The sequence below is a fragment of the Helicobacter pylori genome (assembly GCF_017594925.1).
Lineage (GTDB): Bacteria > Campylobacterota > Campylobacteria > Campylobacterales > Helicobacteraceae > Helicobacter > Helicobacter pylori_DP.
In genome coordinates this window covers 57,672-115,342 of record NZ_JAALNT010000004.1, presented here as the reverse complement: position 1 = coordinate 115,342, position 57,671 = coordinate 57,672, and the positions used below count along the sequence as shown (strand labels likewise).

47 protein-coding genes, 1 other RNA gene and 7 pseudogenes (2 of these 55 cut by a window edge) are annotated in these 57,671 nt (G+C 39.8%); 20 read left to right on the top strand and 35 right to left on the bottom strand.

The features are described from left to right. The 10 genes and pseudogenes from G6069_RS02925 to G6069_RS02875 form a co-directional block, all read right to left on the bottom strand. Positions 1-850: the 5' end (the start) of an FtsK/SpoIIIE domain-containing protein gene (locus G6069_RS02925; protein ID WP_197293334.1), read on the bottom strand. The gene continues 1,580 nt to the left of window position 1, outside the view; 850 of the gene's 2,430 nt are visible here — the first part of the coding sequence; the start codon lies at positions 848-850; its stop codon lies beyond the left edge, outside the window. Continuing rightward, positions 843-1,190: a hypothetical protein gene (locus G6069_RS02920; protein ID WP_197293318.1), complete on the bottom strand. Its 348-nt coding sequence runs from the start codon at positions 1,188-1,190 to the stop codon at positions 843-845. The genes G6069_RS02925 and G6069_RS02920 overlap by 8 nt, the downstream gene beginning before the upstream one ends. Position 1,191: 1 nt before the next feature. Next, the gene (locus tag G6069_RS02915; protein ID WP_197293317.1) at positions 1,192-1,611 is read right to left on the bottom strand and encodes an SMI1/KNR4 family protein; all 420 of its coding nucleotides are present in this window, start codon (positions 1,609-1,611) and stop codon (positions 1,192-1,194) included. After that, positions 1,581-3,061, bottom strand: a pseudogene (locus G6069_RS02910) (HNH endonuclease). Before G6069_RS02910 ends, G6069_RS02915 begins: the two are co-directional and overlap by 31 nt. A 10-nt stretch (positions 3,062-3,071) precedes the next feature. Next, entirely contained in the window at positions 3,072-3,332 is a 261-nt protein-coding gene (locus tag G6069_RS02905) for a type VII secretion protein (RefSeq protein ID WP_078257279.1), read from the bottom strand. 15 nt (positions 3,333-3,347) lie between these two features. Then, positions 3,348-3,917, bottom strand: a complete 570-nt coding sequence (locus tag G6069_RS02900; RefSeq protein ID WP_197293316.1) for a hypothetical protein — start codon at positions 3,915-3,917, stop codon at positions 3,348-3,350. Next, a pseudogene (locus G6069_RS02895) lies at positions 3,914-6,332 on the bottom strand (hypothetical protein). Before G6069_RS02895 ends, G6069_RS02900 begins: the two are co-directional and overlap by 4 nt. 10 nt (positions 6,333-6,342) lie before the next feature. Continuing rightward, positions 6,343-6,969 (bottom strand): coiled-coil domain-containing protein, encoded by a 627-nt coding sequence (locus tag G6069_RS02890; protein ID WP_197293315.1) that lies wholly within the window; start codon positions 6,967-6,969, stop codon positions 6,343-6,345. 1 nt (position 6,970) lies between these two features. Next, a pseudogene (locus tag G6069_RS07950) lies at positions 6,971-7,728 on the bottom strand (M protein). A gap of 335 nt (positions 7,729-8,063) precedes the next feature. After that, the gene (locus G6069_RS02875) at positions 8,064-8,273 is read right to left on the bottom strand and encodes a hypothetical protein (RefSeq protein ID WP_000849028.1); all 210 of its coding nucleotides are present in this window, start codon (positions 8,271-8,273) and stop codon (positions 8,064-8,066) included. Positions 8,274-8,601: 328 nt separating this feature from the next. Between G6069_RS02875 and G6069_RS02870 the strand changes: the two genes are divergently transcribed. The 10 genes and pseudogenes from G6069_RS02870 to G6069_RS08180 all read left to right on the top strand — a co-directional run bounded on the left by G6069_RS02870 (position 8,602) and on the right by G6069_RS08180 (position 20,244). Further along, positions 8,602-12,159 (top strand): bifunctional proline dehydrogenase/L-glutamate gamma-semialdehyde dehydrogenase, encoded by a 3,558-nt coding sequence (locus tag G6069_RS02870; RefSeq protein WP_197293314.1) that lies wholly within the window; start codon positions 8,602-8,604, stop codon positions 12,157-12,159. A gap of 26 nt (positions 12,160-12,185) precedes the next feature. Then, positions 12,186-13,676 carry a sodium/proline symporter PutP gene (gene putP / locus G6069_RS02865; protein WP_150248240.1) on the top strand — a complete coding sequence of 497 codons (1,491 nt, stop codon included), beginning with the start codon at positions 12,186-12,188 and terminating at the stop codon, positions 13,674-13,676. A 35-nt stretch (positions 13,677-13,711) separates the two neighbouring features. Next, positions 13,712-13,834, top strand: a pseudogene (locus G6069_RS02860) (DNA cytosine methyltransferase); the annotation flags it as partial. 64 nt (positions 13,835-13,898) lie between these two features. Next, a pseudogene (locus tag G6069_RS02855) lies at positions 13,899-14,457 on the top strand (DNA cytosine methyltransferase). Beyond that, the gene (locus tag G6069_RS02850) at positions 14,435-15,133 is read left to right on the top strand and encodes a DNA-methyltransferase (protein ID WP_197293313.1); all 699 of its coding nucleotides are present in this window, start codon (positions 14,435-14,437) and stop codon (positions 15,131-15,133) included. The pseudogene G6069_RS02855 and the gene G6069_RS02850 overlap by 23 nt, the downstream one beginning before the upstream one ends. Positions 15,134-15,184: 51 nt before the next feature. Then, positions 15,185-16,177, top strand: a complete 993-nt coding sequence (locus G6069_RS02845; protein WP_197293312.1) for an agmatine deiminase family protein — start codon at positions 15,185-15,187, stop codon at positions 16,175-16,177. Then, positions 16,174-18,426: a carbamoyltransferase HypF gene (gene hypF, locus G6069_RS02840; protein ID WP_197293333.1), complete on the top strand. Its 2,253-nt coding sequence runs from the start codon at positions 16,174-16,176 to the stop codon at positions 18,424-18,426. The genes G6069_RS02845 and hypF overlap by 4 nt, the downstream gene beginning before the upstream one ends. Before the next feature lie 2 nt (positions 18,427-18,428). Then, positions 18,429-19,427, top strand: coding sequence for a hydrogenase expression/formation protein HypE (gene hypE, locus G6069_RS02835; RefSeq protein WP_197293311.1), 999 nt, complete (start codon positions 18,429-18,431; stop codon positions 19,425-19,427). A gap of 171 nt (positions 19,428-19,598) precedes the next feature. Next, complete coding sequence (locus tag G6069_RS02830; RefSeq protein ID WP_115018513.1) at positions 19,599-19,907, top strand: hypothetical protein; 309 nt, start codon at positions 19,599-19,601, stop codon at positions 19,905-19,907. 233 nt (positions 19,908-20,140) lie between these two features. Continuing rightward, positions 20,141-20,244: pseudogene (locus G6069_RS08180) on the top strand (anthranilate synthase component I). A 50-nt stretch (positions 20,245-20,294) separates the two neighbouring features. On the opposite strand, the gene G6069_RS02825 reads toward G6069_RS08180, so the two are convergent. The 14 genes from G6069_RS02825 to G6069_RS02760 all read right to left on the bottom strand — a co-directional run bounded on the left by G6069_RS02825 (position 20,295) and on the right by G6069_RS02760 (position 32,522). Continuing rightward, on the bottom strand, positions 20,295-21,227 hold the full coding sequence (locus tag G6069_RS02825) for a GDP-L-fucose synthase family protein (protein WP_197293310.1): 933 nt from the start codon (positions 21,225-21,227) through the stop codon (positions 20,295-20,297). After that, a complete protein-coding gene (gmd, locus tag G6069_RS02820; RefSeq protein ID WP_197293309.1) occupies positions 21,220-22,365 on the bottom strand; it encodes a GDP-mannose 4,6-dehydratase in 1,146 nt (381 codons plus the stop codon). Before gmd ends, G6069_RS02825 begins: the two co-directional genes overlap by 8 nt. Positions 22,366-22,406: 41 nt before the next feature. Continuing rightward, positions 22,407-23,819 (bottom strand): mannose-1-phosphate guanylyltransferase/mannose-6-phosphate isomerase, encoded by a 1,413-nt coding sequence (locus G6069_RS02815; protein WP_197293308.1) that lies wholly within the window; start codon positions 23,817-23,819, stop codon positions 22,407-22,409. A 69-nt stretch (positions 23,820-23,888) separates the two neighbouring features. After that, the gene (locus G6069_RS02810) at positions 23,889-25,022 is read right to left on the bottom strand and encodes a DNA type IV secretion system protein ComB10 (RefSeq protein ID WP_197293307.1); all 1,134 of its coding nucleotides are present in this window, start codon (positions 25,020-25,022) and stop codon (positions 23,889-23,891) included. Further along, a complete protein-coding gene (locus tag G6069_RS02805) occupies positions 25,015-26,004 on the bottom strand; it encodes a TrbG/VirB9 family P-type conjugative transfer protein (RefSeq protein ID WP_197293306.1) in 990 nt (329 codons plus the stop codon). Before G6069_RS02805 ends, G6069_RS02810 begins: the two co-directional genes overlap by 8 nt. Then, entirely contained in the window at positions 26,004-26,747 is a 744-nt protein-coding gene (locus tag G6069_RS02800) for a VirB8 family type IV secretion system protein (protein WP_197293305.1), read from the bottom strand. Before G6069_RS02800 ends, G6069_RS02805 begins: the two co-directional genes overlap by 1 nt. Beyond that, positions 26,744-26,857 (bottom strand): hypothetical protein, encoded by a 114-nt coding sequence (locus G6069_RS02795; RefSeq protein WP_001217873.1) that lies wholly within the window; start codon positions 26,855-26,857, stop codon positions 26,744-26,746. Before G6069_RS02795 ends, G6069_RS02800 begins: the two co-directional genes overlap by 4 nt. Before the next feature lie 15 nt (positions 26,858-26,872). Then, positions 26,873-27,928 carry a type IV secretion system protein gene (locus tag G6069_RS02790; RefSeq protein WP_197293331.1) on the bottom strand — a complete coding sequence of 352 codons (1,056 nt, stop codon included), beginning with the start codon at positions 27,926-27,928 and terminating at the stop codon, positions 26,873-26,875. A gap of 7 nt (positions 27,929-27,935) precedes the next feature. Continuing rightward, a complete protein-coding gene (locus G6069_RS02785; RefSeq protein ID WP_197293332.1) occupies positions 27,936-28,940 on the bottom strand; it encodes a PDZ domain-containing protein in 1,005 nt (334 codons plus the stop codon). Then, positions 28,940-29,242 carry a YbaB/EbfC family nucleoid-associated protein gene (locus tag G6069_RS02780; protein WP_197293304.1) on the bottom strand — a complete coding sequence of 101 codons (303 nt, stop codon included), beginning with the start codon at positions 29,240-29,242 and terminating at the stop codon, positions 28,940-28,942. The genes G6069_RS02785 and G6069_RS02780 overlap by 1 nt, the downstream gene beginning before the upstream one ends. Before the next feature lie 2 nt (positions 29,243-29,244). Continuing rightward, positions 29,245-29,598, bottom strand: coding sequence for an aspartate 1-decarboxylase (panD, locus tag G6069_RS02775; RefSeq protein ID WP_097689164.1), 354 nt, complete (start codon positions 29,596-29,598; stop codon positions 29,245-29,247). Further along, positions 29,588-31,813: an AAA family ATPase gene (locus tag G6069_RS02770; RefSeq protein ID WP_197293303.1), complete on the bottom strand. Its 2,226-nt coding sequence runs from the start codon at positions 31,811-31,813 to the stop codon at positions 29,588-29,590. The genes panD and G6069_RS02770 overlap by 11 nt, the downstream gene beginning before the upstream one ends. Continuing rightward, a complete protein-coding gene (locus G6069_RS02765) occupies positions 31,813-32,088 on the bottom strand; it encodes an ATP-dependent Clp protease adaptor ClpS (RefSeq protein WP_108357310.1) in 276 nt (91 codons plus the stop codon). The genes G6069_RS02770 and G6069_RS02765 overlap by 1 nt, the downstream gene beginning before the upstream one ends. A 20-nt stretch (positions 32,089-32,108) precedes the next feature. After that, positions 32,109-32,522, bottom strand: coding sequence for a universal stress protein (locus G6069_RS02760; protein WP_001023005.1), 414 nt, complete (start codon positions 32,520-32,522; stop codon positions 32,109-32,111). Positions 32,523-32,630: 108 nt separating this feature from the next. Between G6069_RS02760 and G6069_RS02755 the strand changes: the two genes are divergently transcribed. Both G6069_RS02755 and bioD read left to right on the top strand, forming a co-directional pair. Beyond that, complete coding sequence (locus tag G6069_RS02755) at positions 32,631-34,436, top strand: hypothetical protein (RefSeq protein WP_197293302.1); 1,806 nt, start codon at positions 32,631-32,633, stop codon at positions 34,434-34,436. Between the two features lie 3 nt (positions 34,437-34,439). Then, entirely contained in the window at positions 34,440-35,096 is a 657-nt protein-coding gene (bioD, locus tag G6069_RS02750; protein ID WP_197293301.1) for a dethiobiotin synthase, read from the top strand. Here the strand turns inward: bioD and G6069_RS02745 are convergent. Together G6069_RS02745 and icd are read right to left on the bottom strand one after the other, a co-directional pair. Then, the gene (locus G6069_RS02745; RefSeq protein ID WP_197293300.1) at positions 35,073-35,600 is read right to left on the bottom strand and encodes a DUF1523 family protein; all 528 of its coding nucleotides are present in this window, start codon (positions 35,598-35,600) and stop codon (positions 35,073-35,075) included. The genes bioD and G6069_RS02745 overlap by 24 nt on opposite strands. Positions 35,601-35,666: 66 nt before the next feature. Continuing rightward, a complete protein-coding gene (gene icd / locus G6069_RS02740) occupies positions 35,667-36,944 on the bottom strand; it encodes an isocitrate dehydrogenase (NADP(+)) (protein WP_000323967.1) in 1,278 nt (425 codons plus the stop codon). A gap of 197 nt (positions 36,945-37,141) precedes the next feature. On the opposite strand from icd, the gene G6069_RS02735 reads away from it, so the two are divergent. The 4 genes from G6069_RS02735 to lpxE all read left to right on the top strand — a co-directional run bounded on the left by G6069_RS02735 (position 37,142) and on the right by lpxE (position 44,003). Then, on the top strand, positions 37,142-38,422 hold the full coding sequence (locus G6069_RS02735) for a citrate synthase (RefSeq protein WP_000117397.1): 1,281 nt from the start codon (positions 37,142-37,144) through the stop codon (positions 38,420-38,422). Positions 38,423-39,053: 631 nt separating this feature from the next. Further along, positions 39,054-41,120 carry a Hop family adhesin SabA/HopD gene (gene sabA / locus G6069_RS02730; RefSeq protein WP_197293299.1) on the top strand — a complete coding sequence of 689 codons (2,067 nt, stop codon included), beginning with the start codon at positions 39,054-39,056 and terminating at the stop codon, positions 41,118-41,120. A gap of 734 nt (positions 41,121-41,854) precedes the next feature. Further along, on the top strand, positions 41,855-43,420 hold the full coding sequence (eptA, locus tag G6069_RS02725; protein ID WP_197293298.1) for a phosphoethanolamine--lipid A transferase EptA: 1,566 nt from the start codon (positions 41,855-41,857) through the stop codon (positions 43,418-43,420). Positions 43,421-43,469: 49 nt separating this feature from the next. After that, a complete protein-coding gene (lpxE, locus tag G6069_RS02720) occupies positions 43,470-44,003 on the top strand; it encodes a lipid A 1-phosphatase LpxE (RefSeq protein WP_231627825.1) in 534 nt (177 codons plus the stop codon). A gap of 22 nt (positions 44,004-44,025) precedes the next feature. Here lpxE and nspC read toward each other — a convergent pair whose 3' ends face one another. The 3 genes from nspC to G6069_RS02705 all read right to left on the bottom strand — a co-directional run bounded on the left by nspC (position 44,026) and on the right by G6069_RS02705 (position 47,651). Beyond that, complete coding sequence (gene nspC, locus G6069_RS02715) at positions 44,026-45,243, bottom strand: carboxynorspermidine decarboxylase (RefSeq protein ID WP_197293296.1); 1,218 nt, start codon at positions 45,241-45,243, stop codon at positions 44,026-44,028. Then, a complete protein-coding gene (cheV1, locus tag G6069_RS02710; protein WP_000785488.1) occupies positions 45,240-46,205 on the bottom strand; it encodes a chemotaxis protein CheV1 in 966 nt (321 codons plus the stop codon). The genes nspC and cheV1 overlap by 4 nt, the downstream gene beginning before the upstream one ends. A 105-nt stretch (positions 46,206-46,310) precedes the next feature. Next, positions 46,311-47,651: a COG3014 family protein gene (locus G6069_RS02705; protein WP_187924274.1), complete on the bottom strand. Its 1,341-nt coding sequence runs from the start codon at positions 47,649-47,651 to the stop codon at positions 46,311-46,313. A gap of 176 nt (positions 47,652-47,827) precedes the next feature. On the opposite strand from G6069_RS02705, the gene ffs reads away from it, so the two are divergent. Then, an RNA gene (ffs, locus tag G6069_RS02700) (signal recognition particle sRNA small type) lies at positions 47,828-47,925 on the top strand. 30 nt (positions 47,926-47,955) lie between these two features. On the opposite strand, the gene G6069_RS02695 is transcribed toward ffs, so the two are convergent. The 6 genes from G6069_RS02695 to dnaG all read right to left on the bottom strand — a co-directional run bounded on the left by G6069_RS02695 (position 47,956) and on the right by dnaG (position 54,659). Beyond that, positions 47,956-50,319: a VirB4 family type IV secretion/conjugal transfer ATPase gene (locus tag G6069_RS02695; protein WP_197293295.1), complete on the bottom strand. Its 2,364-nt coding sequence runs from the start codon at positions 50,317-50,319 to the stop codon at positions 47,956-47,958. Between the two features lies 1 nt (position 50,320). Next, the gene (locus G6069_RS02690; protein WP_000584956.1) at positions 50,321-50,584 is read right to left on the bottom strand and encodes a hypothetical protein; all 264 of its coding nucleotides are present in this window, start codon (positions 50,582-50,584) and stop codon (positions 50,321-50,323) included. Next, positions 50,584-50,865: a TrbC/VirB2 family protein gene (locus G6069_RS02685; protein ID WP_001272686.1), complete on the bottom strand. Its 282-nt coding sequence runs from the start codon at positions 50,863-50,865 to the stop codon at positions 50,584-50,586. Before G6069_RS02685 ends, G6069_RS02690 begins: the two co-directional genes overlap by 1 nt. A gap of 146 nt (positions 50,866-51,011) precedes the next feature. After that, positions 51,012-51,839, bottom strand: a complete 828-nt coding sequence (locus tag G6069_RS02680) for a DUF5718 family protein (RefSeq protein ID WP_197293294.1) — start codon at positions 51,837-51,839, stop codon at positions 51,012-51,014. A 91-nt stretch (positions 51,840-51,930) separates the two neighbouring features. Continuing rightward, positions 51,931-52,983, bottom strand: a complete 1,053-nt coding sequence (locus G6069_RS02675; RefSeq protein WP_197293293.1) for an MnmA/TRMU family protein — start codon at positions 52,981-52,983, stop codon at positions 51,931-51,933. Then, positions 52,980-54,659 (bottom strand): DNA primase, encoded by a 1,680-nt coding sequence (gene dnaG, locus G6069_RS02670; RefSeq protein WP_197293292.1) that lies wholly within the window; start codon positions 54,657-54,659, stop codon positions 52,980-52,982. Before dnaG ends, G6069_RS02675 begins: the two co-directional genes overlap by 4 nt. A 287-nt stretch (positions 54,660-54,946) precedes the next feature. Between dnaG and groES the strand changes: the two genes are divergently transcribed. The 3 genes and pseudogenes from groES to sabA (G6069_RS02655) all read left to right on the top strand — a co-directional run. After that, positions 54,947-55,303, top strand: a complete 357-nt coding sequence (gene groES, locus G6069_RS02665) for a co-chaperone GroES (protein WP_000671949.1) — start codon at positions 54,947-54,949, stop codon at positions 55,301-55,303. A 25-nt stretch (positions 55,304-55,328) separates the two neighbouring features. Then, a complete protein-coding gene (gene groL / locus G6069_RS02660) occupies positions 55,329-56,969 on the top strand; it encodes a chaperonin GroEL (protein WP_001040281.1) in 1,641 nt (546 codons plus the stop codon). Between the two features lie 321 nt (positions 56,970-57,290). Further along, positions 57,291-57,671, top strand: a pseudogene (sabA, locus tag G6069_RS02655) (Hop family adhesin SabA/HopD) (it continues 1,723 nt past the right edge of the window).

The following is a 57,671-nucleotide window of genomic DNA, read 5'->3' as shown; positions in this document are numbered from 1 at the left end:
TCATGTGCTGGGATTGGATACCATGATCGTTGATCACTTCCACATTAAGGTATTTTAAGCGTTCAAAGCTTGTCCTGTCTTTAAAAAACTCCGCATAGCGTTTCAAATCTTCTGCGGATTGATTGTTTTTTTCGCTCTCCAAATTGACAAAGCTCAAAACCCCATTCTTAGATCCAAAACGCACGATTTTTTCCAAATAATAAAGCACGTCTTTACTCAAAGCATCTACCCCGCTTAAAAAAAGCGCTTTTAAAGGCAAGCGGTCTTCTTTTTCTTCATTATAATGCGCAAAATCTCTAAAACCGGCCAATTTTTCTTGCAAATTAACCTTTAAATATTCATACAAATGCTTTAGGGCTTCTTCTATTTCCTTGCTTTCGGTTAAAATCCTTTGCTGGTAAATAAAGTCATTGTTTTTATCTAAAAGCCTTCTGGCCAGATTGAAAATGCCCCCCAAACTCAACGCATCAATCAAGACGATCTCTAATTGCACTAAAGGCGCGCTAGAGAGTAAGCGCATGAGCATTTCTCTTAAAAACTGCCCGTCTTTTTCATGCTCTATATACAAGCTTTTAGGGGGGAAAGGATAAACTTTAGGCAATAAAAATTCCATGTTAGCGCCATTTTTGCCTTTAATTTCCAACAAACCACAGCTTAAAAATTTAGGGTAAGTGGTCGTTTCATTGAACTTTGGCGCGTCTGTAAATTGCGCTTGAATTTGCCTGATACTCTTTTGATAGTCCTCTATTTGTGAGACGATCGGCTTGAGAAAACTCTCTGGCTCTTTTTTAGCAACAACCTTATCTAAGGCGTCGTCCAGTTCTTTTAATAAATTACCCGCATCAGTCATTTTTATCCTTAAGATATTCATCATAGCGCCTCTTGGCTTCTCTTTCATGCTCTTTGGCTTCACGCATAAGCCTATCGATCTCGCTTGATGGATGGAAATTCATATGAATTTGCTTCTCCAAACGCTTGGCTTCTTCAAGTTGCTCGTCGATTTTTCTCATTTCGTATTGAGTTTTCTGCTCTAAATTTTCTAAGTCATGCGCGATTTTTAGCATCTCCTCTAGCGCCTCATCTTTAAGTCTCTGCCCCAAATCATCTTGCATGGCCTCTTCTACGAAATAGTCGCAAATCCTTCTTAACTCATTGGTGCAACCCTCCAAAAAAACTTTATGAGAAAACATTTTAACCCCTTGATTCCAGTTTTTTTAAAAACATATTAAGATTTAATAGCGCTTTTTTTGAGCCATTATCGGTGTCTAAAAACAGCACCACGTCAGTGGTGGTATTCCAAAGATAATACCCCCCATACCCGTCATTAGCGAAGACGATTTCTTCAGGCTCTAACCATTCTTTTAAGCTCTGCATGAAATCAATAAACAAGCTCTCTAAATTGAAATTCAAAACATGTTTGAACGTGTAGGATTCATTGCCCACCATGAAATAACGCAATTGGCTAAAACCATAATTTGATCGTTTGATAAAGTCCTTAAACGCATCGCTAAAGCCTATTTTCAACCGCTCTTCTAACCTGTTCAACGCATTTTCATTGAGCGGCTCTACAAATTCCCAATTCAATTCTGTTTCTGTAGAAATTCTGTCCATAGTGAATATCCTTTCGTGTGTTTCACGCCTAATAATAACTCTTCTCTCACCAACGCCACATTCCCTAAAACATTCGCGTCAAAATGCCACAAATAGCCCCTAGGGATGAATCCTTTTGCGATTTGCTCCAGTTCTGCCGCATCAAAGCCCAAATCGTTGTCTTTAAGCGCGGCTTGTAAAGCCTTTAGGGCATGATGAGCGCATGCGGTTTTATTTAAATCTTCTAAAGGCACAATGGCGTTAAAAACGCTATCAAATTCCGCTAAACGCCACTCATTAAAGCTGACTTCTTCCGGGTAAGGGTTTTTTCATCTGCAATAAAGCCCTCTTTACGGCTTTCTAAAAACTCTCTATACTCCAACGCTTTTTGCGTATAATTTTCATTCCGTTCTAAGATGGGTGCTATTTTTTGGCTCAAATTTTCTGTAGCGCGCTCCAACTCTGTTTCTAAATTATCAAAAGCTTCATTGATAGCGTTTGAATCGTTAGGGGCTTCTTTGATTTTTTCTGTAAAACCTTCTAAAGCTTTCTTACAATTTTTAACGCAATTCTTTTTGGCTAACGAAAAGCTTTCGTTATAAGAAGGCACGCTTAAAACGCTTGGCATCAAATCCTCTAAATTTTTTTCAAATTCTCGCTCTTTAGAGCTTGCCATGCGATCTAATTCATCGTTAGGGTTTTCATCATAAGAATATGCACCCATCAAATCCTCTAAATTTTCCAACTCTCGCTCTTTAGAGGCTTTAGCGTGATCCTTACTAGAAAAAGCGTTGATCCTGTCTTTCAAATCAGCGTATAAAGAAGCGCTAAAATTTTCTCTCAAATCCTTCAATCGCTCATTAAAAACGCTTTTTTTAGGGTTATAAGAGAAAGTAGGCCGTTCAAAATCGTATTCCATTAAAACGCCTGGGGTTGGAAAGTTGTATTCGTTATCTATCGCATCGCTCGCTTGTTTCAAACGCCTGATAAATTCCTGGTGTTTATCGGTATAAAAATGCAACCTCTTTTTAACGCCCTCCCAAGCTTGATTCACAAGATCCATGCTCGCTTTGGCTTGAGTGGAGTAGATTTCAAGCATTCGTTCTAATAACCTTACATTGTGTTCCCATTTTTCTATATTGTCTTCCATAAGGTTTAAGCCCTTTTCACAAGCTTCAGCGCATAATTTAGCAGGAGGGAAAACCGACCCTACCGCATTACCAAAATCTCTCCCAAGCTCTCCAAGAAATCCCCAAAGGCCCTTTCGCTTCTTTCTGGCTTTTTTTAATTCTCCTATGGCTTTTTCCAATTGCATTTCAATTTTTCTGCGCTCCACTAGGATTTTTAGCGCATAACTATCAAGGTCTTTGATAAAACCACCACACCTTTTTTCTTGCAGGGATTCTTTAAAATCCCTGCATCTTCTAACAACCTTTTTGACTTTTTCTGTGTCCGTTTTCCATTCAGCCATAAACCACCCCTTAATAATCTTGCTCTAAAACCCTAATCCTCTCTTTAAGCCATGCGATTTGCTCTTGCACGGCTTCATCAAATTCGTTGAAAGTGCTTCTCAAGTTGTCTAACACCTCGCTAAATTTGTCTCTTTTAGCGTCTTGCCATGAATCCAAATTATGGAAATGGCCGCTCAAGCCATTCACCTCATCATTCAGTAACTCTTTAAAGCGTTCTAAATGTTCCACAAACCCTCTGACCTCTTCGGTATCCATTTGCACTCTGCTCATCGGTTGTCCTTTCTTTTAAAAATTTTCTTCATTAGAATCAGGCTTTTTATCGCCACTGATTCTAATGCTCCCACCCCCATAGCTAGGGGGTGTTGTGGGGCGAACCTCTAGCGTTTCGCCTCTTTCTCTTTTGTATTTTTCTTGCTGGCTTTGGTGGTATGTTTTCATGCTGTCTATCACGATTGTTTTATGGTTGCTCCCTAGATCAGCGTTGGTGAGCAATTTTTGAACGCCATTACCCAAGCTATTAGAATGCCTGTCCTCTATCTTAAGGGACAAATTCAAGCCCTTAAAACCCTCCAAAGCCTCCACTAACGCTACCACAAGCTTCCTGTCCCAAATGGAATTTTTCAAATCCTTACACAAGGAAAAAACCTCGCTTGAAAACGGGTAATCATACAAAAACAAAAGGTCTAAATTTTCTAAAAATTTCACGTTGCAACGCTCTTTAAAACTTCTCAAAAAGCCCTCTTTTAACGGCGCAAAGCCTTCAATGATAGGGATTAGCCCCTTGTCTTTGGCGCATTTAAACACCATAATACTTTTTTCAATCACGACAAATGCGTAAGCGTTCTTAGTCATCATAATTTTTCTGCCTCGCTTTCATAGATTAATTGGTCGTCTTTAAACAGCCCCACTTTAATGCTTTGGGAATCCACGCAACACACCTTCACGTCCACTTCTTCAACCTCTTCTAGCGCTATGAAAATCATTTGCGTGTCTTGAATGTTTAGAGTGTTGGTGTTGGCGAGAGACTTGTCGCTGTAGCGTATCTCTAACTCATCAAAGCCTCCCCATTCCTCTTTAGTTTGGAAAATCTGGTATTCATTAGGCTTTAAAGAATCCCTATGGATTTTAGCGTGGAATTTCCCCTCTATCTCAATGCCTAAATCGTATTTAAACACAGGATTGGAGCTTATAGAGGGCCTTTCAATCCCTTTAGCCTTGTCCCTGCTCTCTAAAAGCCCGAAAGCCACCCCGGTTTTGCAAGTGGGCTTCAAATAAGCGGGCGTGTTAGAAACGTCTTCTCCTGTAAGCTCTAAAATCTGTTTGTCTGAGGCTTCTGTGCCTAGCGGCTCATAAATGATGAATTTAAAATCATTTTTAGAAGTCTTTTGATGGTAATCTTTGAGCTGCTTTTCTTTGGCGTTTTCAAACGCTTGTTTGACTAACACCGAACGGCTCGCATTCCCGCCTAAGAAAATATGAAACGCCCTACACTGATCATCAATGTTTTCAGCCATCACTTTAGAAAATCCGGCAAAGAAGTTGGCAACGCCTTCATTGATCTTGTCTTTTAAGAGGTTTAAAAGCTCTTTGCAATCAACTTTAAGATCGCATTCTGTTTCTACCCCATTCCTATCCAACAGCATGGTTTTAAAATCCTTTTCAAAATTTTCTATCTCAAAGTTTTCATTTTCTTCTATCGCTTCTATAATATTGGCGTCTAAATTTTCTAAAAAAGGGCGCAAGCTAGAAGCGATCGTTTGCAAATTCAAGCGCGCCTCTCTAGAGTTTTGCATAAACGATCCAAAGCGTTGCGTATCGATCCTGTCATAGTTGGGCTTAGCAATGACAATATCTTTTTCTTTTAGCGTTTGAAAGTTTTTTGCATACACTTCCCAAGCCAACAATTCCAATAAATTTTCACCGCCTAAATATTTATCCCCTCCACTGCTAAAATGCGTCATTTTGTAAGCGAATTTAGGATTAGCGCTTTTTTCCCATTTGCCAAAGTCAAAATCCGTCGTCCCGCCCCCAAAATCAAACACTCCGTAATAAACCGGCTTGTCTAACTTCTCTGATTTAAAAAACCCATAGCTTTTTAAAGCGCTAATGGCATACGCGCAAGGCTCGCTCGCTCTCAATTCCACTTTGAAAGTTTTAGCCGTTTTTTCATCGCCAAAAACATGCCGGGGTAAGGATTTTTTCAAGCCTTTTTCAAAACTCTCTCTGATTTTTTCAGCCTGATGCTTTTCATACTTGATGGGGTAGGATAAAAAGTATTTCAAAAACACGCCATTGTGCATGTTGTTGATGCAGCGGCCGATGTAGTAAGCATAGATTTCTATTAGGGTTAAAATCCGTGCAATTAGTGAAGCTTTCTAAAGAAAAATCCTTTTCACAATCCCTAAAATTCTGTTTTTCATCCGCTCCAGCCCATTGCTTCAATTGAGAAAAAAACCGATACAAATCATTGCCTTTAACGCCTGCAGCGTTCTTTTGGACTTCATGCGCCACTTCTATATGGTTCTTTTCTGTGAAAGGGCGGTGATCTAGCGCGTTGTATTCTGTAATAAATTTTTTTATGCGTTTGAACTCCACGATCGTGGGGTTTTCAAACTTTGTCAGGCTTGCGTCATCTACTAGCCCGCCAATAGATAGCAAGCGGTATGCTCCCGTCTTATCCATATAGCTTGCAGTCGTGCTTTTAGTCCCAAAGTCAATAGCGACAACGCCCTTGTTTAAATCCTTCAAACTTGAGCACGCATAGAAGTTCATTTCTTTGCCACTAGAGTCTAAATTATCAAATCTAAAGGTTACGCTTTCTTTAGACAAACTAGGCGTCTCTAAATCCCAATGCCCTCCGTTTAAATCAAGCAATTGACTTTGGCTATAGCTCTTAAGGCCTACCGCTACAAAATCCACCTTGAGCATCAATTCTTTAAATTTTTCAAAATCAACATCCACATCGCTAGTAGAAACGATCTCTAAGGTTTTTTCTATTTTCTCATTAGTGATCTTTTTATCTTGCACTAAATCCTCTATGAATTTTTGATTTTCTTCAGAGAGATACTTTGAAGAAGTCCCATTATTGGCGATCGCATGAAGCACCCGCAGCGCTTGTTTGAATTTGATCCGATCTTCTTCTAACACTTCTTTTTTGAAATCCGGCTTACTTTTTTCATTGAATTTGACTCCATCCTTTAAAGACCGATCGCACAATTTCTCTACTAAGGGGTGGCCAAGAGGCAGTTCTAAACTTTTTTCTTTTACCATGATATTTCCTTTATTGTGGTTTTTGTGGTTTTGAGGGTTGCTCGTTCAAGCCATCAACCCTCTCTTTGAGGGCGATGTTCTCTTCTTCTAATTTTCGGTTTTGGCGTTTGAGATCCTCTATTACGCTTTTAAAATGCCAATTTTGCAAGTCCAGATCGCTTTTGTCTGTGGCTTCTAAGCTCTTCAGGCACACCATTTCTCGCTCCAATTCTGTTTTTTCTTCGGCTATGCTTTCTTTAGCCTGTAATAGCTGATCGTTAGAGTTTTCTAAATTTTTTTGAGCGCTTTCTAACTTTTTGGGTTTGTCGGTTAGGTGTTGGTTTTCTTTTTCTAAATAAGCGCATAATTCTTCTAAAAACCCATGCACATCTTGCAATTGCGCTCGCTCTTGTTTGAGGCTATCCTGCTCTTTAGTGAGCGCAATAACTTGGTGGTTGAGCTTGTCGTTTTCGGTTTTCAGCTTGGCGTTTGCTTTAGTTAGATTTTCTTTTTCTTTTGATAACTCGGCTTTTTCTTTAGTCAGCTTTTCTTTAGCTTGCCGTAATTGATCGTTAGAGTTTTCTAACCCACTGATGCGAGCTTCTAACTCTTTCCTCACTTGATAGAAGCCAAAGCATTTTTCAATGAATGTTCCCATTTTATGATCCCATATCCACGATAGTATAATATGTTTTTTTATCGTATGTATAGCCGATTAAGACCACTCTTTGTATCTTTTGAGAAGTGTTTTGCTCTAGGTATAGGCTTTTGCATGTAGAGTCATAAGCACTTGGTTCTTTCAAACGCTCAAATTTACTATCCTTAATGTATTCAAAAAGCAAATCAAACAATTCAGCTAATTTTTCGCCTTTATCGCTCTTCTTATCGCTTAATTCTTGGCTCGCTTTGTCATAAAGGCTTTCTAAATAGTATTTACTATCGCTAAGAACGTATGCGATCAAATCCATTGCGCTGTGAGTTGTTGCTACAAAATTAAAATTCAAGCACCCTTTGACTTCCAAAAAGACTTCATAGAGTTTTCTAATTTTTTGTATGGAGCGTGTTTTTGCTCTAACTTGTCTTTTTCTTTTGATAACTCGGCGATCTTGTTAGTTAGATCAGTGTTTTCATTTTCTAAAACTTGCTGAGATTGTTCTAACGATTTTATTTGCTCTTTTAATAAGCCAACTTGATCATCTAACTCTTTATTTTTGTCAGCTAGTTTATCTTTTTCTGTGGTTAGAGCGGTGTTTTGGCTAGCTAACTTATCTTTTTCTCTAGCTAGATCATTTCTTTCTCTATTTAATTCAGTGTTTTCTTCTTGGGCTTTTTTAAGCACTTCCTCTCTTCCTTGAGCGTCTTTTGAGTTTTCTTGGGTGTCGTTAGAAGATTTTCCAAGCGAAAAGAAAGAGCCTATAACTATAAGATGAGAGATTTTTATAAGGGGTTCAAGGTCTTCTAATTTATATTCTAATTTTTTAAAGCGATCTGTTAGATCTTCAACAGATTTTAAAAGCTCTTTATTATTTAAAAGCTCTTCATTATTGGGGGGTGTGGGGGCGAAAGCAGTGGGATTTGAAATATTTGGTTTTTCTATTTTCTCATTATTCGTATTTTCTACAATATGAGCGCCACTCGTAAGAATATCTCCTTTTATTATATCAGTGTTAAAAAGATTGTTATTGTAATTTTTGAGAAAACTTAAAATGAGCTTTATTATCCCCCCCTTTTTTCGCCCCCTCTAATAAACCCCTAGAATGTAGAATCCCAGTGGTTTAAGTTAGAAGAATAAGGGTCAAAAAAGCCCTTAGGTATGTATTGCGCTTCTTTTTTGGTGGAAGCGTCTTTTGAAGAATGGTCTTTAGGGAGACAAGCGAAACGCTGAGCATCAAAGCTAGAGCAACCGCTCAATAACAATGTGCCGAGTGTGCCGATCATAATACCATTTTTAATTGTTTTCATTTTATATCCTTTGTTTTGTAAAATTTCTTATAAATCCGTTTAATTTAAAATCGTTTCATTGGTTTGAGGCTTTTAAATTACACGGCGAGAATGATAAAATTTATTTTTAAACGAAAAGTAAATGAACTTTTTAAACGATAAAAAATTCCTCTAATTTTTGTCTTAAGCGGTAAATAATTACCACTTTTAAAAAAATCAATTTTAATAATTAAATTCATTTAGTATGAAAACAATCACAAATTAAAAAGCATTATTAAAAATGACCGCTTAAAAAACCCGCTTAAAACATGCTACAATCAAGCCAAATTCTTAAACAAAAGGTAAGCTCATGCAAAAAATCATTGACGATTCATTAGAATTAGCTAAAAAACTGCAAGATAGTATCAGTAGCCATTTGAGCGAGCAAGAAAAAGCGTTCCACTCTAAAATGCAAAAGCTTTTAAACAACCCTGAAAACAAAGTCATGCTCATAGAGCTTATGGATCGGAGTTTTAGATGCCTAGACAATAAAGCCCGCTTTGAAATGATTGAGCATGTTTTAGACAAATACAAAAGCCGTGAGATTTTTTCTCCGTTTGAAAAATTGCTTTTAATGGGGTTTTTAAGCTTTGGGAAAATGCTCCCTGATATGAGCGTGCCTTTCTTTGTCAATAAAATCAGAAGCGACACGAAAGCGATGGTCTTGGATCAAGAAGAAAGCCAATTGAAAGAGCGGATTTTAAAAAGAAAAAATGAAAAAATCATTTTGAACGTGAATTTTATTGGCGAGGAAGTTTTAGGCGAAGAAGAAGCGTCTGCTCGTTTTGAAAAATACTCTCAAGCCTTAAAATCCAACTACATCCAATACATTTCCATTAAAATCACAACGATTTTTTCTCAAATCAATATCCTTGATTTTGAATACTCTAAAAAAGAGATTGTCAAACGCTTAGACGCTCTTTATGCCCTGGCTTTAGAAGAAGAAAAAAAGCAAGGCATGCCTAAATTCATCAACTTGGATATGGAGGAATTTAGGGATTTAGAGCTTACGGTGGAGTCTTTTATGGAATCCATCGCTAAATTTGATTTGAACGCCGGTATTGTGCTGCAAGCCTATATCCCTGATTCTTATGAATATTTGAAAAAACTGCACGCTTTTTCTAAAGAAAGGGTTTTAAAAGGGTTGAAACCCATTAAAATCCGCTTTGTTAAGGGGGCGAACATGGAGAGCGAAGAGACGATCGCTTCCGTGAAAGACTGGGCGTTACCCACATTTTCCAATAAACAAGATACCGATTCTAATTACAATAAAATGCTGGATTTTGTTTTAGAGGGCGATAATTATAAATACATTCATATTGGCGCAGCGAGCCACAATATTTTTGAAATCGCCTATGTTTATACGCGCATCCATGCCCTTAATGACCCTGTTGTGTTGGAGCATTTTAGCTTTGAAATGCTAGAGGGCATGAGCTTGCAAGCGAGCCAGGAACTAAAAGAGATGCACAAACTCATTCTTTATGCGCCGGTGTGCGATGAAGCGCATTTTAACAATGCGATCGCTTACTTGGTGAGGAGGCTAGATGAAAACACCTCAAGCGATAATTTCATGAAAGCTTTCTTCAATCTCAAAGTAGGCACGAGCGAATGGAAAGACCAAGAGCAACGCTTTTTAAACAGCCTTAAAGGAATCGCCACTTTAGACAACGCCACCCACAGGATCCAAGACAGAAACGCCAAGCAAACCGGCCATACCACCTACCCAAACCACTCCTTTAAAAACGAAAGCGATACCGATTTTATCTTAAAAGCCAATCGAGAATGGGCTAAAAAAGTGCGTGAGAAAATGCATAACGCCCCTATTTTAGAGCTTTACCCAGAAATAGATGGGAGGTTTGAAGATCCTAATCTAACCCCTTTAGAAGTCTTTGATAAAATCCATCATAAAAAAATCGCCAGCGTGCATTTAGCGGATAAGGAAGCGATTTTAAAAGCTCTAGAAGTGGCTAAAAGCGATAAAAGTCATTTCAGTCAAAAAAGCTTCACAGAAATCCATGCTTTATTGAGTCAAACCGCCCAGATTTTTAGAGAAAGGAGAGGCGATTTAGTAGGGATTTCGGCTTTAGAAGTGGGTAAGACTTTCGCTGAAACGGACGCTGAAGTGAGCGAAGCCATTGACTTTTTAGAGTTTTACCCTTATAGTTTAAGGGTGTTGCAAGAGCAAAATGAAAAAACGAAATTCACTCCCAAAGGCGTGGGTGTGGTCATCGCTCCATGGAATTTCCCTGTGGGCATTTCTGTAGGCACTATCGCTGCCCCTCTAGCCGCTGGCAATCGGGTGATTTACAAGCCCTCAAGTTTGTCTAGCGTAACGGGTTATAAGCTTTGTGAGTGCTTTTGGGATGCGGGCGTGCCAAGAGATGCGCTCATTTACTTGCCCTCTAAAGGGAGCGATATTAGCGAACACCTTTTAAAAGATGAAAGCATCCAGTTTGCCATTTTAACCGGGGGCGAAGACACCGCTTATAAAATGCTCAAAGCTAACCCCACTCTAGCCTTGAGCGCTGAAACGGGCGGTAAAAACGCCACCATTGTGAGCAAAATGGCAGACAGAGATCAAGCGATTAAGAATGTTATCCATTCAGCTTTTAGCAATTCGGGGCAAAAATGTTCTGCCACTTCGCTTTTAGTGTTAGAAAAAGAAGTCTATGAAGATGAGAACTTTAAAAAGACTCTAATAGATGCAACTCTAAGCCTTAGCGTGGGCGATCCTTTTGATTTCAAAAACAAAATCGGCACTCTAGCGGACAAGCCTAATGAAAAGGTCATCAAAGCCATAGATGAATTGAAAAGCTATGAAAATTACGAAATCCCGGCAAGCTTTGTTGATGATAACCCCTATTTGATGAAGCCAAGCATCAAATACGGCACTAAAAAAGGCGATTTCACGCACCAAACTGAGCTTTTTACGCCCATTTTATCCGTGATGAAAGCAAAAGATTTAGACGAAGCGATAGAGATAGTCAATTCTACCGGTTACGGGCTGACTAGCGCGTTAGAGTCTTTGGATGAAAGGGAGTGGGAATACTATTTAGAACGCATTGAAGCCGGTAATATCTATATCAACAAGCCCACCACAGGAGCGATCGTTTTGCGCCAACCTTTTGGGGGGATTAAAAAATCCGCTGTGGGGTTTGGGAGGAAGGTAGGCATTTTCAACTATATCACGCAATTTGTGAATATCCACCAAGATGAAGAAGACGAACACGCCTTAAAAAACCCCTTAAGTGAAGCTTTAGAGGGCTTGATTCAAAAAGGCTATGACGAACACACGCATGAGTTGAAGCGTGCGATTTTTATGGCAAAGAGCTACGCCTATCATTACAAGCATGAATTCAGCCAAGCTAAAGACTATGTCAAAATCAGAGGCGAAGACAACCTCTTTTCCTACACTAAAGTTAAAAGCGTGGGCTATCGCATCACCGAAAAGGACACTTTAAGCGACATGTTGGGCGTGGCTTTAGCATGCCTCATTTCTCAAATCCCTTTAACAATCAGCGCAGAAAACGAACGAGCGAACAAGGATTTAACATTTTTCTTAGAATGCTTAAAAATTCTCCAAGCAAACGCCCCTATCGTTTATGAAAGCTTGCAAAAATTTAGCGAGAAATTGCATGCTTTCAATCGTATCCGTTATTTAAAAAGCGATCTGGATTTATTGCACAAGCAAGCGAGCGCTTTAGGGATGGTTTTAGCCACGGCTAAACCCTGCTTGAACGGGCGTTTTGAATTGCTGTATTACCACTTAGAGCGATCGGTTAGCATTTCTTATCATCGTTACGGGAATTTAGGCTCAAGGGTTTTAAGGCAACCCACTTGCCACAAATCATGTTGTGCTGAAAAATAAATATTGTATTAAATAAGGAGATCAAAATGGGACATGTTGTTTTAAGCACCCCTATCGTTACGATGTTTGTCGTTTATTCGCTGTTAATGCTCTATATTGGTTTTTATTTTTACAAACAAAACGAAACGACTGAAGATTATTTCTTAGGCGATCGCTCTATGGGGCCTGTGATTAGCGCTTTGAGCGCGGGGGCGAGCGATATGAGCGGGTGGCTTTTAATGGGATTGCCTGGAGCTTTATATGTGGGGGGCTTAATCAACTCACACATCGCCATAGGCTTGAGTTTAGGAGCGCTCATTAACTGGGTTTTTGTGGCCAAACGCTTACGCATTTATACGAGCGTGATCGCTAATTCTATTACCATTTCAGATTATTTTGAAACGCGCTTTAGCGATGATAAACACATCTTGCGCTTGATTTCAGCTTTTGTGATTTTAATCTTTTTTATTTTTTACATTTCTTCAGGGCTAGTGAGTGGGGCTAAACTCTTTGAAGCGACCTTTGGCATTCAATACAACTACGCTTTAAGCATTGGCACGCTGATCATTGTCTCTTACACCTTTTTAGGAGGGTATAAGGCGGTGTGTTGGACGGATTTGATTCAAGGGCTTTTGATGATGAGCGCTTTAATCGTGGTGCCGATTGTGATGATAATCCATCTTGGCGGGATTGGAGAGGGGATTAAAATCATTAGAGAAATCAAGCCTGAAAACCTTTCTTTCTTACAAGGCTCTAGCGTAGTCGCTATTATTTCAAGCCTTGCTTGGGGGTTAGGCTATTTTGGGCAACCCCATATTTTAGTGCGTTTCATGTCTATCCGCTCCATTAGAGATGTGCCTAAAGCGACCACTATTGGGATTTCTTGGATGGTTATTTCTTTGATTGGGGCATGCGTTATGGGGCTTTTAGGCGTTGCGTATGTGCATAAATTTGACTTGAGCTTACAAGACCCTGAAAAGATTTTCATTGTGATGAGTCAATTGCTCTTTAACCCTTGGATCACAGGCATTTTATTGAGTGCGATTTTAGCGGCGGTGATGAGCACGGCCAGTTCGCAACTGCTTGTAAGCTCTTCTACCATTGCTGAAGATTTCTATGCGACGATTTTCAATAAAGATGCCCCGCAAAAATTAGTGATGGTTATTTCTAGGCTTTCGGTTTTAGGGGTGGCTTGCATCGCTTTTTTCATTTCAACGGATAGAAACGCTAGCATTCTTAGCATCGTGAGTTACGCATGGGCTGGCTTTGGCGCGAGTTTTGGCTCTGTGATTTTGTTCTCGCTTTTTTGGTCAAGAATGACGCGCATCGGCGCGATTGCTGGCATGCTCTCTGGGGCTAGCACGGTGATTTTATACGATAAATTTGGCAAAAGCTTTTTGGATATTTATGAAATCGTTCCGGGCTTTATTGTAGCGAGCATAGCTATTGTTGTGTTTAGTTTGTTTTCTAGCGTGCGAACAGGCACTAAAGAGGCTTTTGAAACCATGCTTAAAGAAATTGAAAGTTTGAAACATTAAGATGAATAAATCTTGTTTAGTCTTTTAATGCCCCTATGCTTTTGGATAAAACTTTAACCTATGTTTCTTTATTTTCTGGGGCAGGAGTGGGGTGCTATGGGCTTTTAGAAGAGGGGTTTGAATGCGTTGCTACCAATGAAATTTTAGATAGCATTCTAAAACCCTTAAACAAAAACTAATGAGCGCTGTTTTATAATCCCTTTAAAAAATGAAAGGTTATTGTTGCTTGTTTCTCGCTTTTTAAACGCCATTGATCCCTTTAATTTGGGGGTGTTGTTGAGCCGTTTCCAAATTAAAAATGGTTGTATTTATGGGGTGTGTTCTTACAAGGCTTCAAAATTTATCTCTGGCTATGAAGAAAGCAAAGCGCAAGTTTTAAACGCTCTCAACACTTTAAGCGCATATCCAATTTGGCAATCCAATCAAGAAAGCGTTACAAAAATCAAAGGAACTTTTGTTTTCATTTTAGAAAACGACTTGCATTTAGACGAAAACTCTTTTTACAAGAAACTTTTAAACCTGCTCATAGACAACGACTTTTTTAACCGCTCTCATTTAATAACTCCCAGCAATGGCACCAACTCCCACCCTGAATTGCACCGCTCTATCACGCCCAGAGAAGCCGCCAGGATACAGAGTTTTAGCGATGATTATATCTTTTATGGCAATAAAACGAGCGTTTGCAAGCAAATCGGTAACGCTGTGCCTCCTCTTCTAGCCCTAGCCTTAGGCAAAGCGATCTTAAAAAACTTAAGAAAATGATACAAATTTATCACGCTGACGCTTTTGAAATCATCAAGGATTTTTACCAGCAAAATTTAAAAGTGGATGCAATCATCACGGACCCTCCTTACAATATTTCGGTTAAAAACAATTTTCCCACCCTAAAGAGCGCTAAAAGACAGGGCATAGACTTTGGGGAATGGGATAAAAATTTCAAGCTTTTAGAATGGATCAAGCGCTACGCCCCCTTAATCAATCCAAACGGCTGCATGGTGATTTTTTGCTCTTACAGGTTTATAAGCTATATCGCTGATTTTTTAGAAGAAAACGGCTTTATAGTCAAAGACTTTATCCAATGGGTTAAAACTAATCCCATGCCAAGAAACATTCACCGGCGTTATGTCCAAGACACGGAATTTGCCCTGTGGGCGGTTAAAAAGAAAGCCAAATGGGTGTTTAACAAACCAGACAATGAAAAATATTTACGGCCCTTGATTTTAAAAAGCCCTGTGGTGAGCGGGATTGAAAAAGTGAAACACCCCACGCAAAAAAGCCTAGCCTTAATGGAAAAAATCATTTCCATTCACACAAACCCTAATGACATCGTGCTGGATCCTTTCATGGGGAGCGGCACCACCGGCTTAGCGTGCAAAAATTTAGAACGAAATTTTATCGGCATAGAATCAGAAAAAGAATATTTTCAAACCGCTAAAAAGCGTTTGAATTTGCTTTAAAAACGCTATTTGAATGAGATTGTGTTATAGTTATTTAAAAGGATATTTTTAATGAAAAGAATGTTAGCGGAGTTTGAAAAAATCCAAGCGATTTTAATGGCTTTCCCCCATGAGTTTAGCGACTGGGCGTATTGCATCAAAGAGGCTAGGGAAAGTTTTTTAAACATCATTCAAACCATAGCCAAACACGCTCAGGTGTTAGTGTGCGTCCACACTAACGACACTATCGGTTATGAAACGCTTAAAAACTTATCTGGTGTAGAAATCGCAAGAATTGACACTAACGACACATGGGCTAGGGATTTTGGAGCGATCAGCGTTGAAAATCAGGGCGTTTTGGAGTGCTTGAACTTTGGTTTTAATGGCTGGGGGTTAAAATACCCGTCCAATTTAGACAATTTAGTGAATTTCAAGCTCAAACATTTGGGGTTTTTAAAACACCCTTTAAAAACGATGCCCTATATTTTAGAGGGCGGGAGCATAGAAAGCGATGGGGCCGGGAGTATTTTAACCAACACCCAATGCCTGCTAGAAAAAAATCGTAACCCTCATTTGAATCAAAATGGAATAGAAACCATGCTTAAAAAGGAATTAGGGGCTAAACAAGTGCTGTGGTATTCTTATGGCTATTTAAAGGGCGATGATACCGATAGCCATACCGACACGCTCGCTCGCTTTTTAAATAAAGACACCATTGTTTATAGCGCATGCGAGGATGAAAACGATGAGCATTACACGGCCTTAAAAAAAATGCAAGAAGAATTAAAAACCTTTAAAAAATTAGACGGAACGCCCTATAAACTCATCCCCCTAGAAATCCCCAAAGCCATTTTTGATGAAAACCAACAACGCTTACCGGCAACTTATGTGAATTTTTTATTGTGCAATAACGCTTTAATCGTCCCCACCTACAACGACCCTAAAGACGCGCTCATTTTAGAAACCTTAAAACAACACACGCCCTTAGAAGTGGTAGGAATTGATTGCAATACTTTAATCAAACAGCATGGGAGTTTGCATTGTGTAACGATGCAACTTTATTGAACAAAATCACGCTTTTTGGCGTGGTTCAAGGCGTGGGCATGCGCCCTTTTATTTATACCTTGGCTCAAAAATTAGAGCTTGTAGGCTTTGTGCGTAACACCCAAGCGGCTTTAGAGATCATCTTACCCGCTCATCAAACAGAGTCTTTTTTAAACGCCCTCAAAAAAGGATTACCCCCTTTAGCGCTGGTGGAAAAAATCATTATTAGCCCTTATGATAAGGCGCTTCATTTCAATGATTTTAGGATTTTAGAAAGCAAGAACCACCCTTTAAATCTGCTCAGTCAAATCCCTAAAGATTTAGGCGTGTGCAAGGATTGCTTGCGCGAAATCAGGGATAAAAACTCCCCCTATTTTCATTACGCTTTCAATTCTTGCGCGAAATGCGGGGCGAGATACAGCCTTTTAAACGCCATGCCCTATGACAGAGAAAACTCCGCCCTAAAGCCTTTCAAACTCTGTGAATTTTGCACATCCGTTTATAAAGACGCTCATAACAAACGCTTCCACATTCAAGGCATCAGCTGCAAAAAGTGCGGTATCGCACTCAATTATAAGCGATTCAAAAATGATGACGCTCTTTTAGAATGCGCTAAAGACATTCAAAAGGGTAAAATCATCGCTCTTAAAGGTTTGGGAGGCTTTGCTCTCTTGTGCGATGCGAGGAATTTTCAAACCATAGAAAGATTACGGCTTTTAAAAAACCGCCCCTTAAAGCCTTTCGCGCTCATGTTTAAAGACTTAGAATCAGCCAAACAGCATGCGTTTTTGAACACGTTAGAATGCGAGAGCTTGAATTCTACAAGTGCCCCCATTCTTTTAGCGCGTAAAAAACCTGACACCCAATTAGCCCCCAATATCGCTAAAAACTCCCCCTTTTATGGCGTTATCTTGCCCTATACCCCTTTGCATGCTTTATTATTGGATTTATTGGATTTCCCTATCATATTCACGAGCGCGAATTTCAGCTCCCTCCCTTTAGCGAGCGATGAGGCTGAGATTGACGCCTTGAGTTTCATTTTTGATTTTAAACTCACGCACAATCGTGCCATCATCCACAGGATTGATGACAGTATCGTGCAGCGTGTGGATAATGTAATTCGCCCCATGCGTTTGGCTAGAGGGTTTGCCCCCCTTTACCTTGCTTTGCCCAAACGCTCTAACCATTCACCCAAAAAGATTTTAGCGCTTGGAGCGGAGCAAAAAGGGCATTTTAGCTTATTGGATAGCGAGATTTCCGTTGTTTTGCTTTCGCCTTTTTGTGGGGATTTGAGCGTTTTAGAAAATGAAAAGCACTTTAAAGAAACCCTGAATTTTTTCTTAAAAACCTATGATTTCAAACCCACGCTCTTAGCTTGCGACAAGCATCAAAACTACACCACCACTCAAATGGCTTTTGAATTTAATACGCCCTTGTTGCAAGTCCAGCACCACCATGCCCACTTTTTAGCGAGCGTCTTAGACGCATTATTACAAAATCCGCATTTAAATCACCCCTTTATAGGTATTGTTTGGGACGGGAGTGGGGCTTATGAAAATAAGATTTATGGGGCGGAGTGTTTTGTAGGGGATTTTGAATACATTGAAGAAGTGGCCAGGTTTGAAGAATTTTGGCTTTTAGGAGGGCAAAAAGCGATCAAAGAGCCTAAACGCTTGGTTTTAGAAATCGCCTTAAAACACCAACTCAACAAGCTTTTAAAGCGCATTCAAAAGCATTTTAAAGAAGACGAATTAGAAATTTTCCAACAAATGCATGACAAAAAAATTCAAAGCGTCGCTACCAATTCCATAGGGCGTTTGTTTGATATAGTAGCGTTTAGTTTGGATTTAACAGGAACGATTAGCTTTGAAGCCGAGAGCGGGCAGGTTTTAGAAAATCTAGCCTTACAAAGCGATGAGATCGCTTTTTACCCTTTTGAAATCAAAAACAGCGTGGTGTGTTTGAAGGAATTTTATCAAGCGTTTGAAAAGGATTTGGGCGTTTTAGAGCCTGAACGCATCGCTAAGAAATTTTTTAACAGCCTAGTAGAAATCATTACCGCTTTAATCGCGCCTTTTAAAGAGCATGTGGTGGTGTGCAGTGGGGGCGTGTTTTGTAATCAATTATTATGCGAACAATTGGCCCAACGATTGAGGGGGCTAAAGAGGCAGTATTTTTTCCACAAGCATTTCCCCCCTAATGACAGCAGTATCCCTGTCGGTCAAGCCTTAATGGCGTATTTCAACCCTACAATCATCAAAAAAGGATAAAAATGGATAGCGTAACTCTAGCATGCGGGAATGGAGGGAAAGAAACAAACGCTTTAATTGAGCGAGTCTTTATGCCCTATTTAAAAGAATGGATTATTGCGTTTGATGAAGACGCTCCTAAATTTAAAGCTAGTGGGGAATATTGCGTAAGCACGGATAGTTTTGTCATCACGCCCTTAATTTTTAATGGGGGCGATATAGGCAAGCTTTGCGTTTGCGGGAGCGCGAATGACGTGAGCGTGCAAGGGGGCGAACCTTTGTATTTGAATATGGGTTTTATTTTAGAAGAAGGCTTAGAAATCCCTCTTTTAAAACAAATTTTACAATCCATACAAAAAGAATTGTTTAAAGCCAACTTAAAACTCCTCTCCCTAGACACTAAAGTCGTGCCAAAGGGGAGCGTGGATAAGCTTTTTATCAACACAACCTGCATTGGTAAAATCATCAAGCCAGGGATTTCTTCGCGCCATTTACAACCAGGACAAGCCATTATCCTAAGCGACACGATCGCCAATCATGGGGCAAGCCTGTTTGCGATGCGTAATGAAATCAAGCTTAAAACCAATCTAGAAAGCGATTGCCAACTGCTCTACCCCTTATTAAAACCCCTATTTTTAAGCGATCTCAAAATTGATGCTTTAAGAGATGCGACTAGGGGCGGGTTAGCGAGCGTGCTGAACGAATGGGCGAACAGCTCCAGAGTGAAAATCGTCATAGAAGAAGAAAAAATCCCTTTAAAAGAAGAAACTAAAGGGATTTGCGAGATTTTAGGGCTAGAACCCTACACGCTAGCTAATGAGGGGGTGTTTGTTTTAGCGCTCAATCAAAAAGACGCCCCTAAAGCCTTAGAAATTTTAAAAAGTAACGAGAAAGCCAAAAACGCTTGCGTGATTGGCAAAGTGTTTGAAAACCCCTATCCTAGCGTGGTTTTAAAGAACGCATGGGGTTTTGAAAGGATTTTAGAGACGCCAGAGGGCGAATTGTTGCCTAGGATTTGTTAAAGCTAGAGTGCTTTTTAAAACCCTACCGCCTTTGCCCTCTAAAATTTTTTAGAGATCACCTAAGCTAAGTCTACTATACTCAATCCATTTGAGAAAACTTACAATAAGAGGGTGTTAGTGGTGGGTTATAAAAAAGCGGGCTTGATATTAGCAGTCATTTTTGGGTTTGCTGTGTTTTTTGTGGAGTGTAGTGGTAGTGAAAAACCACCAATAGACATAGAAGTAACTTTCAGTAAGTATGGTCACGGTCTTTATTGGATAGATATCATTTCAAATGTTGATAGTATCACTATATTGAGCGCAAAAATCAATCGTGGGAATTGTGATAACGATGGATTTCCCTATTTCAAGATTAATAAAACGCTAAGATTTGGCGATAGCTATCAATTTTATATACTTCCATTTCGTTGTCAGCATATAAAAGAAGTTAGTATAAAGACTGATAAAGGGACTTGGGATTTTGGAATTGGAAGAAGATAAAAACCAACTGATAATCATCTCTAAAACAGACAGCATAGAAATCTAGGACATTCAGTTCAATAGAGAGAATTGCCCGCTCACATAGAATAATAAACAGATTCTCATGCTATTCAAAACTATCTCTTGTAAAAGTTTATTTTTAGCGTAAAGATATTGATGATTAGCCCAATAAAAAAGCCCCTTACTTTCCCTAGCTCTTTATGAAAAATTAAAATGCTAACACGCCTTGCTTTTTGAAAGCGCTTGAGATTGAGAGCGAAGCGAACAAACCCCCATTAATGGCTCAAGCTTTTTGAAGCGAATTTGTGATCGCAATATCGTAAAATCGCTAGCCTAACGCCTAATGGCGGAGCGTTTTTATAGCTCTATAAGAGCCTTGATTTTATTTCAAACCTCTAAAAGCTTCAAATAATACTCATAAGCTTCTTTGATGCCCTGCTCTAAAGGGATTTCTAATTCCCATTTTAAAGCCTTTTGTTTGGAAATATCCATAAGCTTTTGTTGCATGCCCACTGGTTTGGATAAGTCTTTCACAAACACGCCCTTATAGTCTAAAACCTGAGCGACTTTTTCGTAATACTCTTCAATGCTGTAATCCACTCCAGAGCCGACATTCATCACGCTAGGGATTTGAGCGATATTCTCATAAGCGAGAGCGATGAATCTGGCTAAATCTTTAGCGTTTAGATACTCTCTTCTGGCCGTACCATCGCCCCACATCGCAAAATTTTTTTCATTTTTTAATTTAGCGGTGTGCATCCTGGCAATAAGCCCTGGTATCATGTGCGCTATCTTTTCTTCAAACTTGTCAAACTCGCCATAAAGGTTGCAAGGCACTAGAGTTTTATAAAAAACGCCCTTTTCAGCGCTCACGTATTCGCAATACTTCATCACAGAGAGTTTGGCTAAAGCGTAGCCCTCATTCGTTGGCTCTAAAGAGCCGTTCAATAAATCGCTCTCTTTTAAGGGGTTAGGGGCGAATTTAGGATAAGCGCAAGAGCTCGCCAGATTAATGGCTTTTTTCACGCCCAAATCTAAAGCGCTAGAAAAAAGATACAAGCCCATGAGTAAATTCTCAACCATGTAAGTTGAAAGATCGTTCATGTTCGCCACAATGCCCCCCACTCTCCCGGCACAATGGATAATGCCTGTAGGCTTGTATTCCTTCAAATAAGCTTGAACGCTGTCTTTATCCAATAAATACAATTCGCTCTTTTTAGGGGTGAGTAAAGTAACATCAGGCTTGTTTTTTTTAAAATACAACGCCGTGTTCTGCCCCACCATGCCATAAGCGCCGGTGATTAAAATGATCTCATTCATAAAAATTCCTTAAAGTATAGCCCCCATCTTGCAAGTAAAGGTTTTTCTGGCATTCTTTTAAATCGTATTCTAACATGTCCTTAACCAACTCTTTTAAATCGTATTCCCTAACCCAGCCCAGCTCTTTTTCAGCCTTAGTGGGATCGCCTAAGAGCAAATCCACTTCAGTAGGCCTGAAATAGCGTTCATCTATACGCACCACGATTTTGCCTATTTTTAAATGGCTTAAATTCAATTGTAAAGCGTTCGCTCTGTTTTCATCAACGCTTTTAATCAAACCGATTTCTTTAATCCCTGTATTTTGAAATTCTAGATCAATACCGATAAATTCAAAGCTCATTTTCACAAAATCGCGCACGCTCGTGGTCTTCCCTGTAGCGATCACATAATCTTGTGGGGTAGGCGCTTGGAGCATTAAATGCATCATCTTCACGTAATCTTTGGCATGCCCCCAATCTCTTTTAGCGTCTAAATTCCCTAAATACAAGCAATCCGTTAAGTTATACGCTATCGCGCTAGCGGCTCGTGTGATTTTACGGGTTACAAAAGTTTCGCCCCTTACCCTGCTCTCATGGTTAAAAAGGATGCCATTAACCGCAAACAGATTATAAGCTTCTCTGTAATTTTTAGTGATGTAAAAGGCATACATTTTAGCGACCGCGTAGGGGCTTCGTGGGTTAAAGGGGGTGTTTTCATTTTGTGGGGTTTCTAAGACTTCGCCATACAATTCGCTCGTGCTGGCTTGATAAAATCGTGTTTTATTTTCTAAGCCCAAAATCCGCATGGCCTCTAAAATCCTTAGCGTGCCAATACCATCAGCGTTAGCGGTGTATTCTGGGGTTTCAAAAGAGACTTTCACATGGCTTTGCGCGGCTAAATTATAGATCTCTGTGGGCTTAGTGGTAGCGATTAAATGGATGAGGTTGGAGCTATCGGTCATATCCCCATAGTGCAAGAAAAAACGCCTTTTGTGCTCGCTGTGCAAATCCTCATACAGATGATCGATCCTAGAAGTGTTGATGCTAGAAGAGCGCCTTTTTAACCCATGCACTTCATAACCCAAATTCAGCAAGTATTCAGCCAGATAGCTCCCGTCTTGTCCGGTAACCCCAGTGATTAAAGCGATTTTTTCTTTCATTATTTTTCCTTTATTGAATTTTATTTATTAAATCTCCTTTATTAAGCGTTTTGGTTCTGCCTGTTAAAATCGTCATCAACCCTTACAATATCGTCTTCACCGACATACTCGCCCACTTGGACCTCTATGATAATCAAAGGGATTTTGCCATAATTAGCCAGGCGGTGTAAGGTGTTTTTAGGGATATAAGTGGACTCATTAGCTTGCAATTCAAACGATTGGTGATCCAATTCCACGCTCGCCAACCCGCTAATCACCACCCAGTGTTCGCTCCTGTGGAAATGCTTTTGTAAAGAAAGCCTAGCGTTTGGTTTGACTTCTAAAATCTTAACCTTGTAGCAACCGCTCTCATGCAAGACTTCATAGCTCCCCCAAGGGCGATAGACTTTAGTGTGCGTTTGTAATAATTCTTGGTTGTGTGTTTCTATTTCGCTCACTAGGGCTTTTAAATCCTTAGCTTTGTCTTTATGAGCGACTAAAAGAGCGTCTTTAGTGTCAATGATCGCTAAATCCTCAACCCCTAAAAGAGCGCTCACTTTATGAGAAAACACTAGATTATTCTCGCTCTCTTTGGCAAAAACAGGCGTTTGATTCAGGCTGACATTTTCTTTAGACTCGTTAGCCGCTTCTTCAAAAAGGGCGTTAAAATTCCCTAAATCGCTCCATTTGGCGTTCAATCCTACCATTTTGATTTTGTGGCTTTGTTGCATTAAAGCTATATCCACGCTCACATCTTCTAAATCTTGCATGCTCTTTTCGCTCAAACGAGCGATCTTTTTTTCAAAAAAATACGCGTTTTCTAACGATTCAAACGCTCTTTCACACCCCTTTAAAATAGTAGGGGCATGCTTTTTCAATTCGTCTAAAAAAACGCCCGCTTGGAAAACAAACATGCCGCTATTGAAATAAAAACCCCCGCTTTTTTGAAACTCTATCGCTTTTTCTAAGCTTGGCTTTTCAATGAATCGCTTGACATCTAGAGCGTTAGGGCTTTCAATATGCCCAAACTCCGCATTAGGCTTGTCAATACTCACGCCAAAAGTGACTAAAAAACCTTTTTGGGCTAAATTAATCGCTTTTTTTATCGCATTTTCATACGCTTGAAGGTCTTTAATCAAATGATCGCTTGGCGTAACGATGAGCAAATCTTCTTTATCGCTCATTAAGGCACTCAAAGCAATGGCGTTAGCGGTGTTTTTACTCAAACTCTCTAGTAAAAAACCCACGCTTTTGTTTTGGATTTCATTCTTTATCTCTTCTAGGGCTAAAAAATAATGCTTTTCATTGCACACGATGAGCGTTTCATCTACTAAGGAAGCGTTTCTTTTAAAACTCAACTCAAACAAGCTTTTATGATCAAAAAGCTTTAAAAATTGCTTAGGGTATAGGCTACGGCTTAAAGGCCATAAGCGTTTGCCGCTCCCCCCACTCAATAAGACATTTTTAATTTTCATGGGCTTTCTTGCTAGACTCTCTTTTGTTTTTTAGGGTTATTATAGCGTTTTTAAACTGGCATTTTTGAGTCACTTCAAAAATTCAGCGATGACTTCATTCTCTCTGGGTATAGGGAAGAATATATCAGTATTGGGCGAAATGAAGACCCTACTCCCCTCTCTAATCACCACAATGGGGGCGATCTTGCTCTTGTCTCTTAAAATTTGATTGACGACTTGATTGATCCCCATACCGCTTTGCCTCATCAATTGCAATAAAAGATAATCCCCAAAGAAATTAGTCACCTCTTCTTTATTGCCTCTGTTGTTTAAGGCCGAAGTGATCCCAATCAATAAGCCGTTAGTGAGCGTAGAAAGCAGTAACGGCACGCCATAGCGCTGGAAATTCCTTTCAATCAATTCCCCCACTAAGCCGTTATAGCCTTTAATGTCCGCCCCTTTAGCGTTAGTGAGCATGATATTAATGCCATGGGGAGTGATGATTCGACTCCATACAATATCCAAGCGGTATTCACCCATTTTGTTATTGTTGCTGTAATAGCCTATGACTTTAGAGCCTTTAGGGATTAAGACGGCTTTTCCCATGCTTGCAAAAATATCGCTCTCCACTTGCGCGATGACCTTACCAGCGATCTGGCTAGAAATAGGCGTGATCAAAAAGGCGGGTATCATTTTGTCAGCCGTAATGGTGCGTAAAAGCTTGTTTTCATTAGTGGCGGTGTCTTTTTCTTTAAGGTTAGTGAAACCATCAATGCCATGGTTATCCACAGGGAAAATCAGGTTTTCTTCGTAATTTTTAGGGCTTTGTTTGAAAGGGGTGATGCGAGCGGCTAATAAATCTAATTGCTTTAGAGAAAAATCTTTTTTAGGGGGGGTTGTGTTTGTTTTTAAATCCATGGGAGGGCTCTTAAAAGTTTCTTCTTTGGAATAATTCATTTCTTTGGAGTTTAGGGCTTTTAAAGCGGCTTTGAGCTGTTCTTGTAAGGCTTTGATGGTAGCGTCTTTGGAGCTTTCTGTGTTAGTTGGCTGTGGGTTTTGAGTGAAGGTGTAGTCTTGTAAAGGGTATTTCACCTCATCGTCATTCAAAAGGTTAGGTTGGTTATTTAGGGGGGCTTTTGGCTTTTGATGATAGACTAAAGAAATGGTTGTAATCGTTGCAAAACCAAGTGCAAAAACAATCGCCCCCTTAAGCCACTTATTCATCTTTAGCCTTTTTGACAAAACGGATACACAGATAATCCTTACCCAACCTTAAAGTCCATTTAGTAGAAACGTCTTCAGCGATAATGTAATCGCCCACAATCCTTGTATTCACCGGATTATCATAGCCATCAACGACCTTATAAATCACCGGGAATTTAGAGAGCGCTAATCTTTTGTCAAATTTGAAATAAGTGAATTGCTTGTCGTTAAAGATTTCTTCAGGCATTAAGGAGAGTTTGGATTTTTTAGAACAAGCCCATAAACAATACCATTTCCTTTGAGAGCTTTTTAAAGCCTTATAGCCTTTTTGAATGTCTTTTTTAACGATTTTCATCGCGTTGGTGTTATCGCCAATAGTTATAGTCTCTTCTTCTTTTTCTTTGCTTTCTTCTTTTTCTTCTTTTAGGGGCTTGTGGTTATTTTTTGGGGCATCTTTAGGGGCATTTTCAGCCATATTTTCTTGATTTTCTTTTTGGGGCTTGATAAAAGCGTTAGTGTAATAGTTTTTATCTTCTATGAAAACCTGTAAATTAGGGTGTTTGGAGCTGGTGAAAGTGGTAGAAAACACATAGAAAGAAAAAATCTTACCCTCGCTATCAATCACGCTGATATTAGAATCCACGCCAATTTGTAGGGGTTTGATGAGCAAAATACGATCGTTACTTTCTAAGATTTTCGCATCAAAGCCCACCTTATCCCCTAAAACAAAATCGCTAATGGGTTTTGAAAAAAACAATAAGGTCGCCATCGCATAACGCAAGCGGATTTTATAAGTTTGCCCTTGAAAGTAATCAATGTTCAAAGTGTTGGACATTTTGGAGCGGTTTTTGTCAAAAAAGCTCCCTTGAATGGCGTTTAAATCCTGCATGGGGTGGTTTAAATGTGCCGGGGCTGTTTCGTTCGCTTCTTCCAAAAAATCATCGGCTTTTAAAACGCTAAAAGCCAACAAAAAGCCCATGAGAGCGTATAAAAATTTCCGCATCAATCATTCCTATTAGTCGGCGCGATTTCAGTGATGCTGTAGCGAGTGATTTTAAAGCCGGTAGGGTTTTTAGGCATGGAAGCGTAATCAAAATCTGGGGCGTCAAACAGATAACTCAATACGATTTTATAACGCTTTTCATACACGAGCTTGTTTTCATTCAAAAGTTTAGCCGCAATGGACACGCTCGCAATGGGGTTATTGTCTTGCTGATAGATCGCAATATTGACGATATGGACTTCTCTTTCCAAATGGCTTTGCGCATAAATGCTGTTTTGCGTTTTAATCAAGTCTTCAAAGCGTTGCCACACTTTAGAACTGCTTTGCAAGCGCACCAATTCATAGCGCGATTTATCGTCAATGCGGTTAATGCTCTCTCGGTTTAACACATACGCCCCAATGAGCGAACGAGCCAACGCTTCATTACTGGAAATGCTTTTATCCGCTCTTTGGATAATGGCGTAATGCTTGTCCTGGTTTAAAAAATCCACGAAATGGTGTTCGGTTTTTTGTAAGGGCAGGATACTGATTAAAACGATCGCTAAGATAAGCGCGATAAAACTCATCAAGCCTAAGAGCTTGTAAGCGATTTTCAAGCGGTTCCTTTCCAGCCGAAACACGCTTTGCATGTCCAAATCGTTCACCGAAAAACCAGAAAGCTTGTTTTCTAAATGCTTTTCTTGGTGGCTTAAAAGCTCTTCTAAATAGATCAACTGCTCGCTATTGAAAGGCTTTTCTTTCATGCGAGATTTAACCTGTTTTCATACAATGTGCAAGGGCTTTTTTTCATCTCATGCACCTTACTAGTGCAACCAAAAAACACAAGTCCCATGATAACAAAAAAAATTCTCATTAAATTCCTATTTATTTAAATTTCATTTTTTGTATTTATTGTATCCTTTTTAACCTTTTTTTGCTTGAAATTTGGGATTTTTACATCTAATTGAGTGGTTTCTACCTTAAATGTGGGGGAATGCGTTTCTTTTTCTTTAGAAACGCTACCGCTTGTAGAAGTAGAAACGCTAGAGGGAGCGGGCGAGGTCGTGATGTATTGTAAGGAATTAAGGGCGTTTTGGCTGAGGTTAGCGCTCAAATTGGTGGCGAGTTTGTAAGTTTCTTTAAGGCTATTTTGCACCCTAAACAAAGCGTTGATGAAAAAAGGCACGCCTATGATAAAAACGCAACACAAAAATAACGCTACCACCAATAAAAGGCTTAAGTCTTGTTTTTCTTGCATATGAGCGTCTATTAAAGCCTTAGTAACCGACACATTCAAAAACCCCACCAACAACAAAAAAGGCTTGTAAAACCCAAGAGCGAAGCATTTTTTTAGGCATATAACCACAACGCTCCTCCAGGTTTTGAAAAACCCAAACGCTAAAAACAGCGCCCCTAAAGAACACCACACATGCACTTCCAAATACACTAAAATGATAATTGCAAACAAAACGCTCAAAAAAAGCGCTTGCAAAATACTTAAAAAAAGCCACACGGACATTTCATTATGACTCAAATCGCTGATAAAGCTAAGGGCATAAAAACCATGATTGAAGATAAAATCTAAAGAAAGCGCATGGTTAGAAAAGTTACTCAAGCTTTGAGAAAGGCTTTGAGTGATCATGTTAGGCGCAATAAAAATAGCGTTTTGAAACAATTCATAAAAGCGCGAAGGGTTTTTCAAAGCGTAGTTAAACAGCGCAAAAAACCCCACAAACAATAACGCCTCTGTTAGCGTGCTGGCACTGAAGAAATTCTGTTCTTTCAAACTCCTATAAGCAAAGAGCATGAACGCCAAAGCGACCACGCTATTAAACACCAATTGCGCATGCAAAGTGTAGAGAAAAAATTCAGCGAAACGCCCTAAAATCGCCGTGAGAGGCGTGATAAACCAAGAAAGGATAATCTCATAAGCGTCATTTTTCATCAATACTTCAACGGACTTTAATGTAAAATTCAAAGCCTTTACGCAAGACTAATAATTCAATTTTAGGCGCGCTTAACGCTTCTCTTAAAGCCTTTGGGTTGGACGCCACATTTTTACGATTCACCCATAAAATCCTATCCCCAAGCTTTAAAAAATCCAAGCCTTTGGGCAAATGACTGCCTATTTTAGTGATAGTGAAACGCTCATCTAAAGCGATGCCATAGCGCTCTAAAAAAGTGTCTTTGAGCAAAAACCCCCCATAACGCTTATTGACTTTAAGCGTTACTTCTTTGATTTTATGGTTTCGTTTGATTTCCACTTTTACAAGGCTTTGGTATTTAAGATTGCTCACCACCCATTCAAACTCCGCTAACGAATGGATCTTGTAATCATTGATCGCTAGGATTTCATCGTTTTTTAAAAAAGGGTTTTTAGGGAAAAAGGGATCAAATTGCGCTATTACTAAACGCTTATTATTTTCTTTTAAACGCACCCCAATATCCCCATAATAAGGCTCTTTTTGGTTTAAAAAGCGCTTGATAAATTTCGTTTCTATAAAGCCATTCCCCCCTACCCCTAGCCCTAACATTTGATAGCAAATATTGCTGATAACGCCATTTTTTTGAATCTTTTGTGAAATTTGAGCGTAGCGCTCATAGCCTCTTTGCTTGAAAAGCAATCGCGCTTCTAGGGCGTCTTTATCCCCTACACTAGCCATTGGCCTTATAAGGGCGTCTTTGTCTAAATCCCTTAAGGTATAAAAATACTCGCTTGGCGCGCTTTGCAACAAATACAGCCCTACAAAAGGATCGGATTTGATGACTTTGGCGTGTTTAGGGTAGGTTTTGGAATAATATAAATACACGCCTTTAGGCAATTCTTTTAAAGCCACACCTCCTTTTTGAAGGCTCGCTTTTTTAAAAAACGCCTGACAATGCTTGAAATCATAAGCCCCTAAGCCATTCAAAAAAAACCATAGAACGATAAAGGTAATAAGGGCTTTGTGAAGCATCACAATTTAGCGAAATTCCCCAACATGTTAAAGGCTAAATTCTTTCGGTTTTCTTCTACGGCTTTATACCCGTCATTCAAAGCGCTCATCAAATAGATTTGCATCGCTTCTTTATCTTCTAACAGGCTGTCATCAATTTGCAAATCCACTAATTCCCCCAACCCATTAAAACTCACGCTCACCATTCCCCCACCGCTTTTGGAAGTGTGGATCGTGTCTTTATTCTTTTCTTCTAGTTGGGAAAACTCTTTTTTCATGCCGTCTAATAACCCGCTTAGCCCGCCAAATTGACTAAAATCCATCTCTAACCCTTTTCTAAAATTTCGTTTTTTTCATCCACTAGCACGATGCTCGGCTTGTGCGCATTGATTTCATCTTCATTCATGCTCGCATAAGCTAAAATGATCACCACATCGCCTATGGCCACCTTTCTAGCTGCTGCACCATTGACGCAAATTTCGCCCTTTTTTTTCCCTAAAATCACATAGGTGCTGAAGCGTTCGCCGTTATTGACATCCACGATTTCCACTTTCATGCCCTCTCTGAGCTTAGCCAACTTGGCTAAATCCTCATCTATGGTGATCGAGCCTACATAGTTGAGATTAGCGTCTGTGATAGTAGCCCTATGGATTTTACTATAAAGCATTTCAAAAGTCATTTTCTTTCACCTTTTGTGCACGCTTGATTTCTTTTAAAACCAATTGGTTTTTTTCTAGCAAGCAAGCGATCTTACAAGGTTTTTTAAACGATTGCAAGAGCAATAGATCGCTTAATTTAGTTTTGATCTCATTGTGAATGATTTTTTTAATTTCTCTCGCTCCTAAAGTCGTTTGGTAGCTTTTTTGCGCGATGAATTTCACAACTTCTTTATGGAATTTTAAGGTTATATCCTGCTCTAGCGCTAGGGCTTTTAATTTGTCTAATTCCACAGAAACAATGCGTTCAAAATCCTCCAAACTGAGCGCGTTAAACGGCACGATCGCATCAATCCTGGATCGTAATTCAGGGGTCAAAAGCTCTTTAACGGCTTTATCATACTTGGTGTTTTTAGCGCTAAAAAACCCCAGCGTGTCCTTATCCTTACTCCCCACATTTGAAGTCATAATCAGTATCACATGCTTAAAACTCGCCTGATTGCCTAAATTATCGCTCAAAGTGGCGTTATCCATCACTTGCAACAACAAATCATACACATTAGGGTGGGCCTTTTCTATCTCATCTAAAAGCAGCAAACAATGCGGGTGCTTTTTAATCGCATTCACCAATAACCCCCCTTGCTCAAACCCCACATAACCGCTAGGGCTACCGATGAGCTTTGCCACGCTATGGGCCTCTTTGTATTCGCTCATGTCAAAGCGTTCAAAATGCAAATTCAAATTCAAGGCCAATTCTTTAGCCAACTCCGTTTTCCCCACCCCACTAGGCCCCACGAATAAAAAGCTCCCCACAGGCTTATTTTTAGAAGAAAGCCCGCAATACTGGATTTTAATCGCATTGCTAACAAGACTGATCGCTTCGGTTTGGGCAAAAATCTTATTTTTAAGCGATTTTTCCAAGTTCCTTAAAAGGGCTTTTTTATCGCTGCTCAAACGCATTTTAGGGATTTTAAGCTTGAGAGCGAGCGTTTCTTTCACGTCATCAACGCTGATTTTTTTGCCCTTTTTAGGGTTGATTTTTTTCCTCGATCCCACCTCATCTAATAATTCAATCGCTTTATCCGGCAAGAATTTATCATGCATGTAATCACTCGTTAAATCCACGCATGCCTTAAACACGCTCTCATCATAACGCACCTGGTGGTGTTCTTCATAAAGGGGAGCGATCTTTTTTAAAATCAAGTAACACGCCTCTTTAGAAGGCTCTTCAACTTTTATGACTGAAAAGCGCCTGTTAAAAGCCTTGTCTTTTTCAAACACGCTACGGTATTCTTCAAAAGTGGTCGCTCCTAAACATTTCAAGCCCCCATCCGTTAAAACCGGTTTTAATATGTTCGCCGCATCCAAGCTCCCAGCGTTACTGCTCCCTGCACCTAAAAGGGTGTGGATTTCATCAATGAATAAAATGATACGGCCGTTTTGTTGGATTTCTTTGAGCGTTTTTTTCAAGCGTTTTTCAAAATCCCCTCTGTATTTTGCCCCAGCCACCATTAAGGCTAAATCCAAAGAATAGACTTCATATTCTTGCAAAAACTCCGGCACTTCTTTTTGAGCGATTTTTAAAGCCAAAGCTTCAGCGATGGAGGTTTTCCCTACGCCCGCTTCGCCAATTAAAAGCGGGTTATTCTTTTTTCTGCGCCCTAAAATTTCTATCACTCTTAAAATCTCTTCTTCTCTGCCAATAACTGGATCTAAAGCGTTATCTTGGGCTAAAGCGCTCAAATTTTTAGCGTATTTTTTTAGAGGAGTGTTTTTGGGTGCTTCTTCATTATCATTAATGTCATTAGGAATACCATGGTTATCCAAATCCAATAAAGCAGGATTAGAATACAAACGAGCGATGCCAAAACTATCCATGAGTTTTGAAGCGTAACAATCGGGGTGATCCAGCATTAAAATAAGCAATTCTTCCACGCCCACGCTCTCAAAACAGCTCGCATACATTCTTTTAAGCATTCTTAATAGCACAAAACTCCTAGCAGGCATTTTGGCTGGATCGCTCTTTAAAGGCACATATTGCAACAAATAGTCTTTAAGGATTTGTTTTAATTTATCATAGTCATCTCTTTCTAAAGCACCAATAATCTTTTCCCCGCTCTCATGCTCTAAAATGACCAATAGCACATGCTCTGTGGTGCAAAGGGCGTGGTTAAGATCCAAGGCTAAATTTAAAGCTTGGTTTAGAACTTCATTGAGATCTTGATTGAATTTAGCCATTATTTTATCTCTTCTACCAATAATTTTAAGGGGAGATCTAGATCTCTGGCCTTATCTCTAACCCATGCTGCCCTATGCCTGGCAATATCATAAGGATAGACGCCACAAACCCCACAGCCATCACGATGGATGCTTGATGTGAGGGCTTTGGCCTCTTCTAAAGACTTGTCAAAAAAATCCCTCAAAGCAGAGATGACAAATTCCGCTGTCGTAATGGGGTCATCAACCATGATCACTTGCGCCATGGTGGGGGTGGGTATGTTATACATTTTCATGTTCATGCCGCTTATCCATGCTACTTGGCGATCACAACAGGGATACTGGATTGTTCAACCAAGCTATTTTGGTGCGAAATGAACAAACGATACAACAAATTGGATTCGCTCGCCCCGATCAATAACAAATCATAATCCTTAGCCATATCCAAGACCACATCAATCAAATCGCCGCTTTTTAGAACGCTCTCGCACTCTATATTTTCTTTTTTGAAAGCGTCTTCAAATTGCTTTAACAAAGCCTTAGCTTTTTCTTCTTCTAAGGCTTCTGTCTGGCCATAATCCATCATCCCGCTTTCGCTATAAATAAACACTTCCATGCTCACATGCAATAGAGTGAAACGGACCTCTTTAAGCGAATGGGCTAATTTGACAGCGAATTTAATAGCGTTATAGCATTCTTGCGTGTCGCTAATCCCAAATAAAATATTCATAAGAACCAACCTTAAATGAAGTTTTGGTATTATACCAAATAAACCCTAATGACCCGCTGAAAGCTCAAAGATAAAGCGCTACAATCTCGCTTAGAAAAAGGACATAAAATGCTATTGAATTACGACTTTTTAGAATTTGTTGATGAGCCACACAATAGAAGCAATTCATTGACAGCATCTATTGATAAAGCGTTAGCGGACAGGAAGTTAGCTAGACAAAATAAACCTAGAGTTAGGGTGCTTGGTAAGGCGATGCCCTTAAGCAAGTTTTTAGATGCTGTTGGCGATGAAATTTCACGACTTAAATATGATATGAGCCACAAGACTATTAAAGGCTCTACAATTGAGAGTTCTAATCTTATCAGCATTTATAAAAAGATTGCGAGCGGACTACCTTTTGGGACTATTTCAGCGTTTAGACCTTTTAAAGACGCTTTTCTTAAAGATTTCACTCAAGGGGAACAAGACGCTCTAATCTATGCTTATAAGAGCGGAGCAGACCCTAAAAATGCGGACATAATAGCCAAATATTGGTTAAGTAACTCTGTGGATTTAGACCCATACGACCCTATTAAAGTTGTAGATTTCTTTCACCCACAACCTGAAAATGGTAAAGAGACTACAAAATTTAAAAATTACAAAGATATGATTGAGAACATTTATGCGACACTCTATAACAAATTAGGCAATTTTTATGCAGACAAATTCTTTAAGAAAGGCGCCACAATGAGAGACCTTATGTCTAGTGATAAATTTGTTGAGAGGTATCGCTACACTAGAAAAGAAAATATGGCAAGGACACAACAGCTAAAAGACATAATGAATATTGATAGAGACTTCATTGGTTACATTGAAGTGTTAGGGTATTGGAAAGACAACCCTAAAGACAATATTTTACCAGACAAAGAGGTTAGCTTTTTCGTATTCCAAAACGAACCTAGTAGCACATTTGATTTGAAAAACCACTTATTGATATGGGGAAAACAATTCAGACAAGCAGCGATTTGCTATGGCGGACAATTGATGGCTAATAAGAATAAGACTTATAGGATAGATTTGATAAGCACTAGCCCTAATAGTTTTGGTGAGGTATGGGCTAAATTCACAGGGATTAAATTTTCAGTTCCTAGCGACTTACCACAAGCTCTTACACGCATAAATGACAGCGTTTATACTTTTCTCTCTAGGAATAAAGAGGGTATCGGTCTTAATAAACTCGCTATGAATAAAGTCGTTAAGACAGAATTAAAAGCGACTTGTATGCCCTATGATTACTCTAAATTAGGTGTAAGGACTATTGGTGAGGACATTAGAAGCGAGATTAAAGCATTACAGAAAATCACTCGTGGGTATGGACACCCTAAAGAGTTCTTTTTGGACGCAATGATAGAAAGACAAGAACAAGCGATTAAACGCATAGAAGCACGAAAATGTGCGGTAAGCGATGACTTCAAACAAGGTATGAAACGAAACATTCAAGTCAATAACCTTGTTAAGGCTTTAAGACAAGGCAAAGAAGTGAGTAGGACATTGATTGCTAAAGTGCTTGCTAACACCATAGACACCGATGCAGGGTATTGCTTTATCTCGCCGACAGATTTAGCGACACAACTTGGTAACATCAGCCCTAGACTATCCAAGAGTATCGTAACCGCCATAGAGCAAGCAGAGGGCGTTAGACTTAATTATGCGTTAATTGACAAAATCACCTACAACTCACTCCACAATATCTTAAGTTTCATTTTTGATATTGATAACCCTTTAAGCGACCAAGTGTTTGAGAGACTAGTCATTGAAGTCCCAAGAGAAGCACTAAAGAATGTGAAGCTACCACAAATCAAAAATGTATTGACTTCTCAAATCTTTGATGGGGCTTATCAGTTTAGAGGCAATGACTATCAATTTAAAGGTTAAACCATGCTTTTTATCAGCGCGACTAACACCAATGCCGGAAAAACCACATGCGCTAGGCTATTAGCCCAGTATTGCAACGCTTGTGGCGTTAAAACGATTCTATTAAAGCCCATTGAAACAGGCGCTAATGATGCAACCAACCACTTTAGCGACGCGCATCTATTCTTGCAAGATAACCGCCTTTTGGATCGCTCTTTAACCTTAAAAGACGTTTCATTCTACCGCTACGCTAAAGCTTCAGCCCCCCTCATCGCCCAACAAGAAGAAGATCCAAACGCCCCCATTGATACGGACAATTTAACCCAACGCCTTCACAATTTCACCAAAACTTACGATTTAGTCATCGTTGAAGGGGCTGGGGGGCTATGCGTGCCTATCACTTTAGAAGAAAACATGTTGGATTTTGCCCTAAAATTAAAAGCCAAAATGCTTTTGATTAGCCATGACAATTTGGGCTTGATTAATGATTGTTTGCTGAATGATTTTTTATTGAAATCCCACCAACTAGACTATAAAATCGCTATCAATTTGAGGGAAAATAACACCGCTTTTTACAGCGTGAGCTTGCCCTATATTGAGCTTTTTAATACACGCTCCAATAACCCCATTGTGATTTTCCAACAAAGCCTAAAAGAATTAATGAGCTTTGCCCTTAAATAAAGCGCAAACAGAACGCACGCTGATAAAAAAGCCCACTAGTAGCAAGGCGTATAAAATCCAGCTAAAAACGGGTTTTGACATCTCAGTACTCTCTTTTAAGGGCTTTAAAAAAATCACATTAGGGAACATGTTAAACAAATTGATCCGCCAGCCATAGTATTGCACTTCCACTTGCTGATTGACTAAACTTTGAGCGAGGGCTGAAATATCAGCCGAATTAAACTTAAAATAAAAAGGAAAGCTAAAGCGCGTGTCTTCGTTGCGATAGACGGTTACGCTTTTTTGATCTTTAGGGTCGTAAGTTTGCACAAAATAGACATCTCTAGCAAGGGTTTTTACTTCCTTATTATTGGGCGTGTTTTCATTTTCATTCATTCTTTTGACTTCCACCCCACTAATAACAGCCGCGCTATAATGGGGCATGCAATAGCTCACTATAAGCATGAGCGCTAAAAAGATCGCCGTTAAAATGAACAAAACCACATTACGCACAAATTTTATCAACTTCATTCCTTATGATAGTATTAGCCTTTTTTCGCATTCAAACACCAGAGTTTAAAAAACGCTCTTTCACATGTTTTCAATCATCACGCTAGCGAATTCAGAGCATTTCACTTCTTTAGCCCCATCCATTAAACGAGCGAAATCGTAAGTTACTTTCTTGCTTTTAATCGCTTTTTCCATAGCAGAAACGATCAAATCAGCCGCTTCCACCCAGCCCATATGCCTTAACATCATTTCCGCGCTCAAAATAATAGACCCCGGATTGACTTTATCCAGCCCAGCGTATTTAGGAGCGGTGCCATGGGTGGCTTCAAACATGCCCACTGTGTCGTTAAGATTAGCCCCAGGAGCGATACCAATGCCCCCCACCATCGCCGCTAACGCATCAGAGATATAATCTCCGTTCAAATTCATGGTCGCAATGACGCTGTATTCGCTAGGGCGCAATAAGATTTGTTGCAAAAACGCGTCAGCGATCATGTCTTTAATGATGATTTCTTTACCGGTTTTAGGGTTTTTCAAAGAACACCATGGGCCTTTATCAATGACTTGAGCGTTAAATTCTTTTTGAGCGAGTGCATAGCCCCACTTCATGAACGCCCCTTCGGTATATTTCATGATATTGCCTTTATGCACAAAAGTTACGCTTGGCTTGTCGTTATCAATAGCGTATTCAATCGCTTTTCTCACCAACCTCTCTGTGCCTTCTTTACTAATGGGTTTTACCCCTATGCCGCTGCTTTCAGGGAAGCGGATTTTTTTAACCTTTAGTTCATTTTGTAAAAAATGGATGAGTTTTTTCGCTTCCGCGCTACCTTCTTGCCATTCAATGCCCGCATAAATGTCTTCAGAATTTTCTCTAAAAATCACCATATCCACTTTTTGTGGTTCTTTAACCGGACTCGGACTCCCATACCACCGAACCGGTCTCAAGCACACATACAGATCCATTTTTTGGCGTAACGCCACATTCAAAGATCTAAACCCCTCACCAATAGGCGTGGTCAAAGGCCCTTTAATAGAGACTTTATAATGATTAATCGCTTCAATAGTGTCCGGTAAGAGCCATTGCTCTTCGGGGCTTAATTCCTTATGATCTTTGAATTTTTGATAGCATTTTTCGCCCACAAACACCTCATACCATGCGATTTTTTTCTCGCCCTTATACGCTTTTTGAACCGCACTATCCACGACTTTAATCATCGCAGGGGTAATATCCGATCCAATGCCATCGCCCTCAATGAAAGGGATAATGGGGTGGTTTGGCACATGCAATTTGTTGTCTTTAATCGTAATTTCTTCGCCCTCTTTAGGCTTTTGTAAAATTTTAGGGTTGTAAGCCATCTCTTATCCTTTTTATAAAATTTAAGTAACTATACTAGCGCAAAAATACTATATAACCCCTAAAAATCTTTTTTTGAATGCGTGTTTAAAAGTAGCGGTTAGGAATAACTTGAAAAAACGCAATGTTTTTAAAAGAAATCATTTAATTTTTTGGCTTATAATGGAGTGCTATCATTCTAAAAACCTAAGGAAGTCAAATGTCTGTTACTTTAATCAATAATGAAAATAATGAACGCTATGAATTTGAAACGATTGAATGCACTCGTGGGCCTAAAGCGGTGGATTTTTCCAAGCTTTTTGAAACGACCGGGTTTTTTTCTTACGATCCAGGGTATTCTTCTACCGCTGGGTGCCAATCTAAGATCAGCTATATCAACGGCAAAAAAGGCGAATTGTATTACAGAGGGCATAGAATAGAAGATTTAGTCGCCAAATACAAATATGTAGATGTGTGCAGGCTATTACTCACAGGGGAATTACCCAAAAATCAAGATGAAAGCTTGGAATTTGAGTTAGAACTACGCCACAGAAGCTTTGTGCATGAGAGCTTACTCAACATGTTTTCAGCTTTCCCTAGTAACGCCCACCCTATGGCGAAACTCTCTAGCGGTGTGTCTATTTTATCCACCCTTTATTCCACGCACCAAAACATGCACACTGAAGAAGATTACCAAACGATGGCCAGAAGGATTGTCGCTAAAATCCCCACGCTTGCGGCTATTTGCTATCGTAATGAAGTGGGAGCGCCTATCATTTATCCGGACATCGCACGCTCTTATGTGGAAAATATCCTTTTCATGCTGAGAGGGTATCCTTATAGCCGCTTAAAACACACCACTCAAGGCGAAGTAGAAATCACACCCCTAGAAGTGGAAGCCTTTGATAAAATCCTAACCTTGCACGCTGACCATGGGCAAAACGCCTCTTCTACCACGGTAAGGAATGTCGCTAGCACCGGCGTGCATCCTTATGCCGCCATTAGCGCAGGTATTAGCGCTTTATGGGGGCATTTGCATGGCGGAGCGAATGAAAAAGTGCTTATCCAATTAGAAGAAATCGGCGATGTGAAAAATGTGGATAAATACATCGCGCGCGTGAAAGACAAAAACGACAATTTCAAACTCATGGGCTTTGGGCATAGGGTGTATAAAAGCTACGATCCGCGCGCTAAAATCTTAAAAGGCTTGAAAGACGAACTGCATCAAAAAGGCGTTAAAATGGACGAGAGGTTGAGCGAAATCGCTGCGAAAGTGGAAGAAATTGCGCTAAAAGACGAGTATTTCATTGAAAGGAATCTCTACCCTAATGTGGATTTTTACTCTGGCACCATTTTAAGGGCTTTAAAAATCCCGGTGCGTTTTTTCACGCCGGTGTTTGTCATTGGCAGAACCGTGGGCTGGTGCGCTCAACTATTAGAGCATGTCAAAAGCCCGCAAGCTAGGATCACGCGCCCAAGACAAGTCTATGTAGGGGATTAATATTAGGCTAGGCTTTGTTTTAACAGAGCGTTAGTGATAGTTTTAAAAAACGCTCAAAGCCTTTTTAAAAGAGTGAGGATCTCGCACCAAGCGAGCGATATTTTTTCAATAACCGCATGCAAACGCCCCAAAACTCAAGGATAACCCCGCTTTTACAAGCAAACCCCTAAGTTTTTTAGGCTTAGGGAACGCTCTTAGAAATTAGCGTTTCATTGAAACCACCGCTTTTTTAAAAAACCTTTGAGTTTTTGAGGGGAATGATTGCAAAATCTTTCTATCTCCTTAAGAAAATCCTTTTTACAACAAAATTTACAACAAATCTAAAGAAAAAATCTTTTTTATAACAAACCAAACAACCAAAGTTAAAAAAACCCCCTTTTTTATAGTTACCCCCTATTCAAACAACCTCATTTCTTTTAAAATGACCTTTATTGGTTTAATATTTGTTTAGAAACGCTACAAAAACCTTTTTTTTTTGAATTTGAAAGGGCAAAAACGCCTCATTAATATCAAAATCCCATTAATTTATACTATATTAACGAAAGCTTGCGGTATAGTCTTACTTAAAGACACACTTCTGCAAGATTTACTAACAATTTCAATCTTATTTTAATAAAGTAAAGGAGAAAACATGAAGAAAAAATTTCTGTCATTAACCTTAGGTTCGCTTTTAGTTTCCACTTTAAGTGCTGAAGACAACGGCTTTTTTGTAAGCGCGGGCTATCAAATCGGCGAATCCGCTCAAATGGTGAAAAACACCAAAGGCATTCAAGATCTCTCAGACAGCTATGAGAGATTGAACAATCTTTTAACGAATTATAGTGTTTTAAACACTCTCATCAGGCAGTCCGCCGACCCGAACGCTATCAACAACGCAAGGGGCAATTTGAACGCGAGTGCGAAGAATTTAATCAATGACAAAAAGAATTCCCCAGCGTATCAAGCCGTGCTTTTAGCGCTGAATGCAGCAGCGGGGTTGTGGCAAGTCATGAGCTATGCGATCAGCCCTTGTGGTCCTGGCAAAGACAGCAGTAAAAATGGGGGCGTTCAAACTTTCCACAACACGCCATCAAATCAATGGGGAGGCACTACCATTACTTGTGGCACTACTAATTATGAACCAGGACCATACAGCATTTTATCCACTGAAAATTACGCGAAAATCAATAAAGCTTATCAAATCATCCAAAAGGCTTTTGGAGCAAGCGGGCAAGATATTCCTGCCTTAAGCGACACCAACACAGAACTCAAATTCACAATCAATAAAAGTAATGGAAACACGAATAATGGAGAAGAAATTGTTACAAAAAATAACGCTCAAGTTCTTTTAGAACAGGCTAGCACCATTATAACTACCCTTAATAGTGCATGCCCATGGATCAATAATGGTGGTGCAGGTGGTGCGAGTAGTGGTAGTTTATGGGAAGGAATATATTTGAAAGGCGATGGGAGCGCGTGCGGGATTTTTAAAAATGAAATCAGCGCGATTCAAGACATGATCAAAAACGCTGCAATAGCCGTAGAGCAATCCAAGATCGTTGCTACCAACGCGCAAAACCAGCACAACCTAGACACTGGGAAAGCATTCAACCCCTATAAAGACGCCAACTTCGCCCAAAGCATGTTCGCTAACGCTAGAGCGCAAGCGGAGATTTTAAACCGCGCTCAAGCAGTGGTGAAGGACTTTGAAAGAATCCCTGCAGAGTTCGTGAAAGACTCTTTAGGAGTATGCCATGAAAAGGGTAGCGACGGCAATCTCCGTGGCACGCCATCTGGCACGGTTACTTCTAACACTTGGGGAGCCGGTTGCGCGTATGTGGGAGAGACCTTAACGAGTCTAAAAGACAGCATCGCTCATTTTGGCACTCAAGCCGAGCAAATCCATAACGCGCACAACCTCGCCTACACTTTAGCGAATTTCAGCGGCCAATACAAAAAGCTAGGCGAACACTATGACAGCATCACAGCAGCGCTCTCTAACTTGCCTGACGCTCAGTCTTTACAAAATGTGGTGAGCAAAAAGACTAACCCTAATAGCCCGCAAGGCATACAGGATAACTACTATATTGACTCCAATATCCATTCTCAAGTGCAATCTAGGAGTCAAGAACTCGGCAGTAACCCTTTCAGGCGCGCCGGTTTAATCGCCGCTTCTACCACCAATAACGGCGCGATGAACGGGATCGGCTTTCAAGTGGGCTATAAGCAATTCTTTGGGGAAAAGAAATGGTGGGGCGCGAGATACTACGGCTTTGTGGATTACAACCACACCTATAACAAATCCCAATTTTTCAACGCCTCTTCTGATGTTTGGACTTATGGCGTGGGGAGCGATTTGTTAGTGAATTTCATCAACGATAAAGCCACCAAACACAACAAGATTTCTTTTGGCGCGTTTGGCGGTATCGCCTTAGCCGGGATTTCATGGCTTAATTCTCAATATGTGAATTTAGCGAATGTGAATAACTACTACAAAGCTAAAATCAACACCTCTAACTTCCAATTCTTATTCAATTTGGGCTTAAGGACCAATCTCGCCAGGAATAAGAGAAGAGGCGCTGATCATAGCGCACAACATGGCATGGAATTAGGCGTGAAGATCCCCACGATCAACACGAATTACTATTCTTTGCTAGGCACTACCTTGCAATACAGAAGGCTTTATAGCGTGTATCTCAACTATGTGTTTGCTTACTAAAGCATTAAACTCCCTTTTTTAAGGGGGTTTTTTTGAACCCTTTGTTTTGGGGGATTTCTTTTAAACTCCCTTTTTTTGAACCCTTTCTTTTTTTTAAATTCTCTTTTTGGGGGGTTAATCTTTTTTCACTGATTTTTTCACTGACTCCTCACTCGCTTTTTAATCTTTTCATAAAGTTTTTATTTTTCTAAACTTTTTTAATTTTTTCCATCAAATAAAGTTTTTTAACTTCAAGCGTTAATCATAAAAAATACTCAAAGGCGTTTTTTACAATCTAAATAAAAATTAGCGTTATTCAAGCGATCATTTTAAACCACCCAAGCAAGAAACCCCAAACGTCTTTAGCGTTCGCACGCTTCCACTAACCAAAAAACGCCCCAAAGTCAAGGACAAACCCGATCAAAAAGGAAACCCCTAAGCTTTTAAACTCAGGGGAACTTTGGCTAATAAAATTACTTTTCTATAGAAAAGACCACTTTAAACCCCTTAAAAGAGATTTTAATGTATAATACTAACCAAGAGTTTTTATCATGTTTTCTTTTCATGATAAACCCTTTTAAGAACAGATTTGCCCCATATCCTAACTATGGGGCGTGATGAAATCCTACAACAAACACACTTTAAAGCTCTTAAATGCAACCACCCTAAAAAACGCACTTTCCACTTTAAAATAAACCATAAAATCCCCATACCTACGATATAATCCTAGGATCGATTGATTTTAAGGGGCGTGTTTGGCATCATTATTCCATCTGAAGTTTTTTAAACCCCTGAGTTGTCTGCAAGCCGGTTTGCTTTATAGCCTTATTTTTGGCGTTTTATACCATTTCCCTTTGTTCGCTTATGTTTATAAAGAAAGCAACCAAGTTAGTTTTATAGCCATGATGGTTGTGGTGCTTTTTTGCGTTAATGGCACTCTTTTTTTGGGATTAGGCCTGATCTCTGCTTCTTTGATGCGCTTAAGCGCGGTTGTTTTTAGTTGGCTCAATTCTGTCGCTTTCTATTTCATTAGCGCTTATAAGGTGTTTTTAAATAAGAGCATGATGGGTAATGTCTTAAACACCAATACGCATGAAGTTTTAGGCTTTTTGAGCGTTAAATTATTCATTTTTATCGTTGTTTTTGGGGTGTTGCCTGGCTATATTATCTATAAAATCCCCATCAAAAATTCTTCTAAAAAAGTGCCCTTTTTAGCGATCTTGGCGTTAGTGTTTATTTTTATCGCTAGCGCTTTAGCTAACGCTAAAAATTGGCTGTGGTTTGACAAGCATGCGAAATTCATAGGGGGCTTAATTTTGCCCTTCGCTTATAGCGTGAACGCCTTTAGAGTGAGCGCTCTTAAATTTTTCGCCCCCACTATCAAGCCGCTCCCTCTTTTTTCGCCCAACCATTCTCATTCGTTTGTGGTGCTAGTCATTGGCGAAAGCGCTAGGAAGCATAATTACGCCCTTTATGGCTATCAAAAACCCACCACCCCAAGACTAAGCAAACGCTTAGAAAATCACGAACTCACTCTTTTTAACGCCACTTCTTGCGCCACTTACACGACAGCGAGTTTGGAATGCATTTTAGATTCTTCTTTTAAAAACAACGCCTATGAAAATTTGCCAACTTACTTGACTAAAGCCGGTATCAAAGTCTTTTGGTATAGCGCGAATGACGGCGAAAAGAATGTTAAGGTTACAAGCTATCTTAAAAACTATGAATTGATTCAAAAATGCCCCAATTGCGAAGCGATCGCTCCTTATGATGAATCCTTACTCTATAATTTGCCTGACCTTTTAAAAGAACACTCTAACGAAAATGTCTTGCTCATCTTACACCTTGCCGGCTCGCATGGCCCAAACTACGACAATAAAGTGCCTTTAAATTTTAGGGTGTTTAAGCCCTATTGCTCAAGCGCTGATTTATCTTCTTGCTCCAAAGAAAGCCTGATTAACGCCTATGACAACACCATTTTTTACAACGACTATCTGTTAGACAAAATTATTAGCATGCTTGAAAAAGCCAAGCAGCCCGCTTTAATGATTTATTTAAGCGATCATGGCGAAAGTTTGGGCGAAGAAGCGTTCTATTTGCATGGCATTCCTAAAAGCATCGCCCCCAAAGAGCAATACGAGATCCCCTTTATCGTTTATGCCAATGATCTTTTTAAAGAGAAGCATTCCATCATTCAAACCCAAACCCCCATTAATCAAAATGTGATTTTCCATAGCGTTTTAGGGGTGTTTTTGGATTTTAAAAACCCAAGCGTTGTTTATCGCCCTTCTTTAGATCTGCTCAAACACAAAAAAGAGTAAAATAACACTCATGAAAAAATTCTTATTTAAACAAAAATTTTGTGAAAGTCTGCCTAAAAGCTTTTCTAAAACTTTATTAGCGCTCAGTTTGAGTTTGATTTTATTGGGTGTTTTTGTGCCTTTCCCAAAAGTCCCTAAACAGCATAGCGTGCCTTTAGTGTTTCATTTCACTGAGCATTACGCGCGCTTTATCCCTACGATTTTATCTGTGGCGATTCCTTTAATCCAAAGAGATGCGATAGGGTTTTTTCAAGTCGCTAACGCCTCTATCGCTACAACCCTCCTCACGCACACCACCAAAAGAGCCTTAAACCATGTAACAATCAACGATCAGCGTTTGGGCGAGCGCCCTTATGGGGGTAATTTCAACATGCCAAGCGGGCATTCGTCTATGGTGGGTTTGGCGGTGGCGTTTTTAATGCGCCGCTATTCTTTTAAAAAATACTGGTGGCTCTTACCCCTAGTCCCTTTAACCATGCTCGCTCGCATTTATTTAGACATGCACACCATTGGCGCGGTGCTAGCCGGGCTTGGCGTTGGAATGTTGTGCGTAAGCCTTTTTACAAGCCCCAAAAAGCCTTAATCAAAAGGCTTTAATTGAGATCTTAATTTCTGTTTTTATAATCTTCATAAGAAAAGTTTTTAAGGATTTTAAAACCTTGCGAGTCTATTTTAGCCAGGCTTGGGAGCGGCACGCCATTAAACGAGTTGTTTTTGACAATCGTATAATGGAGCATGTCTTGAAACACGATTTTATCGCCCCTTTTTAAAGGCGTATCAAAACTAAAGCTCCCCATAAAATCCCCCGCTAAACAAGTAGGGCCGCCTAAAAAATAAGAAAACGCCCCTTGATTTTCGCCCTTTTCAACTTCAACAAGCTCTTCATCATTTTCTACGGAGATTTTAAAGATGCTAGGGCGATAAGGCATTTCTAGGCAATCGGGCATGTGAGCGCTAAAAGAAGCGTCTAAAATCGCAATTTCTTGATCGTTTTTAACGATGTCTATCACGCTTGCGATCAAAAACCCGCATTGCCACCCTATGGCTTCCCCCGGCTCTAAGATCACTTCTATATTATGATAACGCTCTTTAAAATCCTTAATCGTTTGGATGAGCAAATTCACATCATAATCGCTCTTAGTGATATGATGCCCCCCACCAAAATTCACCCACGCCATGTTTTCTAAATAAGGCTTGAAGTGCCTTTCCACATGCTCTAAAGTCCGGCACAAAGCGTCGGCGTTTTGTTCGCAATGCGTATGGAAATGCAACCCGCTCACCCCCTCTAAGCCATGCTCTTTCACCCCCTTTTCAAATCCGCTAGGCGTAATCCCTAACCGGCTCATTTTAGAGCATGGGTTATAGATCGCTGGGGTTACTTCGCTATAGAGAGGGTTTATCCTCAAGCCCATTTTAATGGGGCTTAAGCCCAAGTTTTCTAATTGCTTGTTTTTGTCTAAAATCCTGTCTTTATAGGTAGCGTATTGGTAAAAAGAGTTGAAAATAATGCTTGTCGCTAAGGGTAAAATCGCACTCATTTCAGCCTCTTTGAAAGCCGGGCTATAAACGCAAATTTCTTTATGGCTCTCTCGCCCCCCAAACTCTTCAAAAGCGAGCTTAGTCTCATAAAGACCGCTCGCGCAACACCCGTTCAATTTTTGCCTCAAAATCCCAAACTCACGCCAAAACGCATACCCTTTTAAAGCGAGCAAGACCTTTGCCCCGCTTTGTTGGCGCACGATTTCTAAAATCTTGGCGTTTTTTTCTAAGCGTTCGCTCTCTAGCACATAGCAAGGGGTGGGGATAGCGCTGTATTTTTTCATGCTAATTCCAAAAATTGCTTAACCACCCGCTGGATGTCTTTAGGGTTAGACTTAGAGATGAAATCATCGGCCTTCAAACTCCTGGCCATGTCTTCATTAGAGCTGCCGCTCATAGAAGAATTGACCACGATAGGGATTTTTGAAGTCAAAGGATCGTTTTTAACCTGCTTGATCACTTCAAAACCGCTCGCTTCTGGCATTTCTAAATCGGTAATAATCAGGCCAATATTACTCACATCGGTTGTTGGGTTGAACAAATGCTCTAATAAGGTTTTACCATTGATAAAATCTATATGCTTGACGCCTAGCTTGTCTAAAATCATTTGCATGGTTTTTAAAACGCTTGGGGAATCATCAGCGAGCAAAACGCACTGGTTAGAATGGATTTTAGAAAGCGTCTCTAAATCGTTGTGTTTTTCATCTTCAATCCAAGGGAACACGTCTATAAGCATTTTTTCAATATCCACCACTTGCACCAAGCGCCCATCAAAATAGCGCGTGCGGCTCACGAGCTTGTTATTGCCTGCAGATCCCCCTAGCCCAGCGCTTTGCTCCATTTCAGTCCATTTCTTGCTCAAAATCCTATCCGCTTCATAGATCCTAACCCCTATGGTCCAGCGAGAAAACTCACAAATCATGACAATATCGTCTTCGCCTTTTTCTTTTTCTATCCTGTAAGGGCGTAAATCCTTGCTCTTGTTCTGGCTGTCATAATAAAACCATTTTTTCATATCAATCAAAGGAATGGTGAGCTCTCTTATAATGATCAAGCCCTCAACGAGCGAATTGTTTTCGTGGCTGATGATGGTGAGATTGCCATGGTATTTCACCACTTCACGGATCTTAAAGACATTGACCGCATACAAATCCTTGTTTTTACCCAGCCTGAAACACAATAATTGCAACTCGTTATTTTTATGCAAACTCGTAACTTGATCAATGCCCGCTAAACTATCAGCCATGACTTCCCCTTAATTTAGGTTTTCGTATCGTTTTATAATTATATCGTGTTTGTGTTTAATGCCAACGACACTTAAAAACTAAAAATTTCTTTGGGTGTTTTGGAATCATTTTAAATGACTCAAAACAAACCCGTTTTTAAAGCTGCGCACATATAAAATATTATGGCGGTTAGAGCAAAAGACTTGTGGGGCTGTTACAAACCCTGAAAGCAATTCCCTAGCGTCAATGATTTTAGGGCTTTCAAGCGATCTTTTACAAGGCTTTAATGAAAACGAAAAAGCGTCAATGGAATCGGCTCGAACTTCATAACTTTCAAAAGCTTTGTTTTTGATGCGCATGAGGTAGATTTTATGGGCAAAAATGCTCGTGTTTCTGGTGTCTGCAAAGGTGCTAACACCTGAATACAACGAAGTTACTAACCCGCCAACAAACCCCAAATAATAGTTCGCCACCGCTTGCATGCCCACTTTAAAAGTGGCCGATAAAATAGCCCTAGTGATAATGTAGGGCAATTGCTTCCTGAATTCGCTAGCGACCACCGCATCTATTGAGGCTAAAGTGTCAAAGGGCGTTACTTTTTCTCCGTCTTTGAGGGTGAAATTTTGATAAAACGCTTCCCCTTTTTCTAACTTGGGCAAGGCTATACTCACGTTATAAACCGAATCGATCATAAAAATAGGCACATCAATTTTAAATTCGCTTTTTTGCGGCTCTTTACCATCTTCAATGATGATCCAAGTGAAATGACTCCTGTTAGGGTTTTTGAAAAAAACCAAGTCTTGAGCCACGAAAGGGCTTTGACTGATCCCATAGGCTTCATTAAGATAGCCTAATCCCTTATTCTTATCCCCATTTAAAGCGTAAAACAACCCTGAAAGATACGAAACCGCCGGGTTAAGCAAGCCTTGATAAGCTTCGTATTTGTCTAAATTAGAATAGGTGTTGTTTAAAATCTCGCTCACTTCTGCCCTAGAGCGTTCCATATTAATATTGTGCTTTTTGCTAGAATCGATTTCTTTAATGGCTTTTTGCACTTCTTCATAATAAAATTCTTTAGCCCTGCGTTGGCGTTCATTCGCGCGGTTGAATTGCACCCTAGCTTTTGCGCTATCGTTTAAAAGCATGTAGTCTATCGCTTTGTAGTAATTGATTAAAACGCCCTCATAAATATTCCCCCCATAAGCGCGCACGTTATCATTAATCATGGTAGCGCCCACATAACCAGCCCCTCTTGTGAAAGCGCTTTGGGTTTTATCAAAGCGTTGCTCGGCTTGATCCAACACCCCTAAAGAAGTCTTATAATCCCTGGCGTATAAAGCGCTCAAGCCGTTTTGCAAGTCCCATAAAAGAGCGTTCTTTTTTTTCTTAGTGAATTGTTTGGAATATTCATAAGCTTTTTTAGGGCTTTCTTCATAATAGAGCGTGTTAAAATGTTCTAAGTCCATACGATAGCCTATGCAACCTGTTAATGATATTCCTAAAATTACCGACATCAACAGAACGAATATTTTCAATCTAACCCTTTTAATTTTTTTGCTTGTTTGCTTGACTAATTTGAGCGTATCATAACATTTTTAATGAAAACATAAGCTTTTTATGGTTAAAATGATCCCTAAGCTCTTATTTAGACCTATGCAATAGGACTTTAGGGTAACGCTTCAGGGTAGGAATACAGCAGAGTCCCTTAATTTCTTGTGTGCCTTAGCCATCTGAATAGGAGTGTTTCAAAATGATATTGACTTTTTTAAACTAACTCTTCAAAAGTTTCTCACGCCACTCTGTAGGGTAGTCTTTTTGTAACGCTTTCACTTTATTGACATGACTAGAATCTGAATTAAAGATTTTCAAATAACGCCCCAAACCCTCCAAACTCACATCAATCATGTTAGAATTCCCGTTACCCAGATTTTTGACTAAAACCTGCCTGGCATACAAAGGGGTGTTTTCTAAAAATGAAATTTCAGTTTCGCTCAAAGGCACATTGAAGTTGTGTTTCAACTCCCTAGCGTTTTTTTGCGGATACAAAATAAGAGTCCCCATGTTGCTTAAAAAACTATGGGCGTTTTTGACCCCGCTGAGTTGGTAAATGTCTTGCAAAGCCAACACCACCACGCCATTAGCTTTCCTGGCTTGCGTGATTAAAGCGTTGATTTTAGTGTTCAACAAATCGTTTTCCACATAGGATTTAAATTCGTCTAAAAAAACCAAAAACCCGCTGTCGTTTTTCCTGGACTCTTCTAAGATCTTATAAAACAAATAATAGGCTAAAAGCCCTAAGTCTTTAGGGTTTTGGGTGATCGCATCTAAGTTGATTACATTTAAAAAAGCGTTGGAGTTGAACGCGTCATTCAAAGCGTTAAAAAGGGGGTTATTCAAATACGGCTCCAAGCTCAAGCTTAGTTGGTTAGATGAGGTTCTTTTAAGCGTTTCTTTAAAGTCTAGCAAACTAAAGGCTTTAGGGTATAAGGTCTCATAAAGGCTCTTAATCGCACTAGAAATCGCATTCATGTCTTCTAAGGCTTCTTTATCCCTTGAAGGGGCGAGATCAAACATGCTCAAAAAAAAGGATTGCAAAAATTCTAGATTCTGTAAATTAGGCTCTAAACAAAAGGGGTTAATACTAAAAGATTGGCCGTCATGGTAATGCCCTTTAAAAAATTCGGTGAAAGAATACAGCCCTTGCATCCTATCAAAGGCTAAAAGGCGCATGTTTTGGTATTTCAAAGCGCTCATCATTAAATAGCTAATCAGCGTGCTTTTACCGCTTCCGGTTGCCCCTATAACTAAAGTATGCCCATTCACTCTGGCGATTTCTTTAGCGTTATTGTGGCTCACTTCTTGGTTGTGGAAATTGAATAAAAAAGGGGAATAATCCAAATTTTTAAACACGCTCAAAGGGCTATTCCCCCATGAATTAGCTTTAAAGCCTAAATTTTGCCTTTCAAACACCACCAAACACGCTAGGGCTTTAGAGGTCAAAAAACGCAAGCGATGGTTTAAATGGATGCGTTCAGGGAAAAAGGAAAAATACCCCCCTTTCAAGCCAAAAGTTTCTATAACGCCCACTAAGTTTTCTTTAAATAAAAGCCCTAAAACTAAGCTAGTTTGAGCGTCTAAATCCTCTAAACTAGGGGCTTTGATAAGAACGTTTAGGGCGAATTTTTGCATGGATAGGCGTTTGGTTTTGACTAGTTCTTGGTATTCTAGCAGCTCGTTTTTAACGAGATTGGACATGCTAAACTTGGCTCTCTCTTTTAAAAAACTCAACGTTTTATGCACGCTCATAGGCTCTATGGAAAAGATAATATCTAGTGGCGTTTCTTGGTATAAAAGCGCTCCGATCGCTATAGAAGTGATGCACTCGCTCTCATAAGCTTTAATACCAATCAAGCGGTTATAGGTTTTTTGATTAAAGCTTTCTTGAATGAAATAATCTTTTTCAAAAGTGATGGAACTAGCGATATAGCTATCGCTCAAATACCCTCCTACTAGAGGCTTTAAAGGGAGTTCAAACCCATTAATGTATTCTGCGTAAAAATTCAAAACCTCTTTAGAGTTTAAGAGTTTGGGGGCATAGTTTTTGAGCTGGATTTCTAAACTTTTTAAAGTTTCTTGCAAAAAATGCGCTTTATAAGAGAGAATATCCTTAAAATTTTCCCTATTGGCATGCATGAGAGATTTTTTCTTATGTTCCAAAACACCTTGTAAAGAGTGAGTGCTTTCTAAAACTAAAAAATACTGATTTTCATACACTTCTTTGTTTTCAAATTGATTCAAAATCGCTTGCAAGTATTGAGAGTCAGCTTGAATGTTTTGTTGGTGATCAATTTTACGCCTTTTAACCACGAGGCGCGCCACGACTTTTTCTAAAGAATCCAACGCCATCTGGCGCTCGGTGAAGAGATCTTGCAATTGCTCTGTGCTTAAATGGGTGTAACTCACCCCTTCTAAACGGAGGATGCCCACTAAGTTTTCGTTTTTAGTGAGTAAAAAATGCTCATCATACAAGCCTAAAATGTTGTTTTCTTCGCTCATAGAATAGCTTTTAGGCAAAACCCCTAAAAAATAGTTTGAAACTTTTTGTTTGATAGCGCCTAAAAGCTTTTCTAACATCCTACGCTCTATAACATTTGGTTTTAGTCTTTATTTTGCTTTTAGCCACAATAATATCTGCAATATCTTCATCAAAAAATTCCAGCACGCTAAAGAGCGCTAAAAACCCTAAATACAATAAAAAAGCGCTCAACAAATCAATCCAAGGGAGCAAGATAAAAGGCGCAAAAACAGAAATCAAATAAGATTTAGCGTTCAGCCATAAAAATTTTTCTTTAACCGAAATTTCACGCAAATTCTTCACGCTCGCTGAGAGGATAATCATTAAAAAATTCCCATAAACCAATTCGCCAAACTCGGGGCTTTAAAGAATAAAAAAATCCCAAACACCACGCCAAGGATCGTGAATAAAATCTCTTTCCACCGGTCTAAATTCCTCCACACATAAATAGCGATCCCTATGAAAATCACCATTAAAATCCCCTTAGCGATGGGGCTTTTGAGCTGGGCTTCTAGAGCGTTAAAAAACCCTTCTAATCCTTCAGCGAACAAACTTGAAACGCACATGCCTACTAAAAAAATGATTTTTAAAAAATGAGCGGACATCACAACCCTTTTGTTTAATTTTAATTAACTTTCTAAGGTTCAATTATCTCAAAAAAACCATTAAAATCCTCTAAAAGGGGGTCAAAAGGGGTGGTTTTATCTTTAAAAGGGGTAAAAAAGCAAAGCCAAAGAGTGTAAAAGCCTTACTATTCTACGATTTGATAGACATAAGAAAGATTAGCGTGTTCTTTGGTTTGTAGGGCGTCCTCTTCTAAGAGGTTTTGAATCTTTTCAAAACTATATTGTAAATGGTTGTAAGCGATAATCACCACCTCATCGCCTTTTTGCAAAAAATGCTCTTGTGCAAAAGGCATATAAGGGGTAGCCCCAATCGCAAAAATCATTTTAGTGGGGAAATTATGGCGCTCTAAAAAAGGCCTTAGAGCCTCTAAAGAATCGCCATCTTGTTGGTGGTTTAATTGGTCTTTAATCCAATCTAAAAGCTTTTGATAAAAAAACTCGTATTTGAGCAATTTGCTGTTTTCCCCATAAATGTGCCAAACATTATTGTATTTCAAAAAAGACGCGATAGAGAAATTGTTGCACACCCCCCCATAAACAAACCTATCAATAGGCAATTTCTGCCCTATGCCTTTAGAAGCTGGTGAAAAATTCTTTTTTTGGGAGAGCTTTGCGGCGTCTAAATTGCGCACAGAAGCGTCATTAAACGCCATGAAAAAATTAGGTACAAGCTTGGTTACCAAATGTTTTTCATCATATTTAACATCGCATTCTAAAGCGATTTCTGGCTCTGCTTGCACCCTTAAATTCAAATCATTAGGCAAAATAATCTTATGGTTATCAATGCAACAACGCCCCAAATAACAATTTTCATACGGGATATAAAAAGGGAATAACCCCTTAGGGGCGTCCTTTTCTTCGCTTTTCATGTTAATAAAACTATGACTCTCTCCTGCTTGCTCCAAATGCCCTGCAAAATTCCCCACCACACCAAAACCTAAAAACTCTTGCATACAGACCTCCTAAAAAACAGCTTAACGCTGGCTAGAGCTTTTTTCATTATAGCATAAAAGAAAACCCCTAAAATTCTCAAAAACTCCCCTTTCAAGCGAACAAATACTCTCTAGCGCTCTCTTTATCCAAAGGGTAAAGCTCGCGCTTTTCATCCCCTATTTGAATGAGGTAAGCTTGATTTTTTAAAGTCTTAGCATAGCCTAAAGCGATACGGCCGGCCAATTCTTTATCTTCTTTGCTGGCGTTTTTATCCACCAAACTCAAAGGGCCTTTACAGCCTAGCAATTCAATCTTATCCATTAAGGGGTGCTCAATGTCTAATTTATGGTTTTCTTCTTCATTCCTTGCCACCACCAAACGAGCGTTATGGGGTAAGACAAAATAACGCCCAATTTTAACGATCACGCTGTCTTCAAACACCATTTCTCTGTATTCTTTCAAATTCTTAATCTTATTGCTCACTTGAATATCCGTAAGCAAGCACCCCCCACCCGGCTTTTCATAATATTTCAAGCCATAATCTTTGATCATTTGCAATTGCCTAGCGCGCCCCCTACCGCTCACATCTAAAAGCTTTTCCCTATCAACCCAACCCTCTTTTTCCATAAAAGTAGGCTCTAAGAGTTTAGCGCTCATGGGCCTTAAGAGCAATTCGTCTAAAAATTGAGGCTTTTCACCGCTTGCTTGCGTTCGGTCTAAAATAAGATCAAAACGCGCCTCTTCGCCCACTTCTCTGACTAATTTCCTCACCTGATTGAGCGCTTCTTTCCTTTGGGATTTAGGGCGTTGCCCTAGCACTTCCCCGCTCAAAACAAAATCCGCGTTCAATTCAAGCATTTTATAAAAAGCGTTCCTAAACATGTTGGCATGGCAGTCAATGCAAGGGTTGAAATATTTCCCATAGCCGTATTTGGGCTTGAACAACACGTCGTTAAAAAACTGCTCTCTAATATCGCACACCAAGAGTTTAGCCCCGATTTGCGCGGTGGCGTTTTCAAAATACTCTCTTTTATCTTTATTCCCCCCAAACCCTATATTAAAGTGCAAAGCGGTTACCTCAATGCCTTGATCAATGAGTAATTTCATAGACAACAAACTATCCAACCCCCCACTAAATAGGGCTAAAGCTTTTATTTGTTTCATATGGCGACTAATTCTCCTTGTTTTAATTTCATAATGGCCTGGCGAGCCTTTTTCAAACAGATCATTTTTTCGCTAAAAGGGAGCGAGCTTTTAGGGATTTCCTTGAGTTGGCGCTCAAAATAGCGCAAAATCAACAAACGCAATTCCTTTTCAAACCCCCCTTTTTTTAGGGGTAAATTCGCATCTAATAATAACGCAACTAATTTAGGGTCGTCTAATTTTTCTTGACACAAAGCGTCAAATTCTTGTTTTTTATGCAAGAATACCCCACTATGGATATAACCCACCGCTAAATCCAACAAGCTCCTGTCTTCTAAAAGGTAGCGGATCACCAATTTTTCTAAAAATTCCAAACTGGGCATGCTAGAAACATGCGCGAACTTTTGAGGGTGATTAGGCTTTTCTGTTTTGGGGTAAAAAGGCTGAAAAGAAACTGGCTCTCTAATCCCTAAAACATGCAAAGGCGCTTGCAAAAGCGTAGCGATTAAGGGCTTGTATTCGCTTTGTAAAAGCAAGGAAAAGTTTTTCAAAAACCCTAACATTTCTTTAAGAGCCTTATCTTTTTCTAAAGGATCGTCTAAAAGATAAGAACCCGCCATGTGCCTTAAAACAAATTCAATGAAAGCTATGGGGCGCGATAGCCAATTTTTTAAGGTTTCAATCTGATGATTAGCGATCATATCCGCTGGGTCTAGGTTGTTTTCAAACAAAATTACCCCCCCTTTCCTTTGCTCTTTAGCCAACATCAAGCTCGCTTTATAAGCCGCCTTTCGCCCTGCCTTATCCCCATCATAGCTTAAGAGGATTTCTGGATCGCCTTTTTTAAGCAAGGGCAAATGCGATGGCGTTAAAGCTGTCCCAAGCGTGGCTATGGCGTTTTTAAAACCCGCTTGGTGCAATAAAATCACATCCAAATACCCTTCTGTAACGATGACTTGCTTTTGTTTATAGATGTGTTCTTTAGCCAAATGATAGCCATAGAGCAAACTGGATTTATCAAAAAGCTTATTTTGGGGCGAATTGATATACTTGGCTACTTTTTCTTTTAAGGTGCGTCCTCCAAAACCCACCACTTGAGCGCTAGGGCTATAAATAGGGAACATGATGCGATCCAAAAAGCGCAAATAGGTTTTATCCTCTTTATCGCTCTTGCCTAGCACGCCTAATTCAATGAGCTTGTCCCTATTCAAGCCTTTATTTTCAATACCGTAATCAATTCTATTCGTGCATAAGCCTAATTTAAACGCTTTGATACTCTCCATGCTAAGCCCTCTTTTCTGCAAATAATTCAAAAAAAACGGGGCGTTAAAAAGCTCTTCTTGATACAACGAACTCACCATTTCTAAAAGGTGGTAATCTTCTTTATGATCGTAATAAGCGCCCTTGTCATACTCTAAAGCTATATTGAATCGGTGGGCTAATTTCTCAAGCGCTTCCACAAACGAAAGTTTTTCAAACGCCATCACAAATTTAATGCTATCCCCGCTCGCCCCACACCCAAAGCAATGGTAAAACCCTTTAATTTGATTGACGCTAAAACTCGCGCTCCTTTCTTCATGAAACGGGCAACAAGCCATGTAATTCGAACCTGATTTCCTCAAATCCACATAAGAGCTAATGACTTCTACAATATCTATCGTTTGCAAAAGGCGATCAATGGAACTTTTAAGAATCATTTTTCATGCTTTCTTTGAATGGGCTTTTTTGGTTTGACTTTCTCAAAAGGGATTATACTCAATAAATAAAATCTTCAAAAAGGTTTGTTAATAACGCCCCTTTTTCTAATCCTTATATTTTTAAACTAATGAAACTTGATATAAATAGACTTAATAATCCTTATAATTATGATCTTATGTTTGGTTTTATGGCTTGACTTATCCCTAAAAATGCGCTATAGTTATGTCGCTTAATAACAATAAGCGCTAAATTTCTATTTTATTTATCAAAACTTAGGAGAACTGAAATGAAGTTTCAACCATTAGGAGAAAGGGTCTTAGTAGAAAGACTTGAAGAAGAGAACAAAACCAGTTCAGGCATCATCATCCCTGATAACGCCAAAGAAAAGCCTTTAATGGGCGTAGTCAAAGCGGTTAGCCATAAAATCAGTGAGGGTTGCAAATGCGTTAAAGAAGGCGATGTGATCGCTTTTGGCAAATACAAAGGCGCAGAAATCGTTTTAGACGGCGTTGAATACATGGTGCTAGAACTAGAAGACATTCTAGGCATTGTGGGCTCAGGCTCTTGTTGTCATACAGGTAATCATGATCATAAGCATGCTAAAGAGCATGAAGCTTGCTGTCATGATCACAAAAAACACTAAAAAACATTATTATTAAGGATACAAAATGGCAAAAGAAATTAAATTTTCAGATAGCGCGAGAAACCTTCTATTTGAAGGCGTGAGACAACTCCATGACGCTGTCAAAGTAACTATGGGGCCAAGAGGCAGGAACGTGTTGATCCAAAAAAGCTATGGCGCTCCAAGCATCACCAAAGACGGCGTGAGCGTGGCTAAAGAGATTGAATTAAGTTGCCCGGTGGCTAACATGGGCGCTCAACTCGTTAAAGAAGTAGCGAGCAAAACCGCTGATGCTGCCGGCGATGGCACGACCACCGCAACCGTGCTGGCTTATAGCATTTTTAAAGAAGGTTTGAGGAACATCACGGCTGGGGCTAACCCTATTGAAGTGAAAAGAGGCATGGATAAAGCCGCTGAAGCGATCATTAATGAGCTTAAAAAAGCGAGCAAAAAAGTGGGCGGTAAAGAAGAAATCACCCAAGTAGCGACCATTTCTGCCAACTCCGATCACAATATTGGGAAACTCATCGCTGACGCTATGGAAAAAGTGGGCAAAGACGGCGTGATCACCGTTGAAGAAGCTAAGGGCATTGAAGATGAATTGGATGTGGTAGAGGGCATGCAATTTGATAGAGGCTACCTCTCCCCTTATTTTGTAACCAACGCTGAGAAAATGACCGCTCAATTGGATAACGCTTACATCCTTTTAACGGATAAAAAAATCTCTAGCATGAAAGACATCCTCCCGCTACTAGAAAAAACCATGAAAGAGGGCAAACCGCTTTTAATCATCGCTGAAGACATTGAGGGCGAAGCTTTAACGACTCTAGTGGTGAATAAATTAAGAGGCGTGTTGAATATCGCAGCGGTTAAAGCTCCAGGCTTTGGGGACAGAAGAAAAGAAATGCTCAAAGACATCGCCATTTTAACCGGCGGTCAAGTCATTAGCGAAGAATTAGGCTTGAGTCTAGAAAACGCTGAAGTGGAGTTTTTAGGCAAAGCCGGAAGGATTGTGATTGACAAAGACAACACCACGATCGTAGATGGCAAAGGCCATAGCGATGATGTTAAAGACAGAGTCGCGCAAATCAAAACCCAAATTGCAAGCACGACAAGCGATTATGACAAAGAAAAATTGCAAGAAAGGTTGGCCAAACTCTCTGGCGGTGTGGCTGTGATTAAAGTGGGCGCTGCGAGTGAAGTGGAAATGAAAGAGAAAAAAGACCGGGTGGATGACGCATTAAGCGCGACTAAAGCGGCGGTTGAAGAAGGCATTGTGATTGGCGGCGGTGCGGCTCTCATTCGCGCGGCTCAAAAAGTGCATTTGAATTTACACGATGATGAAAAAGTGGGCTATGAAATCATCATGCGCGCCATTAAAGCCCCATTAGCTCAAATCGCTATTAACGCTGGTTATGATGGCGGTGTGGTCGTGAATGAAGTGCAAAAACACGAAGGGCATTTTGGTTTTAACGCTAGCAATGGCAAGTATGTGGACATGTTTAAAGAAGGCATTATTGACCCCTTAAAAGTAGAAAGGATCGCTTTACAAAATGCGGTTTCGGTTTCAAGCCTGCTTTTAACCACAGAAGCCACCGTGCATGAAATCAAAGAAGAAAAAGCGGCCCCAGCAATGCCTGATATGGGTGGCATGGGCGGAATGGGAGGCATGGGCGGCATGATGTAAGCCCCCTTGCTTTTTAATATTTAATACCATTTTTTATAAAAGCTCTCTCCTTGGAGGGGCTTTTTATCTCACAAAACCGCTCGTTTTGAAAAACGCGCAAACAAAAATCCCCATTAAAATCAAGCTTTTATCATTAGCATTCCATTAAAACAAAATCTGAAAACCCTTTCCAATACCACCCAAACAAACGCGCAAAAAATGCAAAATTCTAAAATTTTCTCCAAATGACAAAAAAAAAAAAACGATTTCATGCTACAATGCTTTAAATACATTCTTAATGTATCAAATTCCAATCACTCAATTTAATTTCAAGGAGAAAACATGAAAAAAACCCTTTTACTCTCTCTCTCTCTCTCTCGCTTCATCGCTTTTAAACGCTGAAGACAACGGCTTTTTTATAAGCGCCGGCTATCAAATCGGCGAAGCCGCTCAAATGGTGAAAAACACCGGCGAATTGAAAAAGCTCTCAGACACTTATGAGAATTTGAGCAACCTTTTAAGCAATTTCAACAACCTCAATCAGGCGGTAACGAACGCAAGCAGCCCTTCAGAAATCAATGCTGCGATCGATAATTTAAGAGCAAACACGCAAGGGTTGACCGGCGAAAAAGACAACTCCCCGGCCTATCAAGCCGTCTCTTTAGCGCTCAATGCGGCGGTGGGGCTGTGGAATGTGATAGGCTATGCGATAATGTGCGGGAA

What these genes read in the sequence shown, in the direction of transcription:
- G6069_RS02920 (WP_197293318.1), bottom strand. Translation starts at nt 1,190, where the DNA reads ATGTTTTCTCATAAAGTTTTTTTGGAGGGTTGCACCAATGAGTTAAGA.
- G6069_RS02915 (WP_197293317.1), bottom strand. Translation starts at nt 1,611, where the DNA reads ATGGACAGAATTTCTACAGAAACAGAATTGAATTGGGAATTTGTAGAG.
- G6069_RS02905 (WP_078257279.1), bottom strand. Translation starts at nt 3,332, where the DNA reads ATGAGCAGAGTGCAAATGGATACCGAAGAGGTCAGAGGGTTTGTGGAA.
- G6069_RS02900 (WP_197293316.1), bottom strand. Translation starts at nt 3,917, where the DNA reads ATGATGACTAAGAACGCTTACGCATTTGTCGTGATTGAAAAAAGTATT.
- G6069_RS02890 (WP_197293315.1), bottom strand. Translation starts at nt 6,969, where the DNA reads ATGGGAACATTCATTGAAAAATGCTTTGGCTTCTATCAAGTGAGGAAA.
- G6069_RS02875 (WP_000849028.1), bottom strand. Translation starts at nt 8,273, where the DNA reads ATGAAAACAATTAAAAATGGTATTATGATCGGCACACTCGGCACATTG.
- G6069_RS02870 (WP_197293314.1), top strand. Translation starts at nt 8,602, where the DNA reads ATGCAAAAAATCATTGACGATTCATTAGAATTAGCTAAAAAACTGCAA.
- putP (WP_150248240.1), top strand. Translation starts at nt 12,186, where the DNA reads ATGGGACATGTTGTTTTAAGCACCCCTATCGTTACGATGTTTGTCGTT.
- G6069_RS02850 (WP_197293313.1), top strand. Translation starts at nt 14,435, where the DNA reads ATGATACAAATTTATCACGCTGACGCTTTTGAAATCATCAAGGATTTT.
- G6069_RS02845 (WP_197293312.1), top strand. Translation starts at nt 15,185, where the DNA reads ATGAAAAGAATGTTAGCGGAGTTTGAAAAAATCCAAGCGATTTTAATG.
- hypE (WP_197293311.1), top strand. Translation starts at nt 18,429, where the DNA reads ATGGATAGCGTAACTCTAGCATGCGGGAATGGAGGGAAAGAAACAAAC.
- G6069_RS02825 (WP_197293310.1), bottom strand. Translation starts at nt 21,227, where the DNA reads ATGAATGAGATCATTTTAATCACCGGCGCTTATGGCATGGTGGGGCAG.
- gmd (WP_197293309.1), bottom strand. Translation starts at nt 22,365, where the DNA reads ATGAAAGAAAAAATCGCTTTAATCACTGGGGTTACCGGACAAGACGGG.
- G6069_RS02815 (WP_197293308.1), bottom strand. Translation starts at nt 23,819, where the DNA reads ATGAAAATTAAAAATGTCTTATTGAGTGGGGGGAGCGGCAAACGCTTA.
- G6069_RS02810 (WP_197293307.1), bottom strand. Translation starts at nt 25,022, where the DNA reads ATGAATAAGTGGCTTAAGGGGGCGATTGTTTTTGCACTTGGTTTTGCA.
- G6069_RS02805 (WP_197293306.1), bottom strand. Translation starts at nt 26,004, where the DNA reads ATGCGGAAATTTTTATACGCTCTCATGGGCTTTTTGTTGGCTTTTAGC.
- G6069_RS02800 (WP_197293305.1), bottom strand. Translation starts at nt 26,747, where the DNA reads ATGAAAGAAAAGCCTTTCAATAGCGAGCAGTTGATCTATTTAGAAGAG.
- G6069_RS02795 (WP_001217873.1), bottom strand. Translation starts at nt 26,857, where the DNA reads ATGAGAATTTTTTTTGTTATCATGGGACTTGTGTTTTTTGGTTGCACT.
- G6069_RS02790 (WP_197293331.1), bottom strand. Translation starts at nt 27,928, where the DNA reads ATGAAAAATGACGCTTATGAGATTATCCTTTCTTGGTTTATCACGCCT.
- G6069_RS02785 (WP_197293332.1), bottom strand. Translation starts at nt 28,940, where the DNA reads ATGCTTCACAAAGCCCTTATTACCTTTATCGTTCTATGGTTTTTTTTG.
- G6069_RS02780 (WP_197293304.1), bottom strand. Translation starts at nt 29,242, where the DNA reads ATGGATTTTAGTCAATTTGGCGGGCTAAGCGGGTTATTAGACGGCATG.
- panD (WP_097689164.1), bottom strand. Translation starts at nt 29,598, where the DNA reads ATGACTTTTGAAATGCTTTATAGTAAAATCCATAGGGCTACTATCACA.
- G6069_RS02770 (WP_197293303.1), bottom strand. Translation starts at nt 31,813, where the DNA reads ATGGCTAAATTCAATCAAGATCTCAATGAAGTTCTAAACCAAGCTTTA.
- G6069_RS02765 (WP_108357310.1), bottom strand. Translation starts at nt 32,088, where the DNA reads ATGAAAATGTATAACATACCCACCCCCACCATGGCGCAAGTGATCATG.
- G6069_RS02760 (WP_001023005.1), bottom strand. Translation starts at nt 32,522, where the DNA reads ATGAATATTTTATTTGGGATTAGCGACACGCAAGAATGCTATAACGCT.
- G6069_RS02755 (WP_197293302.1), top strand. Translation starts at nt 32,631, where the DNA reads ATGCTATTGAATTACGACTTTTTAGAATTTGTTGATGAGCCACACAAT.
- bioD (WP_197293301.1), top strand. Translation starts at nt 34,440, where the DNA reads ATGCTTTTTATCAGCGCGACTAACACCAATGCCGGAAAAACCACATGC.
- icd (WP_000323967.1), bottom strand. Translation starts at nt 36,944, where the DNA reads ATGGCTTACAACCCTAAAATTTTACAAAAGCCTAAAGAGGGCGAAGAA.
- G6069_RS02735 (WP_000117397.1), top strand. Translation starts at nt 37,142, where the DNA reads ATGTCTGTTACTTTAATCAATAATGAAAATAATGAACGCTATGAATTT.
- sabA (WP_197293299.1), top strand. Translation starts at nt 39,054, where the DNA reads ATGAAGAAAAAATTTCTGTCATTAACCTTAGGTTCGCTTTTAGTTTCC.
- nspC (WP_197293296.1), bottom strand. Translation starts at nt 45,243, where the DNA reads ATGAAAAAATACAGCGCTATCCCCACCCCTTGCTATGTGCTAGAGAGC.
- cheV1 (WP_000785488.1), bottom strand. Translation starts at nt 46,205, where the DNA reads ATGGCTGATAGTTTAGCGGGCATTGATCAAGTTACGAGTTTGCATAAA.
- G6069_RS02705 (WP_187924274.1), bottom strand. Translation starts at nt 47,651, where the DNA reads ATGGACTTAGAACATTTTAACACGCTCTATTATGAAGAAAGCCCTAAA.
- G6069_RS02695 (WP_197293295.1), bottom strand. Translation starts at nt 50,319, where the DNA reads ATGTTAGAAAAGCTTTTAGGCGCTATCAAACAAAAAGTTTCAAACTAT.
- G6069_RS02690 (WP_000584956.1), bottom strand. Translation starts at nt 50,584, where the DNA reads ATGATTATCCTCTCAGCGAGCGTGAAGAATTTGCGTGAAATTTCGGTT.
- G6069_RS02685 (WP_001272686.1), bottom strand. Translation starts at nt 50,865, where the DNA reads ATGTCCGCTCATTTTTTAAAAATCATTTTTTTAGTAGGCATGTGCGTT.
- G6069_RS02680 (WP_197293294.1), bottom strand. Translation starts at nt 51,839, where the DNA reads ATGCAAGAGTTTTTAGGTTTTGGTGTGGTGGGGAATTTTGCAGGGCAT.
- G6069_RS02675 (WP_197293293.1), bottom strand. Translation starts at nt 52,983, where the DNA reads ATGAAACAAATAAAAGCTTTAGCCCTATTTAGTGGGGGGTTGGATAGT.
- dnaG (WP_197293292.1), bottom strand. Translation starts at nt 54,659, where the DNA reads ATGATTCTTAAAAGTTCCATTGATCGCCTTTTGCAAACGATAGATATT.
- groES (WP_000671949.1), top strand. Translation starts at nt 54,947, where the DNA reads ATGAAGTTTCAACCATTAGGAGAAAGGGTCTTAGTAGAAAGACTTGAA.
- groL (WP_001040281.1), top strand. Translation starts at nt 55,329, where the DNA reads ATGGCAAAAGAAATTAAATTTTCAGATAGCGCGAGAAACCTTCTATTT.